Consider the following 56,637-nt stretch of genomic DNA (forward strand, 5'->3'; position numbering starts at 1 on the left):
CATCCTTGACTGCTGGATGGTCGTACACCGCGTGGCTGACAGCGACCTCTTCTTCAAGGTTGTTCACACCAAGAAACGGCAGTTCCAGCACAGTGATCGCGCGGTTTTTGTCGCGATGATAGCCAGCGCAGAACTGAGCCATCTCGAAAGCCCCGATTTCGATGCCGTCCAGATTTTCGCGCGGCTTGGATAGGCCACCGTAGCTGACATTGATCGTAAAGTCCCCGCCGGTCTTTTCACTTACCAGCTCAGCGAGCTTTTCGACATGTTCGGTGAACGCGCGGCGCTTGCCCCAAACGGATGCATTCCACTCGGTCGCGGCAGCTTCGCCAACGAACGCAAAGCTAATGGCGGCAACGGCGGCACCGCTCAACATCTTATTCATGATTTTCTCTCCCTTTGGCGCGCCTCTTCCCGAAGCGCTTGCAAAAGAAGCTAGCGCCAACATTGGGATGTGCCAACCCTGACGGTCGCGCTGATGCACTGTGCAGACATCGAGAATAAGTTGAAGCCAGGTCGGACGTCCCTGTGTCAGCATAAAGCAACCGAAAGTAGCTGTTACAATTAACACCCTGTTTCACATACTTTTTTACAAACATTGGCCGCAAAATTTACAAATATGAAATACGGATTAAAATTTCTTTACAAACAAATTCAAAGATTACGGCAATTTATTTATTTATTTTCCAAAGCCGGTAATACTTCGATTGGGGAGGAACGGGATCGGCTTTGCTGAACTATCGGGCAAAAACGACCCAACGTAATCCAGTCCAGAGGGAGGAGCCTCAACGATGACTACCGCTGCCCAGGCAGATGCCAAGACATATCCGCCATCCGCAGAAACCGTCGCCCGTGCGCATGTCGATGCTGCAAAATATACCGACATGTACGCAGCCTCGATTAGTGACCCAGACACATTCTGGGGTGAGCAAGGCAAGCGCGTCGACTGGATCAAGCCCTTCTCAACGGTAAAGGATGTCAACTACGACTTCGGTTCAGTCAAGATCAACTGGTATGCCGATGGCACACTAAACGTCTCGGCCAACTGCCTTGACCGTCACCTGAAGACCCGTGGCGATCAAACCGCGATCATCTGGGAGCCGGACGATCCAAATGATCCGGCGCAGCATATTTCATATGCCGAACTACACCGCCGCACCTGCCGGATGGCCAATATCTTGGAATCGCTGGGGGTTCGGAAGGGTGACCGCGTTGTCATCTATCTGCCGATGATCCCCGAGGCCGCCTATGCGATGCTGGCCTGCGCCCGGATCGGTGCCATCCATTCGATTGTTTTCGCAGGCTTCTCGCCCGACGCACTGGCGGCGCGGGTTAATGGCTGTGACGCCAAGGTTGTCATCACTGCTGATGAAGCGCCCCGCGGAGGTCGCAAGACACCGCTGAAATCCAACGCGGATGCGGCCCTGCTGCACTGCAAAGACAGTGTGAAATGTCTGGTAGTCAAGCGCACCGGTGGTCAAACCACCTGGATCGACGGGCGCGACTTTGACTACAACGAAATGGCCCTTGAGGCAGATGACTACTGCGCACCCGCCGAGATGAGCGCCGAAGATCCGCTGTTCATTCTTTATACATCCGGTTCGACCGGACAGCCCAAGGGCGTTGTGCACACCACCGGCGGCTATCTGGTTTATGCCTCGATGACGCATGAGATCACCTTCGATTACCACGAAGGCGACGTGTACTGGTGCACCGCAGACGTCGGCTGGGTCACCGGACACAGCTATATCGTCTATGGCCCGCTGGCCAACGGTGCGACCACGCTGATGTTCGAAGGCGTTCCGACCTTCCCCGATGCCTCGCGCTTTTGGCAGGTCTGTGAAAAACACAAGGTGAACCAGTTCTACACCGCACCAACTGCGATCCGTGCTCTGATGGGTCAAGGCAATGAGTTCGTTGAGAAATGCGACCTCAGCGATCTGCGCACACTGGGCACCGTGGGTGAGCCGATCAACCCCGAAGCCTGGAACTGGTACAATGACGTCGTCGGCAAGGGCAAATGCCCGATCGTTGACACATGGTGGCAAACGGAAACCGGCGGTCACTTGATGACCCCCCTGCCCGGTGCCCATGCAATGAAGCCCGGCTCAGCCATGAAGCCGTTCTTTGGCATTGAGCCCGTAGTTCTGGACCCGCAGTCGGGCGTTGAGATCGAAGGCAACGGCGTCGAAGGTGTTCTGTGCATCAAAGACAGCTGGCCCGGTCAGATGCGCACCGTCTGGGGCGATCATGAACGGTTCGAGAAGACCTATTTCTCGGATTACAAAGGCTACTACTTCACAGGTGACGGCTGCCGTCGCGATGAAGACGGCGATTACTGGATCACAGGGCGCGTAGATGACGTGATCAACGTGTCCGGTCACCGCATGGGCACGGCCGAAGTCGAAAGTGCGCTGGTGGCTCATGCCGCAGTCGCTGAAGCTGCTGTTGTGGGCTATCCTCATGAAATCAAAGGACAAGGCATCTATTGCTATGTCACTTTGATGAATGACCGCGAGCCTTCGGATGAGCTGTTGAAAGAGCTGCGCACCTGGGTCCGCACGGAAATCGGCCCGATTGCCTCGCCAGACGTGATCCAGTGGGCCCCTGGCCTGCCCAAAACACGTTCGGGCAAGATCATGCGCCGTATCCTGCGCAAGATTGCCGAGAACGACTTTGGCAGCCTGGGTGACACGTCGACGCTCGCCGATCCGTCGGTGGTCGAAGACCTGATCGAAAACCGTGCGAACAAGTGAGGATGTGATGGACGCTGCCACGCTCACCACTCCCGCCGTTCTGATCCTTCTTGGCCCTCCGGGCGCCGGGAAGGGCACACAGGCGCGAATGCTGGAAGAAAAGTTCGGGCTGGTTCAACTTAGCACCGGCGACCTGCTGCGCGAGGCCGTTGCGGCCGGTACAGAAGCTGGCCTTGCCGCCAAAGCCGTCATGGAAGCGGGCGATCTGGTCAGTGACGACATCGTCATCGCCATCCTGCGTGACCGCATGGCGCAACCAGATTGCGCCAAGGGTGTCATTCTGGACGGCTTTCCGCGCACAACGGTTCAGGCCGAAGCACTGGACGAACTGCTCGCGTCGAACAATCAGAAGATCAACGCCGCGATCAGCCTTGAAGTCGAAGACGCCGAAATGGTGATCCGCATCTCGGGTCGCTACACCTGCGCCGGTTGTGGCGAAGGTTACCACGACACGTTCAAGAAGCCTGCCGAAGACGGCAAATGCGACAAGTGTGGTCACACTGAATTCAAGCGCCGCGCCGATGACAATGCCGAAACCGTGGCGTCACGGTTGGCAGCTTATCACGCGCAGACCGCGCCGCTGATCACCTATTACGAAAGCCATGGCGTGCTGCAACGCACCAATGCCATGGGCAAGATTGAAGACATCGCCCGCGACCTGGAGGAGATCGTCAGCGGCGCGATGAAGTAAGGGGAGGAGATCGGCCGCAAGGCCTTGATCCTTAAAGGAATACTTCAATGAACCGCCTTGGCGGAACAGAGAAGTTTTGCCGGGCGTCACGGGGCGTTTGGTAACATCGAGAAGCGGTCCGCGTCACTGGAGGAATTAGGCACGGGCCGCCCAACGAGGAAGCGAAGGAGGAACCCGCAATGGCGGATCATTCAACAAACTCCGCGCAGGCGTCCGAAGCCGATAAGGGCTATTGGCAAGCAAACCTGCGCCTCATTTACATCAGCCTCGCTATCTGGGCGCTGGTGTCGTTTGGATTCGGCATTCTGCTGCGTCCGTTGCTGTCGGGGATCGCCGTCGGCGGAACCGATCTGGGCTTTTGGTTCGCACAACAGGGATCGATCCTGGTCTTTCTGGTGCTGATCTTCAACTACGCCTGGCGCATGAACAAGCTGGACGCCGAATTCGGCGTAGACGAAGAATAAGGGAGAGCGGGGACAATGGATCAGTTTACCATCAACCTGCTGTTTGTTGGCGCGTCCTTTGCGCTATACATCGGCATCGCGATCTGGGCCCGCGCGGGTTCCACATCAGAATTCTACGCCGCCGGTCGCGGCGTTCACCCGGTCACCAACGGTATGGCGACAGCGGCGGACTGGATGTCTGCGGCCTCGTTCATTTCGATGGCGGGCCTGATTGCCTTTACCGGCTATGACAACTCGACCTTCCTGATGGGTTGGACCGGTGGCTACGTGCTGCTGGCTCTGCTGCTTGCGCCTTACCTGCGTAAGTTCGGCAAATACACCGTCTCGGAATTCATCGGTGATCGTTTCTACAGCCAAACCGCACGCGTCGTTGCGGTGATCTGTCTGATCGTTGCTTCGGTGACCTACGTGATCGGTCAGATGACCGGTGTGGGCGTGGCTTTTGGCCGCTTCCTTGAGGTATCCAACACCTCCGGTCTGCTGATCGGTGCTTGTGTGGTCTTTGCATATGCGGTGTTTGGCGGGATGAAAGGTGTGACCTACACCCAGGTTGCTCAGTACTGCGTGCTGATCACAGCCTACACCATCCCGGCGATCTTCATCTCGCTGCAGCTGACCGGCACGCCGATCCCTGCTCTGGGTCTGTTTGGTGACACCGCCAGCGGTGAGCCCCTGCTGACCAAGCTGGACGCGATCGTGACCGAGCTGGGCTTCAACGAGTACACAGCACACCATTCGAACACGCTGAACATGGTTCTGTTCACGCTGTCGCTGATGATCGGTACCGCCGGTCTGCCGCACGTGATCATGCGCTTCTTCACCGTGCCGAAAGTGTCTGACGCACGTTGGTCGGCTGGCTGGACTCTGGTCTTCATCGCCCTGCTATACCTGACCGCCCCTGCGGTTGGCGCAATGGCGCGTCTGAACATCACCGACATGATGTGGCCCAATGGTGGCATCGACGGTGGCGCTGTTTCGGTCGAGGAAATCGACACCGATCCGCGCTATGACTGGATGAAAACCTGGCAGAAAACCGGTCTTCTGGATTGGGAAGACAAGAACGGTGACGGCAAGATCCAGTACTACAACGACAAGTCCGAAGCCATGACCGCAATCGCGGAAGAAAAAGGCTGGGTTGGAAACGAACTGACCAAGTTCAACCGTGACATCCTGGTTCTGGCCAACCCCGAAATCGCCAACCTGCCGGGTTGGGTGATCGGTCTGGTCGCGGCAGGTGGTCTTGCTGCTGCTCTGTCAACCGCTGCGGGCCTGTTGCTGGCGATCTCGTCGGCTGTGTCCCACGACCTTGTCAAAGGTGCGATCAACCCGCAAATCTCTGAAAAGGGTGAACTGCTGGCTGCACGTATCGCAATGGCCGTAGCCATCGTTGTTGCAACCTACTTGGGTCTGAACCCACCCGGATTTGCGGCGCAAACCGTGGCCCTGGCGTTCGGTCTGGCGGCAGCCTCGATCTTCCCGGCGCTGATGATGGGGATCTTCTCGACCCGCATCAACAACACCGGCGCGGTTGCAGGTATGTTGGCTGGTCTGGTTGTGACCCTGGTCTACATCTTCCTGCACAAGGGCTGGTTGTTCATTCCGGGCACCAACTCGTTCACCGATGCTGACCCGCTGCTGGGTCCGATCAAGTCGACCTCGTTCGGTGCAATCGGTGCGATGATCAACTTTGCGACTGCCTACGTTGTTGCAGGCATGACCAAAGAGACTCCGCAGGAGATCAAGGATCTGGTCGAAAGCGTGCGCATTCCCCGTGGTGCGGGCGCAGCTCAGAACAAATGAGCTTGATGCGGTCGTTGGTTCTTGCCTTCGACCGCGTCTTTCGATCCACTGTTCCCGCCCAGCACATCACTGGGCGGGATTTTTTAACCAGAACACCGGAGACAACACATGCCCCTGTCCCATGACGAAATAGCCCGGTTTCTGAAATCCGTTCACCCCTATGACGCGTTGCCTGCCGACGCCCTGGATCAGATCGTCAAACAGATCGAGGTCTGGGAAGTTGAGGAAGACGCCTCAGTCTACGAGCTTGGCCACAAGTTACCCGGGGTGTTCGTGATCTATGAAGGACAGGTCGAAATTACCGATGAGAACGGTGCCATCGTCTCTCATCTGGGTCTGCGCAATTCCTTTGGCGAAAGGGGCTTGCTGAAAGACGGCAAAGCCGCCACCAAAGCCCGCGCGCACACGCCCTCGGTCCTAATGGTTCTGCCACCGGATCTTGTGCGGAGTTTGATCGATAACCATGATGTGGTGGCAAAGTTCTTTGACCGCACACGTGGCGACCGAAGTGGTCCGCAAAGCCTGGCCACTAGTTCGATCGACGTATTAATGGCGCATAACCCGGCCACCTGCCCCGCTGACACGTCAGTTCAGGATGCAGCGCGGATCATGCGCGACAAGCATATCTCGTCGCTCTGCATCACGGACGGTGAAAGTTTGCAGGGCATTGCGACCCTGCGGGACATCTCGGGCAAATACGTTGCAGACGGCCTGCCCGCCTCTACGCCCATTTCTGAAATCATGACCGCAAACCCGGTTACATTGTCGCCCAGCGATATCGGATCGGATGTGCTGCACATCATGATGGAGCGTGGCATCGGCCACATCCCGATTTCCGAAGGTGGTCGGCTCGTCGGGATCGTGACCCAGACCGATCTGACACATTATCAGGCGGTCAACTCGGCAGAGCTGGTACGCCGTATCGCGCAGGCTGATACCGCCGAAGAAATGGCACGCGTGACCGAAGAAATCCCGCAGCTTCTTGTACAACTGGTTGCTGGCGGAAACCGGCACGAAATTGTCACGCGTCTGATCACTGATATCGCGGATACGGTCACGCGCCGCCTGCTGGCACTCGGCGAAGCGGAACTGGGCCCAGCTCCGGTGCCCTATCTGTGGCTTGCATGTGGGTCTCAGGGACGGCAGGAACAAACGGGCGTATCGGATCAGGACAATTGTCTGATGCTGGATGACAGCGTAACCGACGCAGACATGGCCTATTTCACGCAACTGGCCAAATTCGTCTCGGACGGGTTAGACGTTTGCGGGTATTTCTACTGTCCCGGTGATATGATGGCGACCAATCCGCGCTGGTGCCAGCCGGCGCGCGTCTGGCGCGACTATTTCAAGGGCTGGATCGCCAAGCCAAGCCCCGAAGCGCAAATGCTGGCGTCGGTCATGTTCGACCTGCGCCCTATCGGCGGCACGTTTGAGTTGTTTGCCGACCTGCAGGCCGACACTCTGGCAGCGGCCAGAGCAAACTCGATCTTTGTGGCGCACATGATTTCGAACTCGTTGAAACACACGCCCCCTCTGGGTCTGCTGCGCGGATTTGCAACGATCCGCTCGGGCGAACATCGCAACACGCTGGACCTCAAGCACAATGGGGTCGTCCCAATCGTTGATCTGGCACGGATCTACGCACTGCAAGGTGAGTTACCCGAGGCCAACACGCGGGCCCGCCTGAAAGCGGCCGAGGCCAGCGGTGTCCTTAGCCCGTCTGGCGCGCGGGATCTGCTGGACGCATATGACCTGATCGCTGAAACCCGGCTGGAGCATCAGGTTCGGCTGGTCAAATCAGGTGAAAAACCCGACAATTATCTGCCCCCGTCCGATCTTTCGGACTTTGAGCGAAGTCATCTACGCGATGCGTTTGTTGTGGTAAAAACGATGCAATCGGCGGTTGGCCACGGCAAAGGTATGCTGGGCTAAGACCCCCAAGTACGGAGAGACCCCATGTTTCTGGAATTGATCGGCACTATCTTTGCGGGCTTCGCGTTTGCGGGCGTCGTGCTTGTGCTGAACAAGCTGACCGGTGGGCGCTTGCCAAAATGGACCACTCCGGTTGCGGCAGGTCTGGGCATGATCGGCATGACCATTGCAAGCGAGTATTCATGGTATGACCGCACCCGCGATCAACTGCCTGACGAAATGGCCATTGTGCACGAGATCGAAAGCCGCGCCTTCTATCGTCCCTGGACCTACGCAGTGCCTTTTGTTGACCGTTTCTCGGCCATCGACACACAATCGGTCCGAACCAATGATCAAGTTCCCGATCAACGGCTGGTCGACCTGTATCTGTTCGGGCGTTGGGCCCCTGTCACGCATTTGCCTGTGGCCGTCAATTGTGCCGAAAACAGTCGCGCCAACCTCGTAGACGGGGCGGAATTTGCCGACGACGGTCGCCTGATCAACGCAAGCTGGTACCGGGCTGAGGGCACCGATCCGATTATCGAGACCACCTGCGGGGTCTGATCATGCTCACCAAATTGAGCCTGAGGCTCAGGATTTTTCTGTTCTTCTGTTTGCTGGCGTTGGGGGGAATTGCGATCAGCACAATCGCCCTTTGGATCACCTATGCCCGCGCCGAGAACCCCGAACTTCTGGACGCTTTCATTTTTGCCGAAATCCTGATCACGTTCGGCTTGCTGGCTCTGATTGCCGGCGTATGGCTGTTGTTTGACGACAATGTTGCCAAGCCAATCGAACGCCTTTCGGCCCAATTGCGCGCACGCGCACATGCCGGGGTCAGCACGGATCTGGACATGCAAGCGGCGCGTTATCTCGGCGATCTAGCCCCGGCTGCAGCCGGGCTGGCGGAACAGGTGGCGTCAAATGCGATGCGGACTGCCGAAGCTGTGGCTACAGAAACCGCTCATTTGGCGGCTGAAAAACAACGCCTCACCGCTCTGTTGACGGAAATCCCGGTCGCCATGCTGCTGGCCAGCCCCAAGCATCAGATCGTGTTGTACGACGGTCAGGCCGCCGAGGTGTTGGCCCAGATCGCACATCCCCGCCTGAATGCGTCACTTTTTGAATACCTCGAAACCACGGGCCTCACGGACGCCTATGCCAAACTTTGCAAAACCGGCAAGGACGTTTATTGCACCCTATCCAGTGTGGATGGCCGACAGACCTATTCCGCCCGGATGAAACCGCTTGGGGACGCGCCCGGTTATATGTTGGTCTTCGAAGACAGCGCCGCCCAGATTTCCCCGGACGAAGCACGCCCGCTGGTTTACGATTTCGAACTTCTCGACACACCGGGCGACGACGCGTTCGAGAATCGCACCTTGTCCGACCTGTGTTTCGTGGTCTTCGATACGGAAACAACCGGGCTGTTGCCGCACAAAGATGAAATCGTACAGATCGGCGCGGTGCGCGTACTTAACGGCAGGATCGTTCAGGGCGAGCATCTGGACATGCTGGTGGATCCGGGCATTCCGATACCACCTGCGTCGACCAAAGTGCACAAGGTCAGTGACCGTATGGTTCAGGGAGCACCCGACATCACCGAGGCCGGACGCGTATTTCACCAATTTGCACGCGATGCCGTGATCGTGGCGCATAACGCGCCCTTCGACATGGCGTTCCTGCGTCGTCACGCTCAGCGCATGGAAGTCGAGTGGGATCACCCGATCCTCGACACCGTTTTGCTGTCTGCCGTTCTGTTCGGAGCCAGCGACACGCATACGCTGGACGCGCTGTGCGAACGGCTGGAAATCACGATCCCCGAGGCGCTGCGCCATACGGCGCTCGGCGATGCGGTTGCCACGGCAGAAGCGCTGATCAAGATGTTGCCGATCCTACAGGCGCGTGGTTTTACCACCTTTGGCGAAGTCATAATGGAAACCCGAAAACACGGGCGTTTGCTGGAAGACCTGAACTGACAGTTTAAATTGCAAGCAACAGTCAGCTTTTCATAGACAAACCGAGCCACGCGTGGCACCTGATGCGCGGCCAAGGAAGACGCGCGTAATGACGGAAAAGACCTTCACACCAACCCCGGATCAAAGTCCTGCCTTTCGCGAGGCATTGGGATGCTTTGGCACCGGCGTCACCGTGATCACCACGCAAACCGAAGGTGGACCGCGCGCGATCACCGTGAATTCTTTTGCCTCGGTCTCATTGGACCCGCCACTGGTATTGTGGTGTCTGGCTAAGGAATCGTTCCGTTTCGACGCTTTCAGCGGCTGCGAACACTATTCGATTCATGTGATGGCACAGGATCAACAAGAGCAGGCGCTGCGATTTGCGCGTGACGGTACGGATTTCTCTCATGCAGATTGGACCGAGGACGAGACCGGTCGCCCGCAATTGAACCAATGTCTGGCGCGGTTCGATTGTCGTCTGCACGCACGGCACGACGCTGGTGATCACCTGATTATTGTCGGTCAAGTGGAACAGGTGATGTACCGCACCGGCAAAGGCTTGATCTTCAAACGCGGCCAGTTCGGCGGATTTGTCGACCTGATCTAGTCATCCAGCGATCCATGCACGGCCAGCGCCTCAAGCTGAGCATCCTGGGGCGTAATGACACGATAGCTTTCGTGCACGCCCGCCTCACTCAACTCACGGGCCACGGTCAGTAGCGTATTGGCGGCATGGTCTTCGCACAGGTCAGACATGTGATCGACTTCGGATTGTGCGACGCCCATTGCCGCCTCGACCGAAGGCGCGCCATAGAATTGCACAAAATGTTCGGCCAAATTGCGCGTGATCTGATCTTTCTCTGCCGGTTCGATCTGCGTCACCGCTACAAACGTCACACGACCAAAGGTTTCCAGACCCAACCAGCCATTTGCGAAAGCTTGCCGTGCCTTGCCCTCAAGATCGGCGTCGCTCCAGTTCGAAAACTCGAACCCGCCAGACACACACCACTCCCCGGTTCGCGCCGGAGAATGAAACACGTTCATATCGCTTTCGTCGAAATGGATTGCGCGGGCCAGTTTCATCATCCGTTCTCCAAAACGTCGGTCAGGGGACGCAGGCGTGTATCAGAGCCGTCCCGGATCAGCATTCCAAACCGCTCGTCAGTGCCCAGAAAAACTCCGCCACCGTCAAGTGGATCACCGACACCACGCAGCAAGCCCATCCATTCGGCATGCAGCGGTGCGTTGCCATCTTCCTGCCAGCGGTTCAGCCAAGTCAACGTATGACGCGACCAGCTTTCTACCAACTGGGTTGCGGAAACATCCGCACACCCCTCTTCATAAAGCGCGGTAACATCCGGTGTTGCGCCTGGGGCCTCGCTGGTTTGCAACAGCGCCAATTCCCATCCAACAATTAGCCAGTCAGGTTCCTGATCGGGCGATGTACTCGACGCAGCAACCCGGAACATCCCGCATTTTGCACCGTTCACACAAATCAATCCATCCCAGCCCAGATGCACAGCAACCTCTGGCGGAGCCAGAGCGCCTAGCGCATTCTGAAATCCCACAGCACACAGCGGCAACATCGCCATTGCGTCCTGAAGCGGCACTTCAGGCGCAAAGACGATGGCAACACGCAGGCGGTCGGCCTGAATGTTGTAAACGACGGTTCCCGCATCGCACCCCAGCGCGGCCATAGCCTGCGCACGGTCGAACGGGTCTTCCCCACCCTGAACCGGGTGACCCGTTAATAAAGGAGGGAAGACCGGAAGGGTCATGCGAAACCGTTTGAGATCAGGTCGCGTGCGATCTTGCGGAACGACTCGGCCTGCGGACTATCGGGTTTGCTGACCACGATAGGCGCACCTCCGTCAGCGGCCACGCGGATGTCCAGATGCAGTGGGATTTCACCCAGCAGCGGTACACCCAGCGATTCCGCCTCGGACGCGACACCGCCATGACCAAACACATGTTCTTCGTGCCCGCAGTTGGAGCAGATATGGGTCGACATGTTTTCGATCATGCCCACGATTGGAGTTTTGAGCTGATTGAACATATCGATCCCCTTGCGGGCGTCGATTAAGGCCACGTCCTGCGGGGTTGAAACCACGATGGCACCGTCCACCTGGAACTTCTGGCTCAGCGTCAACTGCACATCCCCGGTGCCGGGCGGAAGGTCGACGATCAGAACGTCCAACGCGCCCCACTGCACCTGCCCCATCATCTGTTGCAGCGCACCCATCAACATGGGTCCACGCCAGACTACAGCCTGACCTTCGTTGGTCATCAGCCCCATGGACATCATGGTCACGCCGTGATTGCGCAAAGGCAGGATGGTCTTGCCATCAGGGCTGGCCGGGCGACCGGATACACCCAGCATCCGGGGCTGAGAGGGACCGTAGACATCCGCGTCCAGCAGACCTACGCGCCGTCCTTCAGCCGCCAACGCACAGGCGAGGTTAGCCGAGACAGTAGACTTGCCGACGCCGCCTTTGCCCGAAGCAACGGCAATGATCCTGTCTACACCGGGAACGGCCTGCGGCCCGGTCTGAGACGGTTTGGGTTTCGGTTTCAGATCCGGCGGCGCTTTATCGGAATGCGCGGTCATCATCGCCGACACATTGGCCACACCGTCAACCATCTGCGCGGCTTTTTCGGCCGTCGCGCGCACGGGCTCCATCTTTTCCGAGTGCTTTGGGTCGATCTCAAGCACAAAGCGTACTGTGTCGCCTTCAACGTTCAGCGCACGCACGATGCCCGCGCTCACAATATCCTGCCCGGATACCGGGTCGGTGATCTTTTTCAGGTTCGCCAGAACCGCGTCACGAACACTCATGCCTTGTTTCCTTCGATGTGCCCTGCTGACAGGGGCGTGCGCATCACCATTGTCTGGTCGCCGCTCATTGCATGTGTCTCCGTCTCTTTCAGTTTATTTGACGCACCGCGCCCTGCCCCGTTAGGCTGAGCCATGCGCTTTGTCCTCTTGTGCCTGAGCCTGACGTTCTCTGCCACCCCCTCCTTGTCTCAGGAGGCGATTGGCCTTGCGGCCCCGGCCGAGGTGAAAGACTCGGGTCTGTTGCAACATATTCTTCCTCGCTTCTCTCTCAAGACCGGGATACGCGTTATTGCGGACGATGCGGGTGTTATGGTGCTTAATTCCGCGCCGCCCGGTGATCCTGTCTTTGCCCGTGAGGGGGTGGTGTATCACCTGAGCATTGAAGACGAAAAGCGTCAGGCCCGATTTCGCGACTGGCTGCTCTCGGATATCGGCAAACGCACCGTCGAGAGTTTTACACCTTCTCAGGGAGGAGCCTTCACCGTCAGCTTCGATCTGAATGTCGTTCAGGCAGACGAGGCTGTCGACGGCGACACCGTGCTGGGCGAAGAACTGTCGATGACCCATTGCGGACGGTGTCATGTGATCGGGCCCAAGAACCGAATGAACGGGCTGGGTTCGACCCCTTCCTTTGCCGTCTTGCGCGCCATGCCGGATTGGTCCGAACGGTTCGAGGCGTTTTTTGCGCTCAACCCCCACCCCGCATTTACACAGATCGACGGGCTGACGCCGCCTTTTGACCCCGAGCGCCCCTCTCCGATTCATCCTGTTGAAATGACCTTGGGCGATCTGGACGCAATACTCGCCTTTGTGTCGCGGATGAAAGCCGCAGATTTGGGGGCTCCGCTGCAGCTTCAATGATCCTTTCTGTCCGAATAATAGTCGTCGGTCGTGACAACCCGCGGCTTGGGCTTTGACTGGAACGGGTTATCCTGCTGTTCGAACTGCACTTTCACCCGGCAATTGTCACACATCTGGATCATCCGCGCCTGATCCGAGTTGGCAAACATCGGATGCGTGCCGGAAAGCTTCTCCATGATCCGCTCGACCGTAGATTTCACCCCAAACAATGCGCCGCATTCGACACAGGCAAAGGGTTCTTCTTCGTTGAGCACCTGTTGAGACAGCGCAGCATCGCTCAGATCCAGTTGCGGCACCAGAGTAATCGCGTCTTCTGGGCAGATCGTCTTGCACATTCCGCATTGCAGGCAGGCATCCTGCTGGAAGTTGAGTTGCGGTTTGTCCGGGTTGTCGATCAAAGCCCCCGACGGGCACAGTGACACACAGCTGAGGCACAGGGTGCAACTGTCGGTGTTCACCGCCACCGCCCCGTAAGGCGCGTTTTCGGGCAGAGCCAGTGGAGCCTCGGCCTGCGGATTTAGCGCCTGCGCGGCCAATCGTGTGATCTGCCGCCGGTTGCCCAGCGGAAGAACAGGATCGGCCAGCGGCAGCGGCTCGTCTTGACCATAGAGCATATCAGCCATGACATCCGGATCAGCCTCATCAATTAGCCCAATAACATTTGATCCGGCAATCGCTTGTGCCAACGCTACCTCACGATCCAGCGCGTCACGTTCCGTCGTGGGTGCAAGCAACACGTCGACCCGGGCAAATCCATGCGCCAAAGCAGCCAACATCTCGGCGTGACCGAAACCTGATATTACATTTAGTTCCAGCGGGATAACGTCCGAAGGTAAACCGCGACCAAAACGCGCTGCCAGTCGGATCATCTCGGCGCCATGCGCGTCATGGACAAGCAATCGGGGCGCGACCCCACCCGATCGGCGATAGGTTCGTGCCAGGATGTGCATCCGAGACAGCAGTGCCGACACGGTCGGGTCCTCGTAGGTAATCGCAGTTGAAGGGCACAAGGCGGCGCATGCGCCACAACCGGCACACACCATCGGGTCGATGCTCACATGTTCACCCGCTGGGGTTATTGCGCCGGTCGGGCAGACATCCAGACAGTTTGAACAGCCCACCTGTTCCGCCCGTGAATGGGCGCAGAGGGTTTCTTCCAACCGCACGTACAAGGGTTTTTCGAATGTCCCAACAAGCTGTGCGGCCTCAAAAGCCAAACGTTCGACAGCCACCGCGTCTTTTGGATCAGCGCGCAGATACCCTTCACGCTTGGTCGGGGCCTGTACAAACGGCGTGCCACCTGCAAGGTCCAGGATAATGTCACATGTGGATTGCGCCCCGTCTTTCGGGTCAGTCCATGCGAAGGCACCGCGCCCACCCGGTAGAACCTGTTGCAATGCGTCCAGACGAAGTGAAAACCCGCCCAACGCCCCGGACACTGATTTCACCTGCCCACGTATCACGTCAAACGCGCGCGAGATTGGCTCTGCCTGATCGGTCGCCAGAACGGTCACTGCCAAGGTTCCGGCCAACCTCTCAGCAACATCAAAACTCACAGCGCCAGGACCAATGATGAAACAGGTTCCCTCGCTTATGACATCCACGCTGGGCGTCACGGGTTGCGGTAACTGCGCCTCAGCCGCCAGCGCCGCCATTTTAGGCGTTGCATCTGCACCCTGATCGGACCAACCCGCACGGTCGCGCAAATCAAAGAAGCCGGGCATTTCAATATTCAGATCTTCTGCCAGAGACTGGAACACCTCTTGTTCCTGCAGGCAGGCAATTGTGGTTGCTCCCTCCTGCATCAGCTCGACCGCGGATTGCAGTTGGGTTGTGCACAGCGCCGTGTGCACATTGGAACAGCTGACGCCACAGGCGCTTTCGATCCTGTCGGGATCCAAAACCTGAGTTCCAGCGCAATCGCATAGCAGTATTTTGGTGCCCATTTTCCCTCCCGCAGGACGCTCTCCTGATCCCATGAAGCTTAGGCTGTACGCAGGGCCCGGCAACTTCAACCCCCTGTCGCGAACCGTTTGCCAGCCTGCATTCGGACCTAAAATCTAAGGAAACAAAAGTGTTTTTGACCTCAATCACGCAGTTGCGACCCAAACCTACGACCAAAGTACTAAAGCGCAGGCTTGGCACAAGCGCGAAATGTGTACCATAGTGTTCATGCAAAGGCAGGGGAGAGCCTTTCGGGGAGGAGCCAGTGGCCAAGGCCGCAAGCCAGATCGAAATGCCGGTTGGCGTCATCGTACGCAAAACGCCCGGGGTCACGCGTTGGGCCCGTTGGAACTGGCGTGCAGTCGCCGTATTGCCCGGCGCCGGCCCCGCTGATTGGCAGGAATTGCGTCGTGAGGGCGATGCGGTTGAATACCACGCAGCCACCCTGCCCCTGACACTTTGGGCGGATGAGACCGAAGCCTACATGGTCAATCTGTCAGACGGCCTGCCTTCTCTCTATCTGGTGTTGCGCGACGAATTGCAGGGCGACGTTCCGTTGAACGCGGTTCTCATCACTGCCTCACCGTTTGAAGGGCAGGACTATGCGGACACCGGCGAGGAAATTGTCGAGAAAATCCCCATGACCGAAGGCTTGATTGCCTGGGTGCGGGATTTCACCCTTCAGCATCATAAAGACGAGGTGTTCATCAAGCGTCGGCGGGACAAAAAGCGTACCGATCTGGTAGAGGACGGCAAAGGCGACCCACGGATCAGGCAAACCTCGGATGTCTACCGCGCGCCGCGGAGGGTTGTGCAATGACCCAGGTCCGCGACTTCTGGTCCCGACGCAAGGCAGCCGTGAAGGCTGAAGCCGAGGCTGAGGTTGTTGCGGCTGAAGAACAGGCGATCGCTGCACAGCACGCTGAACTTGAGGAAAAAAGCGATGCTGAGCTATTGGCCGAGTTTGATCTGCCGGACCCGGAGACATTGCAGCCCGGAGATGATGTATCGGGTTTTATGGCCAAAGCTGTACCCGACCGGCTGCGCCGCCGTGCCTTGCGGCGCTTGTGGCGACTGAACCCCGTTTTGGCCAACGTCGACGGGCTGGTCGACTATGGTGAGGACTACACAGACGCGGCCTGTGTGATTGAGAACCTCCAAACAGCGTATCAGGTTGGCAAGGGTATGCTGGCCCATGTCGAAGCCCTGGCGGCGGCTGAAGACCCTCCTGAGGATGAGTTCGCCCTTGAAGATGAGCCTACACCTGATCCGGTGACAAATGCAGAGCCCCCGAGTGATACTCCCCCTGTTCAAGAGGCGGTCCTGGCAGAGACAGAAGCAGAAACCGAGGTTGAGGACGAAATCGAAATGCCCCCGGCCCCGCGCCGCATGAGATTTGAATTCGAAGGATAAAGAATGACCGCAAGCAACGCGCAAAATATGGATATCTCAGCCGAGGATCGGCTGCGCGCGGATTTCTACAACTTTCTGGGCCTGCTTCTGGCTGGCCCGCCAGATCAGTTGCTTTTGGACCAGATGGCGGGTCTAAGCGGAGATGACACCGATCTGGGTCAAGCCATTCAGGCTATGGCACGCGTCGCCAAGGTCACCAAACCTGCTGCTGCCGAGCGCGAGTTCAACGCGCTGTTCATTGGCTTGGGACGTGGTGAGTTGCTGCCTTACGCCAGTTTTTATCTGACCGGGTTCCTGAACGAAAAACCATTGGCGCAATTGCGCAATGACATGGCGGTACGCGGGATCACCCGTGCGCAGAACGTTTTTGAACCCGAAGACAACGTTGCCTCACTGATGGAGATGATGGCGGGCATGATCGTTGGCCGTTTCGGATCGCCGGCGACGTTGGAAGACCAGAAAACGTTCTGGAACAAACATATCGGCCCCTGGGCCGCACATTTCTATTCGGATTTGGAAGCCGCCGAAGCGTCGGTTCTCTATGCCTCGGTCGGCACCGCCGGTCGGGTGTTCATGGAAATCGAACGCGAGGCCTTCCGAATGACGGCGGCATAACCCGCCACTCGCCAGCGCCTGAATTGGCGCTAGATCGCAAATGGGAGAGGAGAAGCCCATGAGCAAGACCAAGGAAGAAGGCGCAACCCGCCGCGACTTCCTGAAACTGGCCGGAACCGCAGCGCCTGCTGCCGTCGCCGCCGCCAGCCTGAGCGGTCAAGCCGAAGCAGCCGAGCTGCCGACGGACGAGACCCGCATGCAAGATACAGCGCATACCCGCGCCTATCTGGAAAGCGCGCGCTTCTAAGCCGCCTCGACTGCGCCCGGCGCACCAGCCGGACGATGTCACTTACCCGACTGACGGTTGCGATTGGCCCTGACGTCGGTTTCGCAGTTACCAAGCCAGCCGTGATCCTCATGGCCAGCAAGGGAGGAAAGAAATGCTTAGGAAAAAGACCAACGGGGTTGCGAGACGCCCCCAGCGGACAAGTATCCTGTCCCAGGTCGGCGAGAAAACCGTCGATCGCCGCGCATTCCTGCGTGGCTCGGGCCTGACGATCGGCGGCCTTGCCGCGATCAGCGCCACGGGTGGAACCGTGACGCCTGCCAGCGCCCAAACAGCGGCAAACACCGCCGTTGAAAACATCAAATCCGTATGCACCCACTGTTCGGTCGGCTGTACGGTCGTCGCCGAAGTTCAGAACGGTGTCTGGGTCGGGCAAGAACCCGGCTGGGACAGCCCGTTCAACCTGGGTGCACATTGTGCCAAGGGGGCCTCGGTCCGCGAGCATGCCCATGGCGAGCGTCGCCTCAAATATCCGATGAAAAAGGAAGGCGGCGAGTGGAAGCGCATCAGCTGGGAAGAGGCGATCAACGAGATCGGCGACGGCATGATGAACATCCGTCAGGAATCCGGGCCGGACAGCGTGTACTGGCTGGGCTCGGCCAAGCACAATAACGAACAGGCCTATCTGTTCCGCAAGTTCGCCGCCTACTGGGGCACGAACAATGTGGACCACCAGGCCCGTATCTGCCACTCGACCACTGTTGCGGGTGTTGCGAATACATGGGGCTACGGCGCCATGACCAATTCGTACAATGACATCCACAACTCACGGGCCATCTTCATCATCGGCGGCAACCCGGCCGAGGCGCATCCCGTCTCGCTGCTGCACGTTCTGCGCGCGAAAGAGCAGAACAACGCTCCGCTGATCGTCTGCGACCCGCGCTTTACGCGCACCGCGGCGCATGCGGATGAATATGTGCGGTTCCGTCCCGGCACAGACGTTGCGTTGATCTGGGGTATCCTGTGGCACATCTTCGACAACGGTTGGGAGGACAAAGAGTTCATCCGCACCCGTGTCTGGGGTATGGACCAAATCCGCACCGAAGTTGCCAACTGGAACCCGGAAGAGACCGAGCGTGTAACCGGTGTTCCCGGCTCACAGCTCAAGCGTGTTGCCCGTACCATGGTCAACAACCGCCCCGGCACTGTGATCTGGTGTATGGGTGGTACGCAGCACACCAACGGCAACAACAACACCCGCGCTTACTGCGTGCTCCAGCTTGCCTTGGGCAACATGGGCACTTCGGGCGGCGGCACCAACATCTTCCGCGGCCATGACAACGTGCAGGGCGCGACGGACCTTGGTGTTCTGTCCCACACCCTGCCCGGCTATTACGGCCTGTCGAAGGGTGCATGGGGTCACTGGGCCCGTGTCTGGGGTGAAGATCCCGAATGGCTGGCAGGCCAGTTCGCCACGATCAAGGACAAGGAAGGCAAGGATAAACCGCTTCAGAACGAACGCGGCATCCCGGTCTCTCGCTGGATTGATGGTGTTCTGGAAGACCCGGCCAACATGGATCAGGACAATAATGTCCGTGCCATGGTTCTGTGGGGCCATGCGCCCAACTCGCAGACCCGGATGACGGAAATGAAGACGGCGATGGAGAAGCTGGACATGCTGGTCGTGATCGACCCGTATCCCACCGTCTCGGCCGTGCTGCATGACCGCACCGATGGCGTCTACCTGCTGCCCGCCTGTACACAGTTCGAAACCCGTGGCTCGGTCACGGCGTCGAACCGGTCGCTGCAATGGCGCGACAAGGTGGTAGAACCGCTGTTCGAAAGCCTGCCGGACGAGGTCATCATGGCCAAGTTCGCCAACAAGTTCGGCTGGGCGGATCGATTGTTCCGCAATATCGAGATGGACGATCCGGAAACCCCCAATGTTGAAAGCATCACACGTGAGTTCAACGCGGGTCTCTGGACCATCGGATATACCGGTCAGTCGCCAGAGCGTTTGAAAAGCCATATGGCCAACCAGCACACGTTCGACAGAACCACGCTGCAAGCCATTGGTGGACCCAACGATGGCGAATACTACGGTCTGCCCTGGCCCTGCTGGGGAACACCGGAGATGGGTCATACGGGAACACCAAACCTCTATGACATGTCCAAACCGGTGGCCGAAGGTGGCCTGACCTTCCGCGCGCGCTTTGGCGTGGAACGCGATGGCGACAACCTGCTGGCCGAAGGGGTCTATAGCGTCGGATCGGAAATTCAGGATGGATACCCTGAATTCACGATGCAAATGCTGATGGACCTTGGCTGGGACGGTGATCTGACGGCTGAGGAACGCGCAGCTATCGACGCCGTTGCGGGACCAGAGACCAACTGGAAAACCGACCTGTCCGGCGGTATCCAGCGGGTCGCGATCGAGCATGGCTGCGCGCCCTTCGGGAACGCCAAAGCCCGCGCGGTTGTCTGGACCTTCCCGGATCCGATCCCACTGCATCGCGAGCCGCTCTATACCAACCGGCGCGATCTGGTGGAGGACTATCCGACCTACGAAGACCGGCAAGCATATCGCCTACCTACCCTTTATGCTTCGATCCAAAAGAACGACTTTTCAAAGGATTACCCGATAATCCTCACGTCAGGTCGTCTGGTCGAATATGAAGGCGGCGGGGATGAGACACGGTCGAACCCGTGGCTGGCCGAGCTCCAACAGGACATGTTCGTAGAGATCAATCCGCGCGATGCCAACAACCTTGGTATTCGTGACGGATCGCAGGTCTGGGTCGAAGGTCCTGAGGGTGGCAAGGTCAAGGTGATGGCGATGCTGACCAACAGGGTCGGTGCCGGCGTGGCCTTCATGCCGTTCCACTTTGGTGGCCATTTCCAGGGTGAAGACCTGAGGGAGAAATACCCGAAAGGCGCCGATCCCTATGTGCTGGGTGAAAGTACCAACACCGCCCAGACCTATGGCTATGATTCCGTGACCCAGATGCAAGAGACCAAAGCGACTCTCTGCAAAATCTGGTCAGCGTAAGGGAGGAGAAGAGAACATGGCAGCAAGAGCAAAGTTTCTCTGCGACGCCGAACGCTGCATCGAGTGCAATGCCTGCGTCACCGCGTGTAAGAACGAACACGAGGTGCCGTGGGGCGTGAACCGCCGCAGGGTGGTGACGATCAATGACGGTGACCCGGGCGAACGCTCGATTTCGGTGGCCTGTATGCATTGTTCGGATGCGCCCTGCATGGCGGTGTGCCCGGTCGACTGCTTCTATCAGAACGAAGAAGGGGTCGTCCTGCACTCCAAGGACCTGTGCATTGGTTGTGGTTATTGCTTCTACGCGTGCCCCTTCGGCGCACCGCAATACCCGCAGGCAGGCAACTTCGGATCGCGCGGCAAGATGGACAAATGTACCTTCTGCGCCGGTGGCCCCGAGGAAACGCACTCGACCGCAGAGTTCGCAAAATATGGTCGCAACCGGATCGCCGAGGGCAAATTGCCCATCTGCGCCGAGATGTGTTCCACCAAGGCCCTGCTCGCCGGTGACGGCGACGTGGTCTCGGCCATCTACCGCGAGCGCGTCGTTGCGCGCGGGTTCGGCTCGGGCGCGTGGGGTTGGGGCACCGCCTACGACCAGAAAGACGGCTAAGACCGCTTTTCCATGAACCAAACAGGCGACCCGCATCCGTGGGTCGCCTGATCAGGGATTTTGACCGAGGTTCAGATGTTCCGCTTACTCATCGCATTGCTGTTCACCATTGGGCTGGCACAGGCCACCGTTGCGCAAACCAACGAGGCTGAGGCACCCGCCACCACGAATGAGCGCGCCTCGACCGGTGGTGCGACCACGCTTGAGGATATTCTCGCGCGTCAGCGTGGAGAGAAAGTCGATAACAGTTTTCGCTCAGAAAACACTGGCCAGGGCAATGTCGAAGGTCTGTTGGGCCAGTTTGGACCCAGCGGCGTATCCTCGGACAGTGACGTGTACCGCGCGCTGCGCTTTGGCTCGGCCGACGTGACCGTATCCTCGCGCGGACCTGCTGACAGTGTACTGATCCAAGATGGCGGCATGTGGTGGTGGGAATTCCGCACAGGGCCGTTACGCGAATATGGCGGTTACATCATCGCAGGAATGCTGGCCATCATCGTTCTGTTTTTCCTGATCCGAGGCAAGATTCGCATCGACGGAGAAAAGACCGGCCGTACCGTCCTGCGCTTCACCAGTTTTGAACGCTTCGGTCATTGGCTGTTTGCAGGATCATTCGTCGTGCTTGCGATCACCGGCCTGCTAACGCTCTATGGCCGCGACTTCTTGATCCCGATCTTCGGCAAGGAAGGTTTCGCAACCATCGCGCAAGGCTGCAAATGGCTGCACAACAATCTGGCATGGGCCTTCATGTTGGGGCTGATCATCATCACGGTGAACTGGATTGCCCATAACATCCCCAACCGCACCGACCTGAAATGGCTGGCAGCCGGAGGAGGCTTGTTCAGCAAAAACAGCCACCCACCCGCCAAGAAATTCAACGCAGGGCAAAAGATCATCTTCTGGGCCTGCATATTGCTGGGCGTCTCGATCAGCCTGTCCGGTCTGTCGCTGTTGTTTCCGTTTGAATTGCCGATGTTCGCCAAGACCTTCTCGGTTGCCAATGCCACCGGCATTCCACAAGCGCTTGGTCTGAACCTGCCCGTGCAAATGTCGCCTCAGGAAGAGATGCAATATGCCCAGATCTGGCACGTGATGGTCGCTTATGTCTTCATCGCCATCATTATCGCGCATATCTACCTCGGCTCGGTCGGGATGGAGGGCGCGTTTGACGCCATGGGTTCGGGCGAAGTCGAAGAACAATGGGCGCGCGAACACCACTCGTTGTGGCTGGAAGAGGTGCAGGAAAAAGAGGCTGGCAAGGCAGCGGCCTCACCCGCCGAATAGATGCGCTGGCTGATCCTTGCCTGTGCGTTGACCCCACTGCCCGCATGGGCGGAGTTCTTCACGCTCAAAGGCCATGGCGGGCCGATCATGGGAATTGCCACCGCGCCAGACGGTCGGATCGCAACAGCCAGTTTCGACAATTCTGTCGGGCTATGGTCGGACCAGACACCCCAATGGCTAGAAGGACACGAAGCCGCCGTGAACGCGGTCGTTTTCAACGGTACAGCCATCTATTCCGCCGGAGATGATTTTACTCTGCGTCGTTGGCCGGGCGGAGAGATTGTCGGTCAGCACAAAGGCAAGATCGTTTCTGTGGCCGCGTCAAAAACGCATGTCGCGACGGCCAGTTGGGACGGCACAATCGGTATTTGGCCCATTGATGGCACCGCCCCCGACCTGTTCGGCCCTACGGGCAGCGGCGTAAATGCAGTCACTTTTTCACCGGATGGATCAAAGCTTTTTTCCGCTGGCGTCGATGGGTCCTTACGCGTGTGGGATGTCGCAACCGGCGAAGAAACGGATCGGCTGGTTGAGCACGGCTTTGGCATCAACGAATTGATCTTTAATGCGCAGAACAACTGGATCGCCTATGGTGCGGTGGACGGGGTGACGCGAATCCTCGATCTGACAACCGGTGAAGAACGCGACTTCACTCTGGGTCGCCGCCCGATCCTGGCCCTTGCACTCAGCCCGGACCGAAGCCTTTTGGCCGTCGGCGACGGTGAAGGCTATATCATGATGATCGACACTACCGAATGGCGCATCACGCAGGATTTTCGCGCAACGCTGCGCGGACCGGTCTGGGCGCTGTCATTCTCGGATGATGGTCAGAACATCCACGCCGGTGGCATAGACGCGGCCATGTACAGCTGGCCCGTGGGTGACCTGTCGGATCAACAGCAAATGGCCTCTTCCGAGCCCAGTTTTCTAAAAGATCCCGACGAAATGGAAAACGGAGAGCGCCAATTCGCCCGCAAATGCTCGATCTGCCACAGCCTGACACCCGACAGCGAACGCCGAGCTGGGCCGACGCTGCACGGTATCTTTGGACGACCTGCCGGAACCCTGCCCGGATATTTATACTCGGATACGCTGCAAGACTCTGATATTGTTTGGAATGAACAGACAATAAATGCCCTTTTCGATGAGGGGCCGGATCATTACATTCCGGGGTCGAAGATGCCGATGCAACGAATTACAGAACAGCAGGATCGGGACGACCTGATCGCCTTCCTGCGCCGCGCGACGGACGACCAGAACTGAACCGGAGGAGACTATGAAAGCCTTTTTTGCCGCAGTTGCCGCGATGGTCGTGATTACAGTCGCAGCCCCATCCACACTGGATCGGTTCGGGTTCAGTGCTGCTGATACCACGTCGGGTCCAGCGGTGCGCCTCGACTGAATGTCTCAATACCTGACCACCCGAGAACTGGCCGATCTGCTGCGCATTGGCGAGCGGAAAGCCTATGATCTTGCCTCTTCGGGCGAGGTGCCCTGCGTGCGCGCCATGGGCAAGCTGCTGTTCCCAAGAACCGAAATCATCGCCTGGCTCAACGCCTCACGGTCCGGTCCGCAGGTGGCTGAACCGCCCCTGCCCCCGATTGTTGCTGGCAGTCACGACCCGCTGCTGGACTGGGCGCTGCGCGAAAGCGGATCAGGGCTTGCCACCTACTATGATGGCTCTTTCGATGGATTGACGCGGCTGAGCGACCGCACTGCGCAGGCCGCGGTATTGCACATCCACGAAGACGGAGGGTTCAACACCAATTCCCTGCGCGACGCCTTGGGAGAAGCCCCGGTCGTTCTCTGTGAAATCGCCCGACGGGAACGGGGATTACTGCTTGCTCCGGGCATATCGGACATCAAATCGTTCCAAGACCTCAGATCCAGACGCGTCATCCTGCGTCAGGACAGTGCAGCCAGCCAGCGCCTGTTTGAGGCGCAACTTGAGGTACATGGGCTAAATCGTGAAGACTTGGACGTTTTCCACGGTTGCGCCCGCACCGAAGAAGAACTGGCCATAGCGCTGCACGATCAAAAGGCCGAGGCTGGCTTTGGACTGGGTGCCTTGGCCGGGCTGTACAACCTTGGCTTTGTCCCCACCCATTCCGAGCGGCTGGATCTGGCGATCTGGCGCAGATCTTTTTTCGATCCGCCAATGCAAAAGCTGATGACACTGCTACGCTCGGATCATTTCACACAACGGGCCCGAGAATTCGGCGGTTATGACCTGTCGGGCCTCGGTACGATCCACCACAATGGTGTCAGCGGCTGATCCCCCGCCCACCGCTTCATCTTTTCAAAAATACTCGCCCCGCAAGGGTTGGCCGCAGGCCAATTTACTGGGCATTGGGAAAAAACACCTGCTGTCCTTCTAGCCTGAAGGACGCGATCGCCTCCTGCCCGTCCGGACCCGTCAACCAGTCGATAAAGCGTTGACCGGATGCCTCCCGCACATGTTGGTGCTTTTCAGGGTTAACAAGAATGACACCGTACTGATTGAACAGGCGCGGATCGCCCTCGACCAATACTTCAAGATTGCCTCGGTTCCCAAAGGACAACCACGTGGCCCGGTCTGTCAGCGTATAGGCGTCCATTCCGCTGGCCACGCTTAAGGTTGCGCCCATGCCCGAGCCGGTTTCGCGATACCACGTTCCCGAGGCGCCCGTAGGATCAACGCCAGCATCCGACCAATGGCCCATCTCAGCCTTGTGCGTCCCACTGTCGTCTCCACGCGATACGAAGGGCGCTTCAACCTCTGCGATCTCAGTCAGAGCAGCCAGAATATCCGTACCACCACGAATTCCGGCCGGATCAGAATTCGGGCCAACCAGAACAAAATCGTTATACATCAAGTCTTTGCGTTCAACGCCCCAGCCATCGGCAACAAACTTCTCTTCCGCCGGCTTGGAATGGACCAGCAGCACGTCACCGTCCCCGTTGATCGCATTGCGAATAGCCTGACCTGTTCCCACCGCGACGACACGCACGTCTATGCCGGATTCGGCTTCGAACCACGGTAAAATATGCTCCAGCAGTCCAGAGTTTTGTGTCGAGGTCGTCGATTGCACCACTATGAACGGTGTTTCCGCCGAAACCGCCCCCGCCGTTAAGCCAAATGCCACTGCTGCTGCCCGAATAACTGCCCGGAACATCATTTTCTCCGATTTTCTTTTTAAGTAACCAACCCGCCTGCCAGATAGCGACGCGATGCGTCGCTTTCCGGTGCGTCCAACACCTGTTTTGCAGCGCCATGCTCTACCACATGCCCGCCTTGCATCATGACCACATCCGATGCCAACCGTCGCGCCTGCCCGATGTCATGCGTCACCATCACGATCCGCACCCCACGCGCCGAGGCGCGCAGCACCATCCGCTCGATCATCTGCGTTGCAGCCGGATCAAGCGCGCTGGTGGGCTCGTCCAGAAACAACGTGTCGGGCTCCAACGCCAGCGCACGCAGGACCGCAAGCCTTTGTGCCTCGCCACCCGACAACGACCGCGCAGGCTGACGCGCCTTGCCGTCAAGCCCACCTTCGACCAGCAATTCAGCGATACGGGTCTTTCGGACCGCCCGCCCCAGCCCCTGGCGTTTTAGAACAAAGTCCAGATTGCCGGACACAGAGCGGCGCAGCAAAACCGGGTGTTGGAATACCATAGCCTGACGCGCCTTTTGCGCAGCGCTCAGCGGCTGTCCATCCTGCACCACACGGCCGTGGTCAGGTGCGATCAAACCATGCAGGCAGCGCAGCAAAAGGCTTTTGCCCGCACCGTTTGGGCCAAGAATAAGGGTTGGGCCCGGACCATCCAGAACCAATGAAGGCACATCCAGCAACGCACGGCCCTTGTTGCGGATTTGAAGGTCTTCAACCTCAATGCGGTTCACCATATCGCAGATGACATCACGCATGGCGTAACCCCTCCTGCTCGGCCCTCAGGCTTACGGCGCTGACCATTGCATTCACGGCCACGGCAATCCCGATCAGAATTGCGCCCAACGCCAACGCAAGCGCCAGATTTCCTTTCGAGGTTTCCAGCGCGATGGTTGTTGTCATCACGCGTGTCACATGATTGATGTTGCCACCGACGATGATCACCGCCCCCACTTCGGCAATGGCGCGTCCAAACCCAGCCAGCAAAGCTGTGACCAAAGCCAACCGCGCATCCCACAGTAAAACCGGAACGGATGCCAGCCGTGACACACCAAGGGATCGAAGCTGCTCGGAATACTCTTCGGCCAGCATCTCGATCACCTGCCGCGTCAATGCCGCAACGATCGGGGTAACCAGAACCACCTGAGCGATGATCATCGCAGTTGGTGTATACAGAAGTTCCAGAACGCCCAGAGGCCCTGAACGCGACAGCATAAGGTAAACCAGCAACCCCACGACCACCGGCGGAAACCCCATCAGAGCATTCATCAAAACGATCAGAACCCGGCGTCCGGGAAACCGGGCCACGGCTAAAGCAGCCCCAACCGGCATACCAATCAGCGCTGAAATCAGCACCGCAAACATGGAAACTTTCAGGGACAGAAGCACAATTGCCCAAAGTTCTGAGTCTCCTTGAAAGATCAGAGCGATGGCTGAGCTGAATTCTGATGCAAATCCCTGCATTTTATTCCTGAAAGATTGCATTTCGTATGAAATGCGTTCATTTACAGGTAAATACTACTCTGTTTTTCCATCGAGTACAGACACAAATCCGGCATCTGAAATGAGAAACGCGGCCCCAATTGGGGCCGCGCTGAAAGCCTTGAACTGACGGCTTGCGTTAGTTAAGCGCTGCGTCGGTAATCTGATGCGTCCAGGCACCGTCAGGCTGTTTGGTGATGACCGGATCCGATCCGCCCGCCAGCAGTGTATTTACGGTGCGTTCGAAATCCGCCGGGTCCAGCGCGCCATTCGATCCGGCCGTCAGTTTCGCGATTTCACCCATCATACGCTGCTGATGTTCTTCGGTCTGCGCGCCGGTGGCATCGTTTTCCAAAACAATATCGGCCGCTTCATCCGGGTTTTCCTCGGCGTATTTCCAACCCTTCATCGAAGCGCGAACAAACCGTTCCATCTTGTCCACAAAAGCTGCATCGCCCAGGTTTTCTTCCAGAACATACAGGCCGTCTTCCAGTGTCGCGACGCCCTGATCTTCGTATTTGAACGTCACCAACTCATCCGGGCTGACGCCTGCGTCAATCACCTGCCAATATTCATTATAGGTCATGGTGCTGATGCAATCGGCCTGACGCTGTAGCAGCGGGTCGACGTTGAAGCCCTGTTTCAGGACCTCGACACCGTTCTCGCTTTTGCCGCCGGTATCGATGCCCAAGCTGCTCATCCAGCTCATGAACGGGAATTCATTGCCAAAGAACCAAACACCCAGAGTACGGTTCTTCAGGTCCTCGGGCGAGGCAATCCCGGCATCTTTCCAACAGGTCAGCATCATCCCCGAGCTTTTGAAAGGTTGGGCAATATTGACCAGTGGCAGGCCCTTTTCGCGCGCTGCCAGCGCGGCAGGCATCCACTCGACTGTGACATCGGCCCCACCGCCGGCTATCACCTGAGTAGGCGCGATGTCAGGACCACCCGGAAGGATGGTCACGTCCAGACCCTCTTCCTCATAAAACCCCTTGTCCTTCGCCACATAGTAGCCTGCGAACTGCGCCTGCGTGACCCATTTGAGCTGCAAGGTCACCTCATCGGCGGCCAGTGCTGCGCTGGCGGTCAGGCTAAAGGCGGCAACCGCCCCGCTGAGTAGCTTTTTCATCTTCAAGTCTCCTAGTTGCGTGTTTGCCCCGTTTTCGGGGTCTGTTGAATTTTGTTATCCGCGTTGGGAAGGGTGCCAGAAGGTTACCACCTTTTCGAGCCCTGCCACGAGGGAATAGAACACGGTTCCGGCCAATGCCGCCACCGCGATTTCTGCCCAGACGAGGTCAATCGACAAGCTGCCCACGCCGGTCGAGATTCTGAACCCCATACCGCGTGTAGGCGATCCGAAATACTCGGCCACGATAGCCCCGATGAGCGCCAGCGTCGTGGCGATCTTGAGGCCGTTGAATATAAAAGGCATCGCTGCTGGCAGGCGCAGTTTGATAAGTGTTTGAGTGTAGCTGGCCGCATAGGTGCGCATCAGGTCGCGCTGCATGGCATCTGCTTCGCGCAGGCCCTGCACGGTGTTCACAAGGATCGGGAAGAATACCATCACAACGACAACTGCCGCCTTGGATTGCCAATCGAACCCGAACCAGCTGACCAAAATGGGGGCGATGCCCACGATGGGCAATGCAGCCACAAAATTGCCGATGGGCAACAACCCCCGGGTCAAGAAGACGGATCGGTCAATCAAGACGGCAGTCAGGAACGCGGCAACACTGCCGATGGCAAAACCGGTAAAGGCACCTTTGAACACGGTCTGCTTGAAGTCCTGCCACAGAATATCCGTCGAATTCGCAAAGGTTTGCGCGACCATCGAAGGCGGCGGAAGGATGACAGGCGAGACATTCAGGCCACGTACTGCCCCTTCCCACAAGATCAGCAGCGTTACACCAAACAATACGGGCACAAAGACGCGCACAGCTTTGGAGTCGCGATAGATCGAACGCGCTAACCAAGCATTCAACGCCCATGCGCCGGCCCAGAAAATCAGTGCAAAGACAAGCCAGCTCATGCGCTCATCCCCATGCGTTTAAGGGTGACCCTTTGAAGAACATCCAGCAAAGTCACCAAGATGCCCGCCAGAATGGCCGCCGCAAACAACGCCGCCCAAATGGCCAGTGGTGTGCCAAACTGATCCCCAATCAGTATCCGGGCTCCCAGCCCCGAGATCGCACCTGTTGGCAGCTCACCCACAATTGTTCCAACCAGTGCTGCTGCTATGCCGACCTTCAGCGAGGTAAAGAGATACGGCACCGAAGATGGCAGGCGCAGCTTCAGAAACGCCTGCAACCCGGTCGCGTTGTAGGTCTTGAGCAGATCGAGCTGCGATACAGCCGGAGACCTCAGGCCTTTGACCATCCCAACCAGCACTGGGAAGTAGCACAGATAAGCCGAGATAATCGCCTTCGGCACCCCACGCCCTTCGATCCCCAACTGCGAGCTTAGTACAATGATCATGGGGGCCAGCGCCACGATTGGCACGGTCTGGCTGATGATCGCCCAGGGCATCAAGCTCATATCCACTACGCGAGAGTAAACGATAGCCACGGCCCCCAGAATGCCAACAGCTGTTCCCAGAACAAAACCCCAAAGCGTGGATTGAAGTGTAATCCAGCCGTGGTAGATCAAGGACCGTTTCGACATCGCCCGGCCTTTCATCACCATCTCGCCGGTTGTCTTCCACAACTCCTGCCCCACCTGCACCGGCGTCGGCAAGCGTGGGCGATCCAGATCATAGCCGCGTTGGATTTGCGACGGGTTTTGCGCCATCAGAACCCAGACCGAGACCTGCTGACGATCCCGAGAGGCTTCGGGAGTTACCGTTTCTCCGGCACGTTCTGCCTGATCCAGAGAGACACGGATGTTCATTGGTGCCACCGCCAGGTACCAAAGCACGGCGATGGCAAGCAACACAGTCATGACAGATAAGAACTGCTTCATGCGTGCCACTCCATCCGAAAGACAGGCACGGTGTCAGGAGGTACAGGAGGTTCTTCCGCGGTCACCTCAAACCCTTCGCGGCGATAAAAGCGTTGCGCTGCGGTGTTGGGTCTGTGCGTCGTCAGCCAGAGAAAATTTCTGCCCTCTTTTGCCTTGTCGACAAAGCGCTTGCCAATGCCTTGTCCCGTCCGACCACAATACAACGCTCCGATTTTATTGAGCGCGGGATCTACTGACATATAACAATCAACCGGATCACCAGCGACCCAGATTTCACGGCGGATGAACGCATCACCGATCATGGTCGAGAGTTCTTCCACCGGCAGTTCCTCGGGCATCCAATCCGTTTGCCTGGCCCAATTGTGCACGACCGTGGCACAGGCCTTCACGTCATCTGGCACAGCACGCCGGATCTTTTCTGCGTTCAGTTCAATCGTCATAAGAATGCCCTGCCCTCAAGCCATCGCGCACGCGGTGGGCCACTTCGATGAACTCCGGCGTGTCCCGAATGTCCAATGGCCGTTCCTTGGGCAGCGGGCTGTCAATCACATCGGTGATCCGGCCGGGCCTTGGGCTCATCACCACGATTTTGGTGCTCAGGTATACGGCTTCAGGGATCGAGTGCGTCACGAACCCAATCGTCTTCTCGGTCCGCGCCCAAAGCGCCAGAAGCTGTTCGTTCAGGTGATCGCGTACGATTTCATCCAAAGCGCCAAAGGGTTCATCCATCAGCAGGATATCGGCATCAAAGGCAAGAGCCCGTGCAATGCTGGCCCGCTGTTGCATACCACCTGAAAGTTGCCAAGGGAACTTGCCACCAAACCCTTCAAGATCAACAAGTTTCAGAACGTTCTTAACCTGCTCTTCCTGCTCAGCAGCCGAATAGCCCATGATCTCAAGCGGCAGCTTGATGTTCTTTGCAATGGTCCGCCAGGGGTACAGACCCGCCGCCTGAAACACATACCCATAGGCCCGGTTCCGTCGCGCCTCATCTGGGGTCATTCCATTCACCGTCAGCGTTCCACCTGTCGGGGTTTCCAACGCAGCGATACAGCGCAGAAATGTAGTTTTGCCGCAACCAGAAGGTCCGATGAAGCTGACAAAATCGCCCTTGTCAATTGTCAGGTTCACGTCCTTCAGTGCGTGAACGGGCCCATCGTTGGTCTGGAACGTCAGGTCCAACTGCCTTGCCTCGATGACGGGCTGGGTCGTGCTTTCAGTATTCATTCTAGTGCCTTGAAAAGAGTGGTGTCAGGGCTGCCCGCACAGCAGCCCACACTGATCAAACCCCGGTTGCCGGGATACCCGTCCGTTCGACCGGTCTTGGCGCAGTGAGTTCTTTCCAGGTGCTCAGCGCCTTGTGTACATGCGTGTTCGCCTCACGCGCCACAAACTTCCCGTGACCCTCCTGAGTTTTGACCTCACCATCATGCACCGCGACCACGCCACGGGTCAGCGTGAACCGCGGCAACCCGCGCACTTCTTTGCCCTCAAAGACGTTGTAGTCGATCGATGACTGCTGCGTCTCAGCCGAAATCACCTTGGCCTTGTTTGGATCCCAAACCACCAGATCGGCATCAGCGCCGACCAGGACGGCTCCTTTTTTAGGATAGCAGTTCAATATCTTGGCGATGTTTGTTGATGTAACAGCGACAAATTCGTTCGGCGTCAGTCGCCCCGTATTCACACCATAGGTCCACAGCATGGGCATTCGGTCTTCCAACCCTCCGGTCCCGTTCGGAATCTTGGTGAAATCCCCAACGCCATAGCGCTTTTGCTCAGTCGTAAACGCACAATGGTCCGTCGCCACAACGCTCAGCGTTCCAGATTGCAAACCGTTCCACAGGCTGTCCTGATGTTGCTTGTTGCGGAACGGAGGGCTCATGACCCGCCGCGCAGCGTGTTCCCAGTCGTGATGGAAATACTCGCTCTCATCCAGAGTCAGATGCTGGATCAGGGGCTCGCCCCATACCCGCTTGCCCTGCATCTTGGCGCGACGAATGGCTTCATGCGCCTCTTCGCAAGACGTATGCACCACATAAAGAGGAACGCCTGCCATATCCGCAATCATGATGGCCCGGTTCGTCGCCTCGCCTTCTACCTGCGGCGGACGGGAATAGGCGTGCGCCTCTGGCCCGGTATTGCCTTCAGCCAAAAGCTTGGCGCTCAACTCGGCCACGACATCGCCGTTTTCGGCATGGACCATTGCGGTTCCACCCAACTCAGCTAGCCGTTTGAACGACGCAAACAGCTCATCATCATTCACCATCAGTGCGCCTTTATAGGCCATGAAGTGCTTAAAGGTGTTGATGCCCCGCGTCTCAATCACGGTCTTGATGTCGTTGAACACCTGCTCGCCCCACCACGTAACCGCCATATGGAACGAATAATCACAATTCGCCCGCGTCGATTTGTTGTCCCAGCGTTTCAACGCATCAAGCAAGCTTTCCCCCGGGTTGGGCAGCGCAAAGTCCACAACCATTGTCGTGCCACCAGCCAAAGCCGCGCGCGTGCCGCTTTCGAAATCGTCGCTGGAGTACGTGCCCATAAAGGGCATCTCCAAGTGTGTATGAGGATCGATCCCGCCCGGCATCACATAACAACCGGTGGCGTCCAACTCTTTGTCACCCTTCAGATCCATCCCAATCTCGGTGATCACGCCACCTTCGATCAGGACGTCCGCTTTGTACGACAAATCCGCAGTTACGACGGTTCCGTTCTTGATAACTGTGCTCATTTCAAACTCCCTGATGCGGTCTGCGCCGCTTGCTTCATCTGGCTAAAAATACCTCGGGGGAGTCGCCCATCGGGCGACGGGGGCAGAGCCCCCTATTCCACGATCTCAGCCGTCTCGACGACCGCGTGCAACAGAACATCCGCCCCGGCTGCCGCCCAGTCCTTACTGATCTCTTCAGCCTCATTGTGGCTCAAACCATCCACGCATGGGCACATGATCATCGCGGTTGGCGCCACGCGGTTGATCCAACAGGCGTCATGCCCCGCACCCGAGATGATGTCCGTATGCGAATAGCCCAACCGCTCAGCCGCGTTGCGTACGGCGGACACACAGTCATCATCGAATTTCACCGGATCGAACCCACCGACTTTTTCGAATTCGATCTGCAGGCCCATGTCTTCAACGATATCCTCAGCCGCCACCTTCAGGCGGTTTTCCATATCAGTGATGACGTCCAGTTCGGGCGAGCGGAAATCGACCGTGAATACCACCTTGCCCGGGATCACGTTGCGTGAGTTCGGATAGACATCGATATGACCAGCCGCACCCACCGCATGAGGCGCATGAGACCAGGCGATCTCGTCCACTTTCTCCAGAATGCGCGCCATTGCCAGACCGGCATTTTTTCGCATCGGCATCGGGGTTGACCCGGTATGGGCATCCTTGCCGGTCACCGTGATCTGGGTCCAGCTCAGCCCCTGGCCGTGCGTGACAACACCAATATCCTTACCTTCAGCCTCCAATATCGGGCCTTGTTCGATATGCAGCTCAAAGAACGCGTGCATTTTCCGTGCGCCAACTTCTTCATCGCCACGCCAGCCGATGCGGTTCAGCTCATCTCCGAACTTCTTGCCCTCGGCATCCTCGCGTTCATACGCCCAATCCTGAGTGTGCATTCCCGCGAACACCCCCGAAGACAGCATGGCGGGCGCATATCGCGTGCCCTCTTCATTGGTCCAATTGGTCGCCACGATCGGGTGCTTTGTTTTGATCCCAAGATCATTGAGGGTCCGGATGATTTCCAGCCCCCCCAAAACGCCCAAGACACCATCGTACTTCCCGCCCGTTGGCTGCGTATCCAGATGCGATCCGACATAAACCGGCAACGCGTCAGGGTCCGCCCCTTCGCGGTGGGCGAAAATGTTACCCATCTGGTCCAAGCCCATGGAACAGCCCGCTTCTTCGCACCATTTCTGGAACAGGGCGCGGCCTTCTGCGTCCTCATCCGTCAGGGTTTGGCGGTTGTTGCCACCGGCAACGCCAGGCCCAATCTTGGCCATCTCCATCAGGCTGTCCCACAACCTGTCGCCATTGATCCTGAGATTCTGCGCCGGAGCTGCCATGTTCATCTTCCCTGTTTGCTTGCGATTTGGCTCGCTTTTGGTGTCTTGATTTGACCATCTGGTCAAACTCACGCTATCACGGGTTCGAGATCAGTCAAGAAATTGCGCGGCACAGCTTGAATTTTCACTGAATTCCGCGCCTATAGTCGAAAAAAGAGACACGCTGAAAACATGCCGAAAGACCGCGCACCGACTCGCATTCAGAAAAAGAACCGTGCTGCGATCCTCGAGGCCGCCCTGAACGTGTTTTCAGCCCACGGGTTTCGTGGATCGACCGTGGATCAGATTGCCGCAGAGGCAGGACTGAGCAAACCAAACCTATTGTATTACTTCCCGTCGAAAGAGGCGATCCACACCGAGCTGCTGTCCGGCCTTCTGGAAACCTGGCTGGCCCCCTTGCACGATCTGGACCAGGATGGCGATCCGATGGAGGAAATCCTGGCCTATATTCGGCGCAAGCTGCAAATGAGTCAGGAGTTACCACGCGAAAGCCGCCTTTTTGCCAATGAACTGGTGCAGGGCGCGCCGCGTATCCACGAGGCTTTGTCCAAGGATCTCAAGGAACTGGTTGACGAAAAAACCGTGATCCTGACGCGCTGGATGGATCAGGGCAAAATCGCGCGGGTGCACCCCTATCACCTGATGTTTTCGATTTGGGCGCTAACCCAGCACTACGCAGATTTCGAAGTTCAGGTGCGTGCGATCTTGGGGGAAGAGGATCCGTTTGAAGGTGCCGACCCTTTTGTGGACACCCTGTACCGAAAGCTTTTGACCCCTTGAAAAAAGGGGCCGCAAGAACGGCCCCTTGATGATCTTTCCAAATCGGTTCATTCGGCCGCCTTGGCCATCGGATTGTTCGGATGCGTCGTCCAGTTCGCATAGGTCGGCTGCACCTCTTTACCTGTGCGCGGATCCACCTCACCCGGTGCCATCGGCACCATCGAGATACAGTCTTCAACCGGGCACACGTCGACGCACAGGTTGCACGCCACGCATTCCTCGTCGATCACCTCGAAAACGCGGTCCTCCGACATCGAAATCGCCTGGTGGCTGGTGTCTTCACACGCCGCATAACAGCGACCACATTTGATGCACTGGTCCTGATCGATCTTAGCCTTGGCGATGTAGTTCAGGTTCAGATACTGCCAGTCGGTGACGTTGGGCACGGCACGACCGATTACTTCGTCGATGCTGGTGTATCCTTTTTCATCCATCCATTCGGACAGACCGGCGGTCAATTCGTCGATGATCTTGAAGCCATAGGTCATCGCAGCGGTACAAACCTGCACCGTGCCACAACCCAATGAGATGAACTCGGCCGCGTCGCGCCATGTGGTGACGCCGCCAATACCGGAAATCGGCAGACCATGCGTTGCCTCGGCCCGTGCGATCTCGGACACCATCGACAGGGCAATCGGTTTCACTGCGGGACCACAATAACCACCATGGCTGCCCTTGCCGTCGATTGAGGGTTCGGGGCTGAACGTATCCAGGTTGACGCTGGTGATCGAGTTGATCGTGTTGATCAGCGACACGGCGTCCGCGCCACCGTTCCTTGCCGCAGCTGCAGGTTTACGGATATCGGTGATGTTGGGCGTCAGCTTCACGATGACCGGGCGGTCGTAGTACTGCTTACACCACCGCGTCACCATTTCGATGTATTCCGGCACCTGCCCAACGGCCGAGCCCATGCCGCGCTCGCTCATACCGTGCGGGCAGCCAAAGTTCAGTTCGATCCCATCCGCGCCGGTTTCGGCAACGCGTGGCAGGATGGCCTTCCAGGCCGCTTCCTCGCACGGCACCATGATCGAAGCGATCAGCGCGCGATCCGGGTAATCGGCCTTGACCCGCGCCATTTCTTCAAGGTTCACTTCCAGTGGCCGGTCTGTGATCAACTCGATGTTGTTCAGGCCAAGCAACCGCCGATCCGCGCCGTATATCGCGCCATAGCGCGGGCCGTTCACGTTCACGACCGGAGGGCCCTCAGACCCTAACGTTTTCCAAACCACACCGCCCCATCCGGCCTCGAAGGCGCGGCGAACGTTGTATTCCTTGTCGGTCGGCGGCGCAGAGGCCAGCCAGTAGGGATTAGGGCTGGAAATGCCCAGAAAGTTTGTCGTCAGATCGGCCATGGCTTCTCCCTTCCCGGCTCAGCCGGATTTCTTGAATATCATTTCGGTCGGGCGAATGCGCCCGGCCTTGAGGTTTGTGACGTAGTTTTGGAATTTCTCGGGCGCCGTCTCGCCCATCATCAGATGAATCCCCAGCGGCGCGGGGCCGCTCTCGGCGATCTTGGCAAAGACATCTTCGAAGAACTGTATCGCGAAATCGGTGCGGTCGGTTTCAGTCTCAAGTTCCAGCGCCGCCGCTTCTGCTGCGTCTTTGTAAACATCCGGTGCGTGAACGAAGGACGTCTCTGGCAACGTGGACCAGGGAAGCGGGAAAGCCAGGGGTTCATCGACGTCTCCGCCCATGACATCGAACAGGGCAAAGGTTCCGCCCGTGGCCAGCGCCCGCGACACTTCCGCAAACAGTCCGGCCTTGTCTTCGATGTTCATGCCCACATGCATCATGACAGCCAGGTCAAACCCCGCATCTGGCACAGGCATGTCCAAGGCACTGCCCACATGAAAAGTGGCCTTTTCCGAATGCCCGACCAGATCGCTCAACGCGGTGGCCGTTTCCACAAATTCGGGTGTCAGATCGACCCCGGTTACCATCGAGTCATAACGATCCACGATGTAACGCGAAGTGCCCCCGATCCCGCATCCCACATCCAGAACACGCGTCGCATGGGTCGGCGACAGTTGCGCAAACAGGTTGTCGGTTGCCAGAACGCCGCCCGTGTGGAACTCGTCCCCTGCTTTTAGATCAGCAACGGTGGCCGCGTCCGGGTCAATACCGCTGGCCTCAAGCGCCGCGCGGACGCGTTCGGTCAGGGCACCGGTGGTATAGTGTTGAGCAACAGCTTGTTCGATCTGGGACATGGGAATACCTCAACAGCGAAAGGAATGGGGTGAATACCCCACCCTATCACGAAACGAGCGTCGCGTGGATGTCCATCGCCGCATCCCGGCCTTCGGCAACTGCGGTTACGGTCAGGTCTTCGCCCCCTGCCGCACAGTCCCCACCAGCCCAGACACCCGACATTGAGGTGCGCCCGGCCCCGGTGACAGCAATCTTATTGCCGTCAAGCGAAAGCCCTTCGGGTGCGCCATCCAGCGTCTGACCGATGGCTTTGAGCACCTGATCTGCTGACAAACGAATCGTCTCTCCGGTGCCCGTAAGCTGACCGTTCTGGCTGGAGGTGTATTCCAGTTCGATCTCGGCAGCAGTTCCGTTTCCATGCACGGCCACCGGCTGCACATTGGTCAGAATCCGAACGCCGTGCGAGGCCGCAAGGTCCTGCTCATAGCGGCTTGCCCCCATGGCGTCGCGGCCGCGGCGGTAGGCAATTGTAACGTGTTCCGCGCCCAGCAACTTGGATTTCACAGCAGCATCCACAGCCGTCATGCCGCCGCCAATGACAACGACATTCCGCCCAACAGGTAGATGCGAAAGATCGCTGGCTTGCCGCACGTCCGAGATGAAATCAACAGCGGCACGCACGCCATGCTTGTCGACACCCCCTGCGCGCAGGGCGTTCACCCCAGCCAGGCCGATGGACAGGAATACGGCGTCATAATTCTCAAGCAGACCATCCAGCGAGATACTGTCACCCAGCACCGATCCGGTCTCGATCGCAATCCCGCCGATTTTCAGCAGCCAGTCCACCTCGGCCTGTGCAAAATCGTTGGTCGATTTGTAAGCGGCGATCCCATATTCGTTCAGGCCGCCCGGCTTGGGCTTGCTTTCGTGGATCACGACGTCATGGCCTAACATGGCCAGACGGTGCGCGCAGGCCAAACCGGCAGGTCCTGCCCCAACAACAGCAACAGTCTTGCCCGTAGGCGCCGCCCTTTCGAACGGATGCGCGCCAGAGGCCATGATGTCATCGGTCGCAAAACGTTGCAGGCGTCCGATCTCAACCGGCTTGCCTTCTGCAGCTTCGCGCACACAGGCTTCTTCGCAAAGGGTTTCGGTTGGACAGACCCGAGCGCACATACCGCCCAGAATATTCTGTTCCAGGATAGTCCGCCCTGCCGATTGTGGCTGTCCCGCCTGTATCTGGCGAATGAACAGCGGAATATCGATATCCGTCGGACACGCGGTCACGCATGGTGCGTCGTAGCAGAAATAGCATCGATCAGCGGCAACGGCGGCCTCATGCGGGGCCAGTGGCGGATGCAGATCGGTGAAATTCGAGGTCAGCTCATCGCTGGAAAGCCGCCCAGCAACGATGCCGGGTGCCATCTGGCCCTGTGCCATCACTCTACTCCCTGTAGATATGTTTGTTATGACCTCAGCTTGCCACAAAAAAATATTTTATCAATTGGTAAATTTTATCAAATGGTCAAAAAATTGAAAAACCGGGCCAAAAGACCCGGTTTCCTATGGTTTTGCATAATTTTGAGGCGAAAACCCTCAGATCATTTTGCTTAGATGGCCGGATTTGGTCCAAACCCGTGCGCCATCCGGCCCTGCAATCGCCTGTGTTCGCGTACCCGGCGGCAGGCGCAACCAGTCCCATTTGGCAAAGTGTTCGCCGCCCTCGGAAAAGCCACCGGCGATGACAAAAGCCTCCATCCCCTCGCCTGCGTCCAATTCGATCTTTTCCCAAGCAGCCCAACTTTGCACGTGAACATCTTCATGATCGTCTTTGAACAAATGCAGATCAGCCTCACCGTTCACAGACTTGTGCACCTCGGTCCGATCTTGCGGATCGAACTGGTGGAGCTTGACCAGAATGGTCGCCCCTTGAGCGGCAGATGGGGTATGAGACGACGTTGGCGGGTTGCGCACATAACTTCCAACAGGAAAGTCCCCGGTTTCATCCTGAAAAACACCGTCAAGAACCAGATACTCCTCTCCACCATCATGCGTATGTGCAGAAAACGCGCTGCCGGGTGCAAAGCGGACAATAGTCGTAGCGCGGGCGACCTCTTCGCCGATGCGATCCAGCATTTTCCGCTCGACCCCTGCGGCCGGGGACGCAACCCATTCGGTTTGGTCAAAATGAACCGCAACCCGTTTCGTGAAATCCGCGTTGATCCGCATGTTCGCCCCTTTCATCTAACGACCGTGATAGAAATGGGATCTTATGCTGGAATTGCAAATTTTCGGCTTTTGACGGCTCGGGTCAGGTGTTGTACTCCGGGACGAAGGGTGCAGGGTCGCGCACCTATCGGGAACGGGCGCAGATGCAGGCAAATCCACAGAAATTTAACATCGCTGTTGTCGGGCAAAACAACCGCCTGCAGTACGAGGCCCTGTTGTTTGCCGCATCGTTGCGTCACAGCTCACCGCAATTTGAAGGCAAGCTGTTTGTGGCCACGCCCAACCCGGGGCCGCGTTGGAGTCAAAACCCCAGCATTCAGGACGAAGAAGTTCTAAAGGCGCTGAAACAGTTGGACGCCGAAGTTCTGCCATTCGACTCGCATGTCTTTGGTGAAAGCTATCCTTACGGCAACAAGATCGAGGCTCTGTTGGCCTTGCCAGAGGGCGAGCCGTTTGTGTTCTTTGACACCGATACATTGATCACCGGAGACATCGCACGCGTACCTTTTGATTTCGACCGCCCCGGCGCGTCGCTGAAGGTTGAAGGAACATGGCCAAAGCCAACACTCTACGGCCCTGGCTTCGATGGCATCTGGCGCGCGCTGTACCAGCGGTTCGGGCTGGATTTCGAAAGCTCATTGGATACTAGCCAACCGCATGATTACTGGCGGCGATATCTGTATTTCAACGCGGGCTATTTCTTTTTCAATTGCCCCAGGGTTTTTGGCGAACGATATCTGGACTATGCTAGAACGATCCGAGACGCGCACATTCCCGAACTGACGGGCCAGAACCTGGATCCATGGCTGGATCAGGCCGCTCTGCCCCTTGTGGTACATTCGTTGGGAGGAGGTCGGGATGCGCTGCCCGACGGTTTGCTCGACGGCTCTGTCAGTTGTCACTACCGCCTGTTCCCCCTGCTCTACGCCCGTGAAAGCGATCATGTGATCGACGTTTTGGAAACCGTTGTGGCACCGAACAAGGTCAAGAAGGTGCTCAAGCAATATGATCCGCTGAAAAAGCTGGTCCTGCAGGGGAAAGGCGCGAAAATTCGCGCCCTGTTTGATCAGGACAACCTGCCGCGGCGCGAACAGGCCATTCGCAACACGATCAAAAGCAAAGGGCTTTGGCTGCGCTGACAGGATCGTTGTGCGCAAGCGCGCATTCACCTAAAGATTCAGCAGCACAAATTCCAACAGGAGATTTTCAAGATGTCTGACGGCCCCACCTACGGTTTCGACACGCTGCAGATTCACGCGGGCGCCCGCCCCGACCCGGCGACCGGAGCGCGCCAGACACCTATCTATCAGACCACAGCTTATGTGTTTCGCGATGCCGATCACGCGGCGGCCCTGTTCAACCTGCAAGAAGTGGGCTTCATCTATTCCCGCCTGACCAACCCAACCGTCGCCGTTTTGCAGGAACGTGTGGCGACGCTTGAAGGCGGCGTTGGGGCCGTGTGCTGCTCGTCCGGTCACGCAGCGCAGATCATGGCGCTGTTCCCTTTGATGGGACCGGGCTGCAACGTTGTTGCCTCGACCCGACTGTACGGTGGAACGGTCACGCAATTCAGCCAGACGATCAAACGCTTTGGCTGGTCGGCCAAGTTTGTCGACACCGACGATCTGGACGCGGTGAAGGACGCCATCGACGAAAACACCCGTGCTGTGTTCTGTGAATCCATCGCCAACCCCGGGGGGTATGTCACTGATATCCGCGCCTTAGCGGACGTTGCTGATGCGGCGGGCATTCCGCTGATCGTCGACAACACCTCGGCCACTCCCTATCTGTGCCGACCCATTGAACACGGTGCGACGCTGGTTGTGCACTCGACCACCAAATATCTGACCGGCAACGGTACCGTGACCGGCGGCTGCATCGTGGATTCGGGCAAGTTTGACTGGTCAGCAAATCACAAGTTCCCCTCGCTCAGCGAACCCGAGCCCGCCTATCACGGCCTGAAGTTCCACGAAACATTTGGCCCGCTGGCCTTCACCTTCCACGGCATCGCCATCGGTCTGCGTGATCTGGGTATGACCATGAACCCGCAAGCCGCGCATTATACGCTGATGGGGATCGAAACCCTTTCACTGCGGATGGAACGCCACGTTGAGAACGCCCAGAAGATCGCGGCCTGGCTGGAAGCGGATGATCGCGTGGAATACGTCACCTATGCGGGTCTGCCCTCGTCGCCCTATCACGACCGGGTCAAGTCGCAATACAAACGCGGTGCCGGTGCGCTGTTCACCTTTGCCGTTAAAGGTGGCTATGACGCTTGCATCAAGCTGGTCAACGCGCTGGAAATCTTCAGCCATGTGGCCAACCTGGGCGATGCGCGCTCGTTGATTATCCACTCGGCCTCGACCACCCACCGTCAGCTGACGCCGGAACAACAAGAAGCTGCAGGTGCAGGTCCGGGTGTTGTGCGCATGTCCATCGGGATCGAGGATGTGAACGACCTGATCGCCGATCTGGATCAAGCTCTGGCCAAGGCCAGCGCCTGACGATGGCCGAGCACGACACTAACGACCTTGGCCAGCCCATCGGCCTGCCGGTTTCGGGCGAGTTTCCACGCCCGAGCCCGCCGTATACTCCGATGGAAGGACGGTACTGTTCTGTCGTGCCTTTGGACGTGAACAGGCACGCGCCCGGACTTTTCCGGGCGTTTGCCAATGACAGGGATGGTCGCAACTGGACGTATCTGCCCTACGGCCCTTTCGACAACGAGCCTGCGTTCGAAGATTGGGCCCGCGCCACCTGCATGGATGCGGACCCGATGTTTCACACCGTACTGGACGGCAATGACGTACCGATAGGTATGGCCTCATACCTGAGGATCGAGCCCGCTGCAGGCGCAATAGAGGTGGGGCATATCCACTTCTCGCCCCTGTTGCAGCGCAAACCGCAATCGACCGAAGTCATGTATTTGATGATGAGACGCGTGTTCGATGAGTTGGGCTATCGCCGCTATGAATGGAAATGTGATTCTCTGAATGCGCCATCGTGCAGCGCGGCAGAGCGGCTGGGCTTTACCTTTGAGGGGATTTTCAGGCAAGCGACCCATTACAAAGGGCGCAACCGGGATACTGCGTGGTATTCAATCATCGACAGCGAATGGCCGCGCATTCGGGATGCGTTCGAAGCCTGGCTTTCACCGGACAATTTCGACGCTGCGGGCCAACAACGCAAACCGCTGATGGCCCGTGCAAAAGCTTGATCTTAGTCCGAAATCTCGAATTCCATCGAGACACTGACCGAGACTGAGACCTCTCCGCCTGCAACAGGAACCCCGCCTGCATCCGCCATGCTCATGGCGCGCATCTCGGCCATCGGGCGGACACCGGCCACACGTTCCGAGATTGTCTGGACCGGGCCAAGCGTGACACCCGCCGCCTGCGCCAACTGCTCGGCCTTCGCAGTGGCTTCTCCAACAGCTTGCGCACGGGCCTGCGCCTCAAGCGGTTTGGGATCCTGCACACCAAAGCTCAGCCCGCCGAAATCATTGGCACCATCCTGAATGACTGCATCCATGATCGTTCCCAACTGTGTCAGATCGCGAACCCGCACAAACACTCGGTTCGACGCGGTAAACCCTGTGATCTCGGGCTTTTCCCCATTCTGCCCATGCCGCCCCGACCAAACCGGTGACAATGACAAATCACGGGTCTGAACATCGCGGTCTTCGATGCCCATATCGGCCAACCGCGCCAGGACTTTAGCAACCGCATCCGACGTTGCCTGCATGGCCGCTCTGGCCTCAGCGTTTTCGTTGGTCACACCCAGCGTGATCGTCGCCATGTCGGGCGCAGCTTGCACCGTTCCGGTGGCATCCACGGTGATGCGACGTTCTTCCGCATGGGCTGCGCCTGCGGCTGTTGCTGCCATCATCGCAGCCAGAAAAGCGAATGTCTTCAAGGTTATCACTCCAATTTACTCCGTCTCAAAATGGGTTGCCGCCCCATTGTCATGCAAGAGCAGACCCAGCCTTTTTCTTTCCCTCGGCGGGTTCCTGCTTTATTGTCGGTCTGCGAACACAAAGTCGTTTGCATTGACGCTGATAATTATGGTTCCTCCGGATTATGAAACCTGCCTTTGCGCTGTCTTTTTCAACAACCGGAATCTTTCTGCACCACCAATCGGAGGGGGATTGGTACGTCATTGGCTCGATTCCATTGGACGCGCAGGATTTGCCCGAGCAAATGCAGGCGTTGCGGGAAAAAGCATTTGCGCTGGAAAATGACCTGAGCTGCAAGATCGTATTGCCACCTGATCAGGTGCGCTTTCTGGACGTCGAAACAGATGATTTGCCTGACGCGGACCGGACGGCTCGGATTGAAGCGGCGCTGGCCGATGCGACCCCTTACGCTCTGTCCGACCTCAGCTATGACGGCCAGACCACCGGCGGCACAACCCATGTCGCCGCCGTAGCCAAAGAGACATTGGCCGAAGCGCGGACCTTCGCCGTGGGTCATGGTTTTGTGCCGACAGTGTTTACCACGGAAGAAAGTGCAAGCACTTTCCCGCGAGAGCCTGTGTTTACAGAGCAGCCCGATCAACCTGAGCCGTCCCTTAAGACGCAGCGCTCGGAAACTATAGAAACGGATCCGCCACAAGAAGATGACGCTTCCGACCTGCCCGCTCATCCAATTGCGGGCACAGCGGCACCGGATACGTTCCGCGCGCCGGACGTATCCCCGGCCGCACGTGCCACAGCTCAACCTGCCTCAAGGCGCTTTGCCATTCCCGCTTTTGCCGCCGTGGTTTTGCTTGGCGGCGTATTTGGCGCGTGGCTGGCCTCGGGCCCCGCTGAACCGCCAGAGCAAGCCGCGCTGAACCCGATTGCTCCGGACGTATCAGAGCCGCAGCCCGAAGCCCCCGCTGATCCGTTGCCCGAGGTTGCGACAGTCGAACCCGAGCAGAGCCCCCTCGCTGAACCGGCTTTAGAAGAGGCCGAGGAACAGACCGAACAGGCTCAACCAAACCCAGTTGAGTCGGCTGTATCGGAGCCGGAGCCCGTCGTTGATACGACGCCCGAGGTAGCAGCCGTCGCCCCCCAACAAAGCACGTTCCCGGAGCCACAAGTTGACGAGGCCCAAGAGCAGCCCGAGCTATCTCCTACGGATGCGGCGATCCTTGAGGCGCTCAAAGTCGCGCCAACACCGGTCGAGCCGATTGCTCAAGACCCGGAAGCTCCAAAGGAGGTCCTTGCGGAGACAGGAGTTGACGTAACGCCTCCCGCACCCCTGCAAGAGCCTGAAGCCGTTGAGCCGGAAGACCTGTATCTGACGTCAATCGACAAGTCTGATCTGTCCAATGATGCTGTGGCATTGCCGCCTGCATCAAGCTTCGACACGGACGCGCCGTTCAGCCAAGAGGGATTGCCCAGTGCTGCAGGCACGCGGTTCGATCTGGATGATCGGGGGCTTGTTGTCGCCACGCCTGACGGTGCTTTGAACCCGGAAGGCATCACAGTCTATTTGGGTCGTCCATCCAAGGTGCCACCGCAAGCTCCGTTGCGGTTCGAGGAAGAACCTGTTGTTGAAGAGGTCGACGAAAGGCTGGCGGGGCTACGCCCTAGACCGCGCCCAGATAATCTTGAAGAGACGTTTGAACGTCAGCAGCTTGGCGGTCAGTCGCTGGAGGAACTTGCTGGAAAACGACCCAAAGCGCGCCCTGCAGGCATGGAAGCACCAGAAGAGGTCGAAGTACCTGTCGCCGAGCTGGACATTTTGCGCGTTCCCCGCCCCAAGGCGCGACCGGCAGGACTGGTTGCTGCCAGACCGACGGTTGCGAAACCGTCCACTTTGGCATCAACTGCGGCATTGGTAGAAAACTCTGACGACGCGGGATCATTTCAGCCCAAAGCCGTTGCGCCCAAGATCCCGTCAACCGCGTCAGTGGCCCGACAGGCGACAATCGACAACGCCATCAATCTGCGCAAGCTGAACCTGATCGGGGTCTATGGCACACCCGCCAATCGTCGCGCCTTGGTGCGCCTGCCCAGTGGTCGTTACAAGAAACTGAAAGTTGGGGATCGCATTGACGGCGGCAAGGTGATCGCCATCAGTGACAGCGAACTGCGCTATCAGAAAAAAGGCCGCAACGTGACGCTTTCGATGCCCCGCAGCTGATCGCTAGTAGGGAGAAAAACGCCGGAGATTACCCCGGCGTTTCGCGAAAATGTCACGCGGCAGAGATTTCGCCGCTTTCGATCTGCTCACGTTCGATGGATTCGAACAGGGCCTGGAAATTGCCTTCGCCAAAACCGTCATCCCCTTTGCGCTGGATAAACTCAAAGAAGATCGGGCCGATCACGGTCTTTGAGAAGATCTGAAGCAGAATGCGGGTTTCGCCGCCGTCCACGACACCTTCGCCGTCAATCAGAATGCCGTGCTTCATCATGTGATCCAATGGCTCGTCATGATCCGTTACGCGATCTTTCGACATCTCGTAATAGGCGCGGTTCGGGCCGGGCATGAACTTCAAACCGTTCTCGGCAATCGCGTCGGTTGAGGCATAGATGTCTTCGCTGCCCACAGCGATGTGTTGAATCCCTTCGCCCTTGTACTTCTTCAGGTACGACACGATCTGCCCGGTCTCGCCGCGGTCTTCGTTGATCGGAATTCGGATACGGCCACAAGGTGACGTCAAGGCGCGGCTGAACAGCCCTGTGAACTTGCCTTGAATATCGAAGAAACGAATTTCACGGAAGTTGAACAAGTCACCGTAAAACTTGAACCACTTGTCCATGTTGCCCTTGTAGACATTGTGGGTCAGGTGATCGAGGTAATAGAACCCTTCGCCACGCGGCTTGGATTCCTTGATCCACTCAAATTCCTGATTGTAGGGCGACGTATCGTAATACTGATCGATGAAATAGATCAGCGACCCGCCGATACCCTTGATCGCTGGAACATCCAGCGTTTTGTCTGCTGCATCATAAGGTTCGGCGCCCTTCGATACAGCGTGATCATACGCATTCTGTGCGTCGACAACGCGCCAGCCCATCGACGGGGCACATGGACCGTGCTCGGCCACAAATTTATCCGCGAAGCTGTCCGGATCGGCATTCAGGATATAGGTGACATCCCCTTGCTGCCAAAGTTCGACCAGCGGCTTGTCCTTGTGACGGGCCACCAGATCGAAGCCCATCTTGGCGAACAGATCGCGCAGTTCCTGCGGTTCGGGATGAGCAAACTCAACAAACTCAAACCCGTCGGTCCCGGCGGGGTTTTCTTCACTGATCACAGATTTCGGGGCGTTGTGCGGGAAAGGACCCATGGCGCGTCTCCTTTGAAGACAGGAAATTTATTGCTGATTCAAAAATATGACTTTCCAGACGCTGTTTCTGCGCATTGTTTTCGTGTAAACTCATAGTATACGCGCAAAACGCGCATGAATTTCAAAGAAACCGGGATTCTTCCGCACGTGTTGGATGCTACTGACAAACGTCTTCTATCTGCCCTGCAAAAGGACGCGCATCTGACCGCGCATCAACTGGGTGAGATGCTGAACCTCTCCCCCAGCCAGGCAGGTCGACGCCGACAACGGCTTGAGGCCGAAGGCTACATCACGGGCTATGCCGCCCGGCTCGATCCGCTGAAGCTTGGTTTGCAGGTGCAAGGATTTGTTCAGGTTCATTTGGGTACACATGGCCCCGAACAATCCCAAAGCTTTGCCCGCATGGTCGATACCCGCCCCGAAATTACCAGCGCCTGGACGATGACAGGAGAGGCAGATTACCTGTTACATGTCTATTGCGACGATCTTTCCGCGCTCAACAGCTTGCTCCATCAGGTCATCCTGCCGCATCCTGCTGTTGCCCGAGTCCAAAGCCAGATAGTCATGGACCAACTGAAACGCGACGCCCCCCTGCCCACCTGAACGGGCTCACGAGGAGACAAATGGACGATTTTCTATATCAGGCTTCGATCTATCTGGCTGCGGCTGTGATCGCGGTGCCTCTGTCCGCAAGGCTGGGGCTGGGGTCGGTACTGGGCTATTTGGCCGCCGGGATCATCATCGGGCCAGTGTTGGGGCTGGTTGGGGCCGAAACGGAAAACCTTCAACATGTCGCCGAATTCGGTGTTGTGATGATGCTGTTCCTGATCGGGCTGGAGCTTGAACCTCGTGCCCTTTGGGACATGCGAGATCGGTTATTGGGCCTGGGCGGCCTTCAGGTTGTGCTGTCGACTGCCGCGATTGCTGCAGTAGCCATGTACGCAAACCACCCATGGTCTGTCGCGTTGGCGGTCGGATTGACCCTGTCACTGTCATCGACTGCAATCGTCCTGCAGACCCTGTCAGAAAAGGGTCTTATGCAGACAAATGGTGGGCGAGCCACGTTTTCGGTACTTCTGACACAAGACATTGCAGTTATTCCGATCCTGGCGCTATTGCCGCTGCTGGCTTTACCCGCGATGCCTCATATCGAAGCAGATGGATCGATTGATCGGGGGGCTGGTGATCTGCACGCAGCGGGCCATCACAGCCTTTCGCTGGTCGAAGGTTTGCCGGGTTGGGCCGTCACTCTGGTCACGCTTGGCGCAATTGCTTTTGTTATTCTGGCGGGCGTCTATCTTACCCGCCCTCTCTTTCGGTTTATCCACGCGACGCGCCTGCGCGAGATGTATACCGCTTTGGCGCTTATGATTGTGGTCGGTATTTCTTTCCTGATGACGCTTGTTGGACTGTCGCCCGCATTGGGCGCGTTTCTGGCGGGCGTCGTGCTGGCCAGTTCAGAATTTCGCCATGAAATGGAAAGCGACCTTGAACCGTTCAAAGGGCTGTTTCTTGGGCTGTTCTTTATCACGGTTGGGGCCGGGATCGACGTTGCCTATTTCTTCGATGACCCGCTGGACCTGATCGGCTTGGCACTGCTTGTGATCCTTGCAAAAGGGATCATCCTGTTTCTAGTCGGCAAAGCCTTTAAACTACGCGGGCGCGACCATTGGCTATTCACGCTTGGGTTGGCGCAGGCCGGTGAATTTGGATTTGTGCTGCTGGCCTTTTCCACGCAGCAGAACGTTATCCCACCTGATCTGTCACAGAAACTGCTGATGATCATTGCCCTGACCATGCTGATCACCCCCCTTCTGTTCATCATCTATGATCTTCTGTCTCGGAAAATAGGCGACACCGCCAAAGATCCCGAACCCGACGAGATTGACGAAAAAGGCCCTGTGATCATTGCTGGCATCGGACGGTTTGGTCAGATCGTGAACCGGCTGGTACGCGCCAGCGGCTTCAAAACAGTGGTTCTGGACCACGACATTGAAACCGTTCAATTGATGCGCAGGTTTGGGGTTAAAGGCTTTTTGGGCGACCCAACGCGCCCCGAATTGCTACGCGCTGCAGGGTTGGAAAAAGCGTCGGTTCTTGTGGCGGCAATGGACGACCACAAGCAGGTGACGCGGCTGGTTGGGTATGCCAGACGGCAGCGCCCCGACCTGCACATTATCGCCCGAGCCCGCGACCGGACCCACGTGTACGAGCTGTATCAGGCGGGGGCCAACGACATTGTCCGCGAACTGTTCGACAGCTCGCTTCGCGCAGGGCGTTATGTTCTGGAGAACATTGGACTGAGTGAATACGAGGCCGCGCAGGCCGAACAGACCTTTTATCACCACGACCGGACGTCAGTCCGTGATCTGGCCGAGCTCTGGGTTCCCGGAATGCCAACAGCCGAGAACAAGAAATACATCGAGCGCGCTCAGAAGCTGGAAAAGGATCTGGAAACCGCATTGCTTGAATTGGCGGAAGAACACGCAAAGAAATCTGCCTGACCCAGATCAAACCCTGGGTCAGGCAAAACCTTAGCCGTCAGATACGCCCGCTTCGGCGAATGTTGCCATACCAGAATGGCACGCCACTGCGCTTTTGAGAATGTTGATCGCCAGCGCCCCGCCAGAGCCTTCGCCCAGACGCAGACCAAGGCTCAGCAACGGGTCCTTGCCAAGCTTTGACAATACGGCCCCATGCGCCGCTTCCGCGCTTTGGTGCCCTGCAATCGCATGATCCAGCGCGCTGTCTGACAGTTTCCAAAGGCAAGCTGCGGCGGCAGTACAAATGAAACCGTCCAGAATAACCGGAATGCGCAGCACGCGCGCGGCGGCAATCGCCCCGGCCATCGCGGCGATCTCGCGCCCTCCCAGGCAGCGCAGAACCTCAAGGCCGTCCTCTGAGGAATGTTTCGCCACACCCTCAGCCACAACGCGGGTTTTGTTGGCAAGACCCGCGTCATCCACGCCGGTCCCGCGACCGGTCCAATCCTCTGCATCCCCGCCAAACAGCGCGCAGGCGATGGCCGCAGCCGGGGTTGTGTTGCCGATACCCATCTCACCCACAACCAGCAGATCGGCCTGCGGATCAACGGCCTGCCAGCCGGTGCGCAAGGCGCTCAGCAATTCATCTTCACTCATGGCCGGAGCCTGCGTGAAATCCGCTGTCGGCTTGTCCAGATCCAACCCGTGCACATTCATTGTTGCGCCCGCCGCCTTGGCCAACTGATTGATCGCCGCACCGCCATGTTCAAAGTTCATAACCATCTGCACGGTGACTTCCGGCGGGAAGGCCGATACGCCCTGCGCGGTGACACCGTGGTTTCCGGCAAAGACGATGACCTGAGGGGCTGAGATCTGCGGACGCGCATCCCCGCGCCATCCCGCATACCAGATCGCCAAGTCCTCAAGCCGGCCAAGTGCACCGGGGGGTTTGGTCAGTTGTCCGTTACGCTCGCTCGCGCCTTGCACCGCAGCGGCATCCGGGCCCGGAGCCGCCGACAGTGCAGCGCGGAACGCATTCAAATCATTCAGTTCAGGCAGCATGAAAGCCTCATTGCATCAGAGTGGTCCTGTGTGTTTAACCGAAGCACTGAATCCAACAAGACCCCGAAAGGCACGGGCGTGCATAAAAACGACACGAAACTCTTTTCTCTGATGGATATTCCGCTGGCGCTGGTGCTTCTCACCCGCCTGCCCGTGCCGCGTTTGCCTGATCCGGTTTTCTCACGGCAAGCTCAGTCGGTCTGGGCTTTTCCCTTTGTGGGTCTGATCGTCGGAGGGCTTGCCTGCCTTGTGGGGTGGAGCGCGCTTGCATTGGGGCTGCCTGTCATGGCGTCTGCCGGTCTGCTCATGGCCGCACTGATCGCCACAACCGGCGCTATGCACGAGGACGGCCTTGCCGACATGTTCGATGGCCTCTGGGGTGGATTTACCCGCGAACGGCGCTTGGAGATCATGAAGGACAGCCATATCGGGACTTACGGCGTACTTGCCCTGATCCTGTCTCAACTGGTTCGGATCTCGGCCATCTCTGCTTTGCTGACCGCCGGAGCGGTGGGGGCGATCCTATCCGCCTGCATCGTATCTCGGGCGTTGATGTCTGTGGTGATGACCGGATTACCACTAGCGCGCAAGTCTGGCCTGAGCCGTTCGGTCGGCACGCCCCAGGTACCATCCGTCATAGCAGCACTGGGGTTGGCCGCAGCGCTCGCCCTTCTCTTTCTGGGCGCAGGCGCTGTTATTGCCGTGGTTTTTGCGGCTGGCAGCACAGCAGTCATCGCCCTTATCGCCAAGGCAAAAATTGGTGGTCAGACCGGTGACATTCTGGGGGCCACTCAATTGGTCTCCGAAATTACCTTTCTGCTGACCTGTGTCGCTTTGATTTAAGACGCGCCTCCGGTTTCGATCCGCAACGTGGCACCGCAGTGTTTGCAATGCACGGCATCAGGATCATGCCGGAACAAACCGCAGCTTGGGCATTTGTGACGGACTTTCTGAGGCATGAAGATAGCCTGCGCCAGTCGCACAAAGAGAGCCACGCCAACCACCATGATGAAGACCGAAAACAGCTTACCACCTGGCGTGGGCAGGGTGATATCGCCAAACCCGGTGGTCGTCAGGGTCGCCATGGTGAAGTAGAGCGCGTCAATATAGGGCGTTTGCGAATCTGCGGGAATAAAGAACACCAGAACGGCGGTCGAAGTTGCAAAGACAAAAACCATCAGGTTTATGGCGGCGATCACCGCGTCTTCATGGGTGCGGAAGAAATTGCTGTCGCGTCGTAAGTCCCGCAGCAAGTGGTAGGAATGGATCAACCGCAAGGCGCGCAAGATCCGTAAAAACGCAAGATTGCCAGTCAGGAACGGATCAAGCACCAGGGATACGATAACAACGATATCCGCCAGAGTGTAAATCTGGCGCAACAACTTCCAACGGTCCTTGGCGATCCAAAGCCGCGCTGAGAAATCCAGCAAAATCAGAAAGCCAATCAGCAGGCTTGCGACAGTGACGCCCGGCCCGTGAGGAAAATGAGCAGTGGCGACGAAGAAGATGATCGACACAATGTCGAACAGGATCAGGCCGTAGCGAAACCAGACCGAAATCGGGTCATGCCCGATATACAGGTATTTCACCGTTTGCTTCATATCCGCCCTGTATCGTGCTGCATCTAAAGTGAAATTAACGGCAGTTGCACAAATCACCAAGCCACGAAAAAGGCCGCCCCGTTTGGAGCGGCCTCAGGCAGTAACTTGATGCGATCAAGCTGCGCGCGAGGTCAGGACTTCGTCCACCTGCTTCGCGGCCGAAACTTCGCCAGCACCGGACACGGCTGCGACCTCTCGGGTCAGACGCTCTAGCGCGGCTTCGTAAAGCTGACGCTCGGAATAGCTCTGCTCGCGCTGATCGTCGGTGCGATGCAAATCGCGGACAACTTCAGCAATCGAGATCAGATCGCCCGAGTTGATTTTCTGTTCATATTCCTGGGCGCGGCGGGACCACATGGCGCGTTTGACCTTGGCCTTGCCCTTCAGTGTCTTCATCGCCTGACTGATAACATCGGGCGAGCTCAGCGACCGCAAACCGGATTCGGTTGCTTTGTTGGTCGGCACGCGCAATGTCATTTTGTCTTTCTCAAATGAGATGACAAACAGTTCGAGCGAAAAGCCCGCAACTTCCTGCTCCTCGATCGAGATGATCTGACCCACGCCATGGGCGGGATAGACAACATAGTCGTTGGGGCGGAACTCAAGCTTTTTCGACTTTGTCATTCAGTTTTTTCCTTGCTTGCGGACCGGGACACAGACAACAAAAGCACCACATGCGGGGACTGTCTCAGCCCCGTCAGGCGGCGTTTCTGTCACAAATTCAGAACTCCAAAGTGAGCATACTTTCGGAGTGCATCCCAATCTCGGTCATCATACAGGTAAGGAGTATACCACAAAAATATGACACCCGAAAGTTTACCCTACGGGAATTTTTCGAATTACACGCACCTTCAACAGGTTACTTCGTGCCAGACGTCAGGCTGCAGCCGCGAATCGCTTAACCGCCTTCGCCGGGCGCCTCAGAGAAATACTTCTCCATTTTGCCCTCTTCACCGTCGCGCTCTTCAGCGTCGGGAAGCGGATCTTTCTTAGTCACAATCACCGGCCACTGTTCCGAGAACTTGCGATTGAACTCGACCCATTGCTCCATTCCCGGCTCAGTATCCGGGCGGATTGCGTCTGCCGGGCATTCAGGTTCACAAACGCCACAATCGATGCATTCATCCGGGTGAATAACCAATGTATTCTCACCTTCATAGAAACAGTCCACCGGGCACACTTCGACACAGTCGGTGTATTTGCAGGCGATACAGTTTTCGGTGACAACATAGGTCATGAGCGGATTCCCGTTTGCGGTTTGTTCGACTAGCTAATTCAGTCTGGCCCGCTCTTCAAGATGGGATCAGCGATCTTCTGTGCGAGAAAGATCAAGAGCGCGCCGATCCTTCTTGGTTGGACGACCTTTTCCCTCAAAACCCGGATTCTTAGGCGGTACGTCCTGCTTTTCGGTCATATCGAAATACAGCGTTTGCGCCTCGGGGGCCGGACCACGGCGGTCCCCGAGTTTTTCGATACGCACAACACGCACTATTCGCCCTTGCGGAAAGGTCAGAACGTCACCCGGACCTACAGCCTGTGCCGGTTTCAACACCCGGATTCCGTTCAATCTGACATGGCCGCTGCTGACCTGTTTGGCGGCCAGGCTGCGGGTCTTGAAGAACCGCGCCTGCCACAACCATTTGTCGATCCGCAGTTTGGCCTGATCCATGACGGATCAGTTGCCGTCCTTCAAACCCATCAGCGCCGCAGCGAACGGGTTATCGGGATCAATGGCTTTTTCCTTCTTCGGAGGCCGTGCCGAGAACGATTTCGCGCCCTGTGGTTTGCCGCCCTTCTTACCATGCGGCTTGCCACGACCGTCCTGCGGTTTACCACGCGGTTTGCCTTTGCCCTGCCCCTGCTCGCGGCGCGGGCCACGGTTTTGCTGGCGTTGACGGCCCCAGGTGAAGGTATAGAAAACCTCGGCCTCAGGCTCATCCGGTGCGGCGTCAGGTGCTGGTGCCTCGGCTGCCGCCTCGGTGCTTGTCGTGGCCTCGGCTGACGCCTCGGCGGTTGCGGCGGCCTCTTCCGACGTAGCCTCAGGTGCCGCAGAATCTTCGGCGGCAGGCTGTTCCGCCGCTTCCGCCGCAGGTTGCTCAGCGGCGACCGCTTTCACCTTTTCACGCTCGCCACGCTCGGCCTTGTAGCCCAGGCCCTGCATCAGGTCTGCGAATTGTTCCAACGTCATGCCGGTGATCGACAGCATGTCCGGCTTGGCTTCGAACCCGCCCCGGCTGTCTTCGGCGCGCAGCATATCGGCCAGACGTTCCAGCATATCGATCCGGATCGAACGCTCGCCCGCATCACGGTAGCCACACATGGTGTCATAGCCCTGCGGCGCATCCTTGGCGACTGGTACAGTGACCAGACCCGGAGGTGGCGCTTCGGGGAATTCCTGCAAACCGCTGGACAACGCCCACAGCACCAGACGCAAGCGCGTGGGTGCGGGTTTCAGCAGCAGAGGCATGAAGATCGTGAACTGGCCAAAGCGGATGCCATGCTTGCGCAGCGCGCCACGGGCATCCTGATCCAGATCCTTGACCTCTTGCGCGACCTGCGCACGCGGCAGAACGCCCAGCGCTTCGACCATGCGGAACGCGAACCCTTTTGCCAGACCGGTCAGTTCTTCATCGCGAGACAGGTTCAAGAGCGGTTCAAACAGAGCCGCCACCTTACGGTCGATGAAATGCTGCAACCGGCGCTGCACTTTCTGTTCGACATCCGGCCCTGCGGCCTCGTCCACAAAAACTTCGACCATTGGCTTGAGAGGTTCCGCCCCGGCAACCAGTTTGCCGACGGCATATTCGCCCCACATCAGGCCACCCTGATCCGTGAAATCAATTTCGGTATCGGGCGCATTATAGAAGCGATCGGCGCGCAGATGGAATTGCGGCGCGAGTGCTTGCAAAGAAGCCGATTTCAAAGCTTTCGCCTCGGTCCCTTGCGCGCTTTTGTCCGGTGTAAACCGGAACCCTTCCAGACGACCGACGAATTCGCCTTCGACGGTCACTTCACCCTTGTCATTTACTTCGGCCAAAAGGGCCTCCTTCTGTTTGAGCCGGCGCAGCAAAACAGATGTACGCCGGTCCACAAATCTCTGAGTCAAACGCTCATGTAAGGCGTCTGACAGTCTGTCTTCTACAGTGCGCGTTTCGTCACGCCAATGCGATTCGTCACGGACCCAGCCGTTTCGTTGCGCAACATATGTCCAAGTGCGAATATATGCCAACCTTTTGGACAGCGCATCTATGTCACCCTGGGTCTGGTCGATACGACGAATCTGCCGCGCCATAAAATCATCCGGGATCGATCCGCGCTCGTGCAGGTGACCATAGATCACTTCAAGCAAGCTGGCGTGTTCTGCGTGGCTGATGCCGCGAAAATCGGGGATTCGGCACACGTCCCACAATAAACGGATCGATTGCGGGTCGCTGGCGCGGGCAACGATCTCGGTCACTTGTGATAGGGATTTCAGCGCATTCAGGTCGTCCGCAGGGCGTGCTTTGATCAGATGCTCGTCATTTGGGTTGGCCTCAAGCGAAGTGATCAGCGCGTCGATGGAGCCAAACCGCAAGGCGGCATTCCGCCAGTTCAGCTTTTTCATCGGCGTAAAGCGGCTGTCCATGATGGCCTGCGCCACGCCTTCATCTAACGGCGGAGCCTCGCCCGTCACGCCAAAGGTGCCATCAGACATCCCACGACCAGCCCGGCCCGCAATCTGCGCCAGTTCGTTCGGGGCCAGCGGGCGCATCCGGCGGCCGTCAAATTTGGTGAGGGATGAAAACGCGACGTGGTTCACATCCAGGTTCAGCCCCATCCCGATGGCGTCGGTGGCAACCAGATAGTCGACCTCGCCATTCTGATAGAGGTCAACCTGAGCGTTGCGCGTTCGCGGGCTGAGCGCGCCCATGACAACCGCCGCCCCCCCTTTTTGACGGCGCAGCAATTCCGCGATGGCATAAACATTGTCGACCGAAAATCCGACGATGGCGCTGCGCGCGGGCATCCGGCTGATCTTTTTGGACCCTGTATAGACAAGCTGCGACATCCGTTCACGTCGGACGAACTGCACTTCGGGAACCAGCGCCGCGATGGGGCCGCGCATGGTATCCGAACCCAGGAAAAGCGTCTCGTTCGTGCCACGGGACCGCAGCAGACGATCGGTAAAAACATGACCACGTTCGGGATCGGCACAAAGCTGGATTTCGTCGATTGCTACAAAATCTGCTCCCATGCCTTCGGGCATGGCTTCGACTGTGCAGACCCAATATTGCGTGCGCGGCGGCACGATGCGCTCTTCGCCCGTGACCAAAGCCACAACCGACGGTCCGCGAATAGCGACAATCTTGTCATAGACCTCGCGTGCCAACAGCCGCAGCGGCAGGCCAATCACGCCGGTTCGGTACCCCAGCATCCGTTCGATTGCGTAATGGGTTTTGCCTGTGTTTGTCGGGCCCAATACGGCCACTACTCGGGATGACCCGTTCACCATTGCCCCCTGCCCCGGACCTTACAGCGCTGCGCCTTCAACTTGAGGCTTCAGTCGATTCACCGCATTGGTTACTTCTTCGTGGTGGGGATGTATAGCCAAGGCCCGCGAATAAGCATCATACGCTTTCTCAGGCTCTCCTACGATTTCAAAGATCAAACCAAGCCCATAAATCGCTTCGTAGTGGTTGGGGTTGAGGGTCAGTACATGTTCAAGATCGGCGGCTGCCATGCCAAACCGTTCGATCCCGAAAAACGCCGAAGCGCGTACATGCCAGCCTTCGGCGAACTCGGGCGCATGATCTGTCAATGCCGTCAGGTGATCCAGCGCGGCATCTATGTCCCCGTCTTCAAGCGCTTCTCGACCGCGCTCCAGCAGTAGATCCGCGGAGGCCGAGCCGGATTGCGCCCACAAGGCTTGCAGCTGCCGGTCCAGGGCCATTGCTTGTTCGGGTGTCGATTGGGCAAG

General features: G+C 57.9%; 56 protein-coding genes (2 of these 56 only partly in view). 27 read left to right on the forward strand and 29 right to left on the reverse strand.

All coding sequences use genetic code 11. The annotated features are described in order from the left end of the window. A protein-coding gene (gene dctP / locus ACR3EH_RS01955) for a TRAP transporter substrate-binding protein DctP (RefSeq protein ID WP_171182833.1) crosses the window boundary here: on the reverse strand, window positions 1-385 show its start. 632 nt of this gene lie to the left of the window's left edge; the window shows 385 of its 1,017 coding nt (coding positions 1-385); its start codon is at window positions 383-385; its stop codon lies off the left edge, out of view. A 406-nt stretch (window positions 386-791) separates the two neighbouring features. On the opposite strand from dctP, the gene acs reads away from it, so the two are divergent. The 8 genes from acs to ACR3EH_RS01995 all read left to right on the forward strand — a co-directional run bounded on the left by acs (window position 792) and on the right by ACR3EH_RS01995 (window position 10,190). Then, entirely contained in the window at window positions 792-2,756 is a 1,965-nt protein-coding gene (gene acs / locus ACR3EH_RS01960; RefSeq protein WP_171646847.1) for an acetate--CoA ligase, read from the forward strand. A gap of 7 nt (window positions 2,757-2,763) precedes the next feature. Beyond that, window positions 2,764-3,447 carry an adenylate kinase gene (locus ACR3EH_RS01965; protein ID WP_171091139.1) on the forward strand — a complete coding sequence of 228 codons (684 nt, stop codon included), beginning with the start codon at window positions 2,764-2,766 and terminating at the stop codon, window positions 3,445-3,447. Window positions 3,448-3,626: 179 nt separating this feature from the next. Then, a complete protein-coding gene (locus ACR3EH_RS01970; protein ID WP_171174533.1) occupies window positions 3,627-3,911 on the forward strand; it encodes a DUF4212 domain-containing protein in 285 nt (94 codons plus the stop codon). Window positions 3,912-3,926: 15 nt separating this feature from the next. Next, on the forward strand, window positions 3,927-5,711 hold the full coding sequence (locus ACR3EH_RS01975) for a sodium:solute symporter family protein (RefSeq protein WP_171089537.1): 1,785 nt from the start codon (window positions 3,927-3,929) through the stop codon (window positions 5,709-5,711). Between the two features lie 108 nt (window positions 5,712-5,819). Continuing rightward, the gene (locus ACR3EH_RS01980; protein ID WP_171182828.1) at window positions 5,820-7,643 is read left to right on the forward strand and encodes a putative nucleotidyltransferase substrate binding domain-containing protein; all 1,824 of its coding nucleotides are present in this window, start codon (window positions 5,820-5,822) and stop codon (window positions 7,641-7,643) included. A gap of 24 nt (window positions 7,644-7,667) precedes the next feature. Further along, complete coding sequence (locus ACR3EH_RS01985; protein WP_171089533.1) at window positions 7,668-8,186, forward strand: hypothetical protein; 519 nt, start codon at window positions 7,668-7,670, stop codon at window positions 8,184-8,186. Window positions 8,187-8,188: 2 nt separating this feature from the next. After that, window positions 8,189-9,601, forward strand: coding sequence for a 3'-5' exonuclease (locus tag ACR3EH_RS01990; RefSeq protein WP_171675511.1), 1,413 nt, complete (start codon window positions 8,189-8,191; stop codon window positions 9,599-9,601). 88 nt (window positions 9,602-9,689) lie between these two features. Continuing rightward, complete coding sequence (locus tag ACR3EH_RS01995; RefSeq protein ID WP_171646843.1) at window positions 9,690-10,190, forward strand: flavin reductase family protein; 501 nt, start codon at window positions 9,690-9,692, stop codon at window positions 10,188-10,190. Here ACR3EH_RS01995 and ACR3EH_RS02000 read toward each other — a convergent pair. From ACR3EH_RS02000 to ACR3EH_RS02015, 4 genes are read right to left on the reverse strand one after another with little or no spacing between them, the layout of a single operon-like run. Next, a complete protein-coding gene (locus ACR3EH_RS02000; protein ID WP_171646841.1) occupies window positions 10,187-10,666 on the reverse strand; it encodes a DUF6505 family protein in 480 nt (159 codons plus the stop codon). The two genes, ACR3EH_RS01995 and ACR3EH_RS02000, sit on opposite strands and share 4 nt — an antisense overlap. Next, the gene (locus ACR3EH_RS02005; RefSeq protein WP_171646839.1) at window positions 10,666-11,361 is read right to left on the reverse strand and encodes a biotin/lipoate--protein ligase family protein; all 696 of its coding nucleotides are present in this window, start codon (window positions 11,359-11,361) and stop codon (window positions 10,666-10,668) included. The genes ACR3EH_RS02000 and ACR3EH_RS02005 overlap by 1 nt, the downstream gene beginning before the upstream one ends. Then, entirely contained in the window at window positions 11,358-12,419 is a 1,062-nt protein-coding gene (locus ACR3EH_RS02010) for an Mrp/NBP35 family ATP-binding protein (RefSeq protein WP_171675509.1), read from the reverse strand. Before ACR3EH_RS02010 ends, ACR3EH_RS02005 begins: the two co-directional genes overlap by 4 nt. Further along, window positions 12,416-12,553, reverse strand: a complete 138-nt coding sequence (locus tag ACR3EH_RS02015) for a hypothetical protein (protein WP_171182819.1) — start codon at window positions 12,551-12,553, stop codon at window positions 12,416-12,418. The genes ACR3EH_RS02010 and ACR3EH_RS02015 overlap by 4 nt, the downstream gene beginning before the upstream one ends. Between ACR3EH_RS02015 and ACR3EH_RS02020 the strand changes: the two genes are divergently transcribed. Then, window positions 12,552-13,280 (forward strand): cytochrome c family protein, encoded by a 729-nt coding sequence (locus ACR3EH_RS02020; RefSeq protein WP_171089519.1) that lies wholly within the window; start codon window positions 12,552-12,554, stop codon window positions 13,278-13,280. The genes ACR3EH_RS02015 and ACR3EH_RS02020 overlap by 2 nt on opposite strands. On the opposite strand, the gene ACR3EH_RS02025 is transcribed toward ACR3EH_RS02020, so the two are convergent. Beyond that, on the reverse strand, window positions 13,274-15,226 hold the full coding sequence (locus tag ACR3EH_RS02025) for a 4Fe-4S binding protein (RefSeq protein WP_171182818.1): 1,953 nt from the start codon (window positions 15,224-15,226) through the stop codon (window positions 13,274-13,276). The genes ACR3EH_RS02020 and ACR3EH_RS02025 overlap by 7 nt on opposite strands. A 263-nt stretch (window positions 15,227-15,489) precedes the next feature. Here ACR3EH_RS02025 and ACR3EH_RS02030 point away from each other — a divergent pair, with 263 nt between their 5' ends. The 10 genes from ACR3EH_RS02030 (at window position 15,490) to ACR3EH_RS02075 (ending at window position 24,699) form a co-directional block, all read left to right on the forward strand. After that, window positions 15,490-16,044: a DUF3305 domain-containing protein gene (locus ACR3EH_RS02030; RefSeq protein WP_171089515.1), complete on the forward strand. Its 555-nt coding sequence runs from the start codon at window positions 15,490-15,492 to the stop codon at window positions 16,042-16,044. Then, window positions 16,041-16,637 carry a DUF3306 domain-containing protein gene (locus ACR3EH_RS02035; protein WP_171182816.1) on the forward strand — a complete coding sequence of 199 codons (597 nt, stop codon included), beginning with the start codon at window positions 16,041-16,043 and terminating at the stop codon, window positions 16,635-16,637. Before ACR3EH_RS02030 ends, ACR3EH_RS02035 begins: the two co-directional genes overlap by 4 nt. Before the next feature lie 3 nt (window positions 16,638-16,640). Then, window positions 16,641-17,252 carry a TorD/DmsD family molecular chaperone gene (locus tag ACR3EH_RS02040; RefSeq protein ID WP_171182814.1) on the forward strand — a complete coding sequence of 204 codons (612 nt, stop codon included), beginning with the start codon at window positions 16,641-16,643 and terminating at the stop codon, window positions 17,250-17,252. Between the two features lie 58 nt (window positions 17,253-17,310). After that, on the forward strand, window positions 17,311-17,499 hold the full coding sequence (locus tag ACR3EH_RS02045; protein ID WP_170376587.1) for a ubiquinol-cytochrome c reductase iron-sulfur subunit N-terminal domain-containing protein: 189 nt from the start codon (window positions 17,311-17,313) through the stop codon (window positions 17,497-17,499). A gap of 133 nt (window positions 17,500-17,632) precedes the next feature. Next, a complete protein-coding gene (locus ACR3EH_RS02050; protein ID WP_171182812.1) occupies window positions 17,633-20,527 on the forward strand; it encodes a formate dehydrogenase subunit alpha in 2,895 nt (964 codons plus the stop codon). A 16-nt stretch (window positions 20,528-20,543) separates the two neighbouring features. Beyond that, complete coding sequence (gene fdh3B / locus ACR3EH_RS02055) at window positions 20,544-21,140, forward strand: formate dehydrogenase FDH3 subunit beta (protein WP_039530246.1); 597 nt, start codon at window positions 20,544-20,546, stop codon at window positions 21,138-21,140. A gap of 75 nt (window positions 21,141-21,215) precedes the next feature. Next, entirely contained in the window at window positions 21,216-22,424 is a 1,209-nt protein-coding gene (locus ACR3EH_RS02060) for a formate dehydrogenase subunit gamma (protein WP_171182810.1), read from the forward strand. Further along, window positions 22,425-23,687 carry a c-type cytochrome gene (locus tag ACR3EH_RS02065; RefSeq protein ID WP_171182807.1) on the forward strand — a complete coding sequence of 421 codons (1,263 nt, stop codon included), beginning with the start codon at window positions 22,425-22,427 and terminating at the stop codon, window positions 23,685-23,687. A 13-nt stretch (window positions 23,688-23,700) separates the two neighbouring features. Beyond that, a complete protein-coding gene (locus tag ACR3EH_RS02070) occupies window positions 23,701-23,826 on the forward strand; it encodes a hypothetical protein (protein WP_256367925.1) in 126 nt (41 codons plus the stop codon). Further along, window positions 23,827-24,699: a helix-turn-helix transcriptional regulator gene (locus ACR3EH_RS02075; RefSeq protein WP_171182805.1), complete on the forward strand. Its 873-nt coding sequence runs from the start codon at window positions 23,827-23,829 to the stop codon at window positions 24,697-24,699. Between the two features lie 64 nt (window positions 24,700-24,763). Here ACR3EH_RS02075 and ACR3EH_RS02080 read toward each other — a convergent pair whose 3' ends face one another. The 10 genes from ACR3EH_RS02080 to ACR3EH_RS02125 all read right to left on the reverse strand — a co-directional run bounded on the left by ACR3EH_RS02080 (window position 24,764) and on the right by ACR3EH_RS02125 (window position 34,096). Then, the gene (locus ACR3EH_RS02080; protein WP_171182803.1) at window positions 24,764-25,579 is read right to left on the reverse strand and encodes an ABC transporter substrate-binding protein; all 816 of its coding nucleotides are present in this window, start codon (window positions 25,577-25,579) and stop codon (window positions 24,764-24,766) included. A gap of 20 nt (window positions 25,580-25,599) precedes the next feature. Continuing rightward, the gene (locus tag ACR3EH_RS02085; RefSeq protein WP_171089498.1) at window positions 25,600-26,334 is read right to left on the reverse strand and encodes an ATP-binding cassette domain-containing protein; all 735 of its coding nucleotides are present in this window, start codon (window positions 26,332-26,334) and stop codon (window positions 25,600-25,602) included. Further along, a complete protein-coding gene (locus ACR3EH_RS02090) occupies window positions 26,327-27,040 on the reverse strand; it encodes an ABC transporter permease (RefSeq protein WP_171182801.1) in 714 nt (237 codons plus the stop codon). Before ACR3EH_RS02090 ends, ACR3EH_RS02085 begins: the two co-directional genes overlap by 8 nt. 157 nt (window positions 27,041-27,197) lie before the next feature. Continuing rightward, window positions 27,198-28,187 (reverse strand): ABC transporter substrate-binding protein, encoded by a 990-nt coding sequence (locus tag ACR3EH_RS02095; RefSeq protein WP_171182799.1) that lies wholly within the window; start codon window positions 28,185-28,187, stop codon window positions 27,198-27,200. A gap of 54 nt (window positions 28,188-28,241) precedes the next feature. Further along, window positions 28,242-29,087 (reverse strand): ABC transporter permease, encoded by an 846-nt coding sequence (locus ACR3EH_RS02100; protein ID WP_171675506.1) that lies wholly within the window; start codon window positions 29,085-29,087, stop codon window positions 28,242-28,244. After that, window positions 29,084-30,016: an ABC transporter permease gene (locus tag ACR3EH_RS02105; protein WP_171182795.1), complete on the reverse strand. Its 933-nt coding sequence runs from the start codon at window positions 30,014-30,016 to the stop codon at window positions 29,084-29,086. The genes ACR3EH_RS02100 and ACR3EH_RS02105 overlap by 4 nt, the downstream gene beginning before the upstream one ends. After that, on the reverse strand, window positions 30,013-30,456 hold the full coding sequence (locus tag ACR3EH_RS02110) for a GNAT family N-acetyltransferase (RefSeq protein ID WP_253762012.1): 444 nt from the start codon (window positions 30,454-30,456) through the stop codon (window positions 30,013-30,015). The genes ACR3EH_RS02105 and ACR3EH_RS02110 overlap by 4 nt, the downstream gene beginning before the upstream one ends. Then, a complete protein-coding gene (locus tag ACR3EH_RS02115) occupies window positions 30,446-31,243 on the reverse strand; it encodes an ABC transporter ATP-binding protein (RefSeq protein ID WP_171182793.1) in 798 nt (265 codons plus the stop codon). Before ACR3EH_RS02115 ends, ACR3EH_RS02110 begins: the two co-directional genes overlap by 11 nt. A 55-nt stretch (window positions 31,244-31,298) precedes the next feature. After that, window positions 31,299-32,753, reverse strand: coding sequence for a dihydropyrimidinase (hydA, locus tag ACR3EH_RS02120; RefSeq protein ID WP_171182791.1), 1,455 nt, complete (start codon window positions 32,751-32,753; stop codon window positions 31,299-31,301). Between the two features lie 92 nt (window positions 32,754-32,845). Next, entirely contained in the window at window positions 32,846-34,096 is a 1,251-nt protein-coding gene (locus ACR3EH_RS02125) for a Zn-dependent hydrolase (protein WP_171675504.1), read from the reverse strand. Between the two features lie 171 nt (window positions 34,097-34,267). Between ACR3EH_RS02125 and ACR3EH_RS02130 the strand changes: the two genes are divergently transcribed. Further along, a complete protein-coding gene (locus ACR3EH_RS02130; RefSeq protein ID WP_171089482.1) occupies window positions 34,268-34,876 on the forward strand; it encodes a TetR family transcriptional regulator C-terminal domain-containing protein in 609 nt (202 codons plus the stop codon). A 47-nt stretch (window positions 34,877-34,923) separates the two neighbouring features. On the opposite strand, the gene preA is transcribed toward ACR3EH_RS02130, so the two are convergent. The 4 genes from preA to ACR3EH_RS02150 form a co-directional block, all read right to left on the reverse strand. Continuing rightward, a complete protein-coding gene (preA, locus tag ACR3EH_RS02135; RefSeq protein WP_171675502.1) occupies window positions 34,924-36,228 on the reverse strand; it encodes an NAD-dependent dihydropyrimidine dehydrogenase subunit PreA in 1,305 nt (434 codons plus the stop codon). An 18-nt stretch (window positions 36,229-36,246) separates the two neighbouring features. After that, a complete protein-coding gene (locus ACR3EH_RS02140; protein ID WP_171182785.1) occupies window positions 36,247-37,083 on the reverse strand; it encodes a methyltransferase domain-containing protein in 837 nt (278 codons plus the stop codon). 46 nt (window positions 37,084-37,129) lie between these two features. Beyond that, window positions 37,130-38,464: an NAD(P)-dependent oxidoreductase gene (locus tag ACR3EH_RS02145; protein WP_171675500.1), complete on the reverse strand. Its 1,335-nt coding sequence runs from the start codon at window positions 38,462-38,464 to the stop codon at window positions 37,130-37,132. A gap of 156 nt (window positions 38,465-38,620) precedes the next feature. Next, the gene (locus tag ACR3EH_RS02150) at window positions 38,621-39,253 is read right to left on the reverse strand and encodes a cupin domain-containing protein (protein WP_171182783.1); all 633 of its coding nucleotides are present in this window, start codon (window positions 39,251-39,253) and stop codon (window positions 38,621-38,623) included. 143 nt (window positions 39,254-39,396) lie between these two features. Between ACR3EH_RS02150 and ACR3EH_RS02155 the strand changes: the two genes are divergently transcribed. The 3 genes from ACR3EH_RS02155 (at window position 39,397) to ACR3EH_RS02165 (ending at window position 42,470) form a co-directional block, all read left to right on the forward strand. Continuing rightward, entirely contained in the window at window positions 39,397-40,392 is a 996-nt protein-coding gene (locus ACR3EH_RS02155) for a hypothetical protein (protein ID WP_171646829.1), read from the forward strand. Window positions 40,393-40,464: 72 nt separating this feature from the next. Then, window positions 40,465-41,757: an O-acetylhomoserine aminocarboxypropyltransferase/cysteine synthase family protein gene (locus tag ACR3EH_RS02160; RefSeq protein WP_171182781.1), complete on the forward strand. Its 1,293-nt coding sequence runs from the start codon at window positions 40,465-40,467 to the stop codon at window positions 41,755-41,757. 2 nt (window positions 41,758-41,759) lie between these two features. Next, on the forward strand, window positions 41,760-42,470 hold the full coding sequence (locus tag ACR3EH_RS02165) for a GNAT family N-acetyltransferase (protein WP_171182780.1): 711 nt from the start codon (window positions 41,760-41,762) through the stop codon (window positions 42,468-42,470). Between the two features lie 2 nt (window positions 42,471-42,472). Here the strand turns inward: ACR3EH_RS02165 and ACR3EH_RS02170 are convergent, their stop codons facing one another. Next, entirely contained in the window at window positions 42,473-43,177 is a 705-nt protein-coding gene (locus ACR3EH_RS02170; RefSeq protein WP_371732064.1) for an SIMPL domain-containing protein, read from the reverse strand. A gap of 155 nt (window positions 43,178-43,332) precedes the next feature. Here ACR3EH_RS02170 and ACR3EH_RS02175 point away from each other — a divergent pair, with 155 nt between their 5' ends. Beyond that, a complete protein-coding gene (locus ACR3EH_RS02175; RefSeq protein WP_171675498.1) occupies window positions 43,333-45,384 on the forward strand; it encodes a hypothetical protein in 2,052 nt (683 codons plus the stop codon). Between the two features lie 52 nt (window positions 45,385-45,436). Here the strand turns inward: ACR3EH_RS02175 and hppD are convergent, their stop codons facing one another. Next, complete coding sequence (gene hppD / locus ACR3EH_RS02180) at window positions 45,437-46,534, reverse strand: 4-hydroxyphenylpyruvate dioxygenase (protein WP_171668038.1); 1,098 nt, start codon at window positions 46,532-46,534, stop codon at window positions 45,437-45,439. A 147-nt stretch (window positions 46,535-46,681) separates the two neighbouring features. On the opposite strand from hppD, the gene ACR3EH_RS02185 reads away from it, so the two are divergent. After that, window positions 46,682-47,137 carry an Lrp/AsnC ligand binding domain-containing protein gene (locus ACR3EH_RS02185; protein WP_171091132.1) on the forward strand — a complete coding sequence of 152 codons (456 nt, stop codon included), beginning with the start codon at window positions 46,682-46,684 and terminating at the stop codon, window positions 47,135-47,137. Between the two features lie 20 nt (window positions 47,138-47,157). Further along, window positions 47,158-49,038 carry a monovalent cation:proton antiporter-2 (CPA2) family protein gene (locus ACR3EH_RS02190; RefSeq protein WP_171089464.1) on the forward strand — a complete coding sequence of 627 codons (1,881 nt, stop codon included), beginning with the start codon at window positions 47,158-47,160 and terminating at the stop codon, window positions 49,036-49,038. Window positions 49,039-49,068: 30 nt separating this feature from the next. Here the strand turns inward: ACR3EH_RS02190 and cobT are convergent, their stop codons facing one another. Then, window positions 49,069-50,079: a nicotinate-nucleotide--dimethylbenzimidazole phosphoribosyltransferase gene (cobT, locus tag ACR3EH_RS02195; RefSeq protein WP_171182777.1), complete on the reverse strand. Its 1,011-nt coding sequence runs from the start codon at window positions 50,077-50,079 to the stop codon at window positions 49,069-49,071. A 78-nt stretch (window positions 50,080-50,157) separates the two neighbouring features. On the opposite strand from cobT, the gene cobS reads away from it, so the two are divergent. Continuing rightward, entirely contained in the window at window positions 50,158-50,922 is a 765-nt protein-coding gene (gene cobS, locus ACR3EH_RS02200) for an adenosylcobinamide-GDP ribazoletransferase (protein WP_371810723.1), read from the forward strand. On the opposite strand, the gene ACR3EH_RS02205 is transcribed toward cobS, so the two are convergent. From ACR3EH_RS02205 to ACR3EH_RS02230, 6 genes are all read right to left on the reverse strand, one after another. Then, window positions 50,919-51,680, reverse strand: a complete 762-nt coding sequence (locus tag ACR3EH_RS02205) for an ion channel (RefSeq protein WP_171089459.1) — start codon at window positions 51,678-51,680, stop codon at window positions 50,919-50,921. The genes cobS and ACR3EH_RS02205 overlap by 4 nt on opposite strands. A gap of 114 nt (window positions 51,681-51,794) precedes the next feature. Then, a complete protein-coding gene (locus ACR3EH_RS02210; RefSeq protein WP_171089457.1) occupies window positions 51,795-52,304 on the reverse strand; it encodes a CarD family transcriptional regulator in 510 nt (169 codons plus the stop codon). 274 nt (window positions 52,305-52,578) lie between these two features. Next, on the reverse strand, window positions 52,579-52,917 hold the full coding sequence (gene fdxA / locus ACR3EH_RS02215) for a ferredoxin FdxA (RefSeq protein ID WP_074735041.1): 339 nt from the start codon (window positions 52,915-52,917) through the stop codon (window positions 52,579-52,581). Window positions 52,918-52,983: 66 nt separating this feature from the next. Then, window positions 52,984-53,349 (reverse strand): RNA-binding S4 domain-containing protein, encoded by a 366-nt coding sequence (locus ACR3EH_RS02220; RefSeq protein ID WP_171182774.1) that lies wholly within the window; start codon window positions 53,347-53,349, stop codon window positions 52,984-52,986. Between the two features lie 6 nt (window positions 53,350-53,355). Continuing rightward, window positions 53,356-56,172 (reverse strand): helicase-related protein, encoded by a 2,817-nt coding sequence (locus ACR3EH_RS02225; RefSeq protein WP_216600391.1) that lies wholly within the window; start codon window positions 56,170-56,172, stop codon window positions 53,356-53,358. Between the two features lie 18 nt (window positions 56,173-56,190). After that, a protein-coding gene (locus ACR3EH_RS02230) for a tetratricopeptide repeat protein (protein WP_171646813.1) crosses the window boundary here: on the reverse strand, window positions 56,191-56,637 show its 3' portion. Its footprint extends 162 nt past the window's final position; only the last 447 of its 609 coding nucleotides appear in the window; the start codon falls outside the window, past its right edge; its stop codon occupies window positions 56,191-56,193.

The sequence above is a fragment of the Ruegeria sp. BG7 genome (genome assembly GCF_056535685.1).

Bases quoted from the DNA above. Each gene is read 5' to 3' on its own strand.
- acs (WP_171646847.1), top strand. From the start codon at position 792: ATGACTACCGCTGCCCAGGCAGATGCCAAGACATATCCGCCATCCGCA.
- ACR3EH_RS01965 (WP_171091139.1), top strand. From the start codon at position 2,764: ATGGACGCTGCCACGCTCACCACTCCCGCCGTTCTGATCCTTCTTGGC.
- ACR3EH_RS01970 (WP_171174533.1), top strand. From the start codon at position 3,627: ATGGCGGATCATTCAACAAACTCCGCGCAGGCGTCCGAAGCCGATAAG.
- ACR3EH_RS01975 (WP_171089537.1), top strand. From the start codon at position 3,927: ATGGATCAGTTTACCATCAACCTGCTGTTTGTTGGCGCGTCCTTTGCG.
- ACR3EH_RS01980 (WP_171182828.1), top strand. From the start codon at position 5,820: ATGCCCCTGTCCCATGACGAAATAGCCCGGTTTCTGAAATCCGTTCAC.
- ACR3EH_RS01985 (WP_171089533.1), top strand. From the start codon at position 7,668: ATGTTTCTGGAATTGATCGGCACTATCTTTGCGGGCTTCGCGTTTGCG.
- ACR3EH_RS01990 (WP_171675511.1), top strand. From the start codon at position 8,189: ATGCTCACCAAATTGAGCCTGAGGCTCAGGATTTTTCTGTTCTTCTGT.
- ACR3EH_RS01995 (WP_171646843.1), top strand. From the start codon at position 9,690: ATGACGGAAAAGACCTTCACACCAACCCCGGATCAAAGTCCTGCCTTT.
- ACR3EH_RS02000 (WP_171646841.1), bottom strand. From the start codon at position 10,666: ATGAAACTGGCCCGCGCAATCCATTTCGACGAAAGCGATATGAACGTG.
- ACR3EH_RS02005 (WP_171646839.1), bottom strand. From the start codon at position 11,361: ATGACCCTTCCGGTCTTCCCTCCTTTATTAACGGGTCACCCGGTTCAG.
- ACR3EH_RS02010 (WP_171675509.1), bottom strand. From the start codon at position 12,419: ATGAGTGTTCGTGACGCGGTTCTGGCGAACCTGAAAAAGATCACCGAC.
- ACR3EH_RS02020 (WP_171089519.1), top strand. From the start codon at position 12,552: ATGCGCTTTGTCCTCTTGTGCCTGAGCCTGACGTTCTCTGCCACCCCC.
- ACR3EH_RS02015 (WP_171182819.1), bottom strand. From the start codon at position 12,553: ATGGCTCAGCCTAACGGGGCAGGGCGCGGTGCGTCAAATAAACTGAAA.
- ACR3EH_RS02025 (WP_171182818.1), bottom strand. From the start codon at position 15,226: ATGGGCACCAAAATACTGCTATGCGATTGCGCTGGAACTCAGGTTTTG.
- ACR3EH_RS02035 (WP_171182816.1), top strand. From the start codon at position 16,041: ATGACCCAGGTCCGCGACTTCTGGTCCCGACGCAAGGCAGCCGTGAAG.
- ACR3EH_RS02040 (WP_171182814.1), top strand. From the start codon at position 16,641: ATGACCGCAAGCAACGCGCAAAATATGGATATCTCAGCCGAGGATCGG.
- ACR3EH_RS02045 (WP_170376587.1), top strand. From the start codon at position 17,311: ATGAGCAAGACCAAGGAAGAAGGCGCAACCCGCCGCGACTTCCTGAAA.
- ACR3EH_RS02050 (WP_171182812.1), top strand. From the start codon at position 17,633: ATGCTTAGGAAAAAGACCAACGGGGTTGCGAGACGCCCCCAGCGGACA.
- fdh3B (WP_039530246.1), top strand. From the start codon at position 20,544: ATGGCAGCAAGAGCAAAGTTTCTCTGCGACGCCGAACGCTGCATCGAG.
- ACR3EH_RS02060 (WP_171182810.1), top strand. From the start codon at position 21,216: ATGTTCCGCTTACTCATCGCATTGCTGTTCACCATTGGGCTGGCACAG.
- ACR3EH_RS02065 (WP_171182807.1), top strand. From the start codon at position 22,425: ATGCGCTGGCTGATCCTTGCCTGTGCGTTGACCCCACTGCCCGCATGG.
- ACR3EH_RS02070 (WP_256367925.1), top strand. From the start codon at position 23,701: ATGAAAGCCTTTTTTGCCGCAGTTGCCGCGATGGTCGTGATTACAGTC.
- ACR3EH_RS02075 (WP_171182805.1), top strand. From the start codon at position 23,827: ATGTCTCAATACCTGACCACCCGAGAACTGGCCGATCTGCTGCGCATT.
- ACR3EH_RS02080 (WP_171182803.1), bottom strand. From the start codon at position 25,579: ATGTTCCGGGCAGTTATTCGGGCAGCAGCAGTGGCATTTGGCTTAACG.
- ACR3EH_RS02085 (WP_171089498.1), bottom strand. From the start codon at position 26,334: ATGCGTGATGTCATCTGCGATATGGTGAACCGCATTGAGGTTGAAGAC.
- ACR3EH_RS02090 (WP_171182801.1), bottom strand. From the start codon at position 27,040: ATGCAGGGATTTGCATCAGAATTCAGCTCAGCCATCGCTCTGATCTTT.
- ACR3EH_RS02095 (WP_171182799.1), bottom strand. From the start codon at position 28,187: ATGAAAAAGCTACTCAGCGGGGCGGTTGCCGCCTTTAGCCTGACCGCC.
- ACR3EH_RS02100 (WP_171675506.1), bottom strand. From the start codon at position 29,087: ATGAGCTGGCTTGTCTTTGCACTGATTTTCTGGGCCGGCGCATGGGCG.
- ACR3EH_RS02105 (WP_171182795.1), bottom strand. From the start codon at position 30,016: ATGAAGCAGTTCTTATCTGTCATGACTGTGTTGCTTGCCATCGCCGTG.
- ACR3EH_RS02110 (WP_253762012.1), bottom strand. From the start codon at position 30,456: ATGACGATTGAACTGAACGCAGAAAAGATCCGGCGTGCTGTGCCAGAT.
- ACR3EH_RS02115 (WP_171182793.1), bottom strand. From the start codon at position 31,243: ATGAATACTGAAAGCACGACCCAGCCCGTCATCGAGGCAAGGCAGTTG.
- hydA (WP_171182791.1), bottom strand. From the start codon at position 32,753: ATGAGCACAGTTATCAAGAACGGAACCGTCGTAACTGCGGATTTGTCG.
- ACR3EH_RS02125 (WP_171675504.1), bottom strand. From the start codon at position 34,096: ATGGCAGCTCCGGCGCAGAATCTCAGGATCAATGGCGACAGGTTGTGG.
- ACR3EH_RS02130 (WP_171089482.1), top strand. From the start codon at position 34,268: ATGCCGAAAGACCGCGCACCGACTCGCATTCAGAAAAAGAACCGTGCT.
- preA (WP_171675502.1), bottom strand. From the start codon at position 36,228: ATGGCCGATCTGACGACAAACTTTCTGGGCATTTCCAGCCCTAATCCC.
- ACR3EH_RS02140 (WP_171182785.1), bottom strand. From the start codon at position 37,083: ATGTCCCAGATCGAACAAGCTGTTGCTCAACACTATACCACCGGTGCC.
- ACR3EH_RS02145 (WP_171675500.1), bottom strand. From the start codon at position 38,464: ATGGCACAGGGCCAGATGGCACCCGGCATCGTTGCTGGGCGGCTTTCC.
- ACR3EH_RS02150 (WP_171182783.1), bottom strand. From the start codon at position 39,253: ATGCGGATCAACGCGGATTTCACGAAACGGGTTGCGGTTCATTTTGAC.
- ACR3EH_RS02155 (WP_171646829.1), top strand. From the start codon at position 39,397: ATGCAGGCAAATCCACAGAAATTTAACATCGCTGTTGTCGGGCAAAAC.
- ACR3EH_RS02160 (WP_171182781.1), top strand. From the start codon at position 40,465: ATGTCTGACGGCCCCACCTACGGTTTCGACACGCTGCAGATTCACGCG.
- ACR3EH_RS02165 (WP_171182780.1), top strand. From the start codon at position 41,760: ATGGCCGAGCACGACACTAACGACCTTGGCCAGCCCATCGGCCTGCCG.
- ACR3EH_RS02175 (WP_171675498.1), top strand. From the start codon at position 43,333: ATGAAACCTGCCTTTGCGCTGTCTTTTTCAACAACCGGAATCTTTCTG.
- hppD (WP_171668038.1), bottom strand. From the start codon at position 46,534: ATGGGTCCTTTCCCGCACAACGCCCCGAAATCTGTGATCAGTGAAGAA.
- ACR3EH_RS02190 (WP_171089464.1), top strand. From the start codon at position 47,158: ATGGACGATTTTCTATATCAGGCTTCGATCTATCTGGCTGCGGCTGTG.
- cobT (WP_171182777.1), bottom strand. From the start codon at position 50,079: ATGCTGCCTGAACTGAATGATTTGAATGCGTTCCGCGCTGCACTGTCG.
- ACR3EH_RS02205 (WP_171089459.1), bottom strand. From the start codon at position 51,680: ATGAAGCAAACGGTGAAATACCTGTATATCGGGCATGACCCGATTTCG.
- ACR3EH_RS02210 (WP_171089457.1), bottom strand. From the start codon at position 52,304: ATGACAAAGTCGAAAAAGCTTGAGTTCCGCCCCAACGACTATGTTGTC.
- fdxA (WP_074735041.1), bottom strand. From the start codon at position 52,917: ATGACCTATGTTGTCACCGAAAACTGTATCGCCTGCAAATACACCGAC.
- ACR3EH_RS02220 (WP_171182774.1), bottom strand. From the start codon at position 53,349: ATGGATCAGGCCAAACTGCGGATCGACAAATGGTTGTGGCAGGCGCGG.
- ACR3EH_RS02225 (WP_216600391.1), bottom strand. From the start codon at position 56,172: ATGGTGAACGGGTCATCCCGAGTAGTGGCCGTATTGGGCCCGACAAAC.